The 55,404-nt window shown below is 63.7% G+C and carries 55 protein-coding genes, 1 tRNA gene, 1 rRNA gene and 2 pseudogenes; 28 read left to right on the forward strand and 31 right to left on the reverse strand.

What is annotated here, in order from left to right:
* Window positions 1–297, reverse strand: a 16S ribosomal RNA gene (locus Q0L48_RS14955); the annotation flags it as partial.
* Between the two features lie 731 nt (window positions 298–1,028).
* Here Q0L48_RS14955 and Q0L48_RS14960 point away from each other — a divergent pair.
* The 3 genes from Q0L48_RS14960 to Q0L48_RS14970 all read left to right on the forward strand — a co-directional run bounded on the left by Q0L48_RS14960 (window position 1,029) and on the right by Q0L48_RS14970 (window position 5,989).
* On the forward strand, window positions 1,029–2,009 hold the full coding sequence (locus Q0L48_RS14960; protein ID WP_296722270.1) for an aspartyl protease family protein: 981 nt from the start codon (window positions 1,029–1,031) through the stop codon (window positions 2,007–2,009).
* 58 nt (window positions 2,010–2,067) lie between these two features.
* A complete protein-coding gene (locus Q0L48_RS14965) occupies window positions 2,068–3,915 on the forward strand; it encodes an ABC transporter ATP-binding protein/permease (protein ID WP_296722272.1) in 1,848 nt (615 codons plus the stop codon).
* A gap of 103 nt (window positions 3,916–4,018) precedes the next feature.
* On the forward strand, window positions 4,019–5,989 hold the full coding sequence (locus tag Q0L48_RS14970) for a prolyl oligopeptidase family serine peptidase (RefSeq protein ID WP_296722273.1): 1,971 nt from the start codon (window positions 4,019–4,021) through the stop codon (window positions 5,987–5,989).
* On the opposite strand, the gene Q0L48_RS14975 is transcribed toward Q0L48_RS14970, so the two are convergent.
* The 4 genes from Q0L48_RS14975 to Q0L48_RS14990 all read right to left on the reverse strand — a co-directional run bounded on the left by Q0L48_RS14975 (window position 5,990) and on the right by Q0L48_RS14990 (window position 8,874).
* Window positions 5,990–6,364, reverse strand: a complete 375-nt coding sequence (locus tag Q0L48_RS14975; RefSeq protein WP_296722275.1) for an ACT domain-containing protein — start codon at window positions 6,362–6,364, stop codon at window positions 5,990–5,992. It abuts the gene before it with no gap.
* Window positions 6,364–7,665, reverse strand: a complete 1,302-nt coding sequence (hslU, locus tag Q0L48_RS14980; protein ID WP_296722277.1) for an ATP-dependent protease ATPase subunit HslU — start codon at window positions 7,663–7,665, stop codon at window positions 6,364–6,366. The genes Q0L48_RS14975 and hslU overlap by 1 nt, the downstream gene beginning before the upstream one ends.
* A 108-nt stretch (window positions 7,666–7,773) precedes the next feature.
* The gene (gene hslV, locus Q0L48_RS14985) at window positions 7,774–8,331 is read right to left on the reverse strand and encodes an ATP-dependent protease subunit HslV (RefSeq protein WP_296722279.1); all 558 of its coding nucleotides are present in this window, start codon (window positions 8,329–8,331) and stop codon (window positions 7,774–7,776) included.
* A gap of 51 nt (window positions 8,332–8,382) precedes the next feature.
* Entirely contained in the window at window positions 8,383–8,874 is a 492-nt protein-coding gene (locus Q0L48_RS14990; RefSeq protein ID WP_296722281.1) for an outer membrane protein assembly factor BamE, read from the reverse strand.
* Window positions 8,875–9,138: 264 nt separating this feature from the next.
* Here Q0L48_RS14990 and Q0L48_RS14995 point away from each other — a divergent pair, with 264 nt between their 5' ends.
* Both Q0L48_RS14995 and Q0L48_RS15000 read left to right on the forward strand, forming a co-directional pair.
* Window positions 9,139–9,666 carry a ubiquinol-cytochrome C chaperone family protein gene (locus Q0L48_RS14995; RefSeq protein ID WP_296722283.1) on the forward strand — a complete coding sequence of 176 codons (528 nt, stop codon included), beginning with the start codon at window positions 9,139–9,141 and terminating at the stop codon, window positions 9,664–9,666.
* On the forward strand, window positions 9,663–10,205 hold the full coding sequence (locus Q0L48_RS15000; RefSeq protein WP_367274047.1) for a DUF177 domain-containing protein: 543 nt from the start codon (window positions 9,663–9,665) through the stop codon (window positions 10,203–10,205). The genes Q0L48_RS14995 and Q0L48_RS15000 overlap by 4 nt, the downstream gene beginning before the upstream one ends.
* A gap of 20 nt (window positions 10,206–10,225) precedes the next feature.
* Here the strand turns inward: Q0L48_RS15000 and Q0L48_RS15005 are convergent, their stop codons facing one another.
* Window positions 10,226–10,606 carry an STAS/SEC14 domain-containing protein gene (locus tag Q0L48_RS15005; protein WP_296722285.1) on the reverse strand — a complete coding sequence of 127 codons (381 nt, stop codon included), beginning with the start codon at window positions 10,604–10,606 and terminating at the stop codon, window positions 10,226–10,228.
* A 322-nt stretch (window positions 10,607–10,928) separates the two neighbouring features.
* Here Q0L48_RS15005 and Q0L48_RS15010 point away from each other — a divergent pair, with 322 nt between their 5' ends.
* The 3 genes from Q0L48_RS15010 to Q0L48_RS15020 are packed head-to-tail and all read left to right on the forward strand — an operon-like array spanning window position 10,929 to window position 12,900.
* Window positions 10,929–11,570, forward strand: coding sequence for a hypothetical protein (locus Q0L48_RS15010; RefSeq protein ID WP_296722286.1), 642 nt, complete (start codon window positions 10,929–10,931; stop codon window positions 11,568–11,570).
* Window positions 11,567–12,025 carry a phage holin family protein gene (locus Q0L48_RS15015; RefSeq protein ID WP_296722289.1) on the forward strand — a complete coding sequence of 153 codons (459 nt, stop codon included), beginning with the start codon at window positions 11,567–11,569 and terminating at the stop codon, window positions 12,023–12,025. Before Q0L48_RS15010 ends, Q0L48_RS15015 begins: the two co-directional genes overlap by 4 nt.
* Window positions 12,022–12,900, forward strand: a complete 879-nt coding sequence (locus tag Q0L48_RS15020; protein WP_296722291.1) for a hypothetical protein — start codon at window positions 12,022–12,024, stop codon at window positions 12,898–12,900. Before Q0L48_RS15015 ends, Q0L48_RS15020 begins: the two co-directional genes overlap by 4 nt.
* Window positions 12,901–12,939: 39 nt before the next feature.
* On the opposite strand, the gene Q0L48_RS15025 is transcribed toward Q0L48_RS15020, so the two are convergent.
* Window positions 12,940–13,539 carry an urea carboxylase-associated family protein gene (locus tag Q0L48_RS15025; RefSeq protein ID WP_296722293.1) on the reverse strand — a complete coding sequence of 200 codons (600 nt, stop codon included), beginning with the start codon at window positions 13,537–13,539 and terminating at the stop codon, window positions 12,940–12,942.
* On the reverse strand, window positions 13,536–14,258 hold the full coding sequence (gene gntA, locus Q0L48_RS15030) for a guanitoxin biosynthesis heme-dependent pre-guanitoxin N-hydroxylase GntA (RefSeq protein WP_296722295.1): 723 nt from the start codon (window positions 14,256–14,258) through the stop codon (window positions 13,536–13,538). The genes Q0L48_RS15025 and gntA overlap by 4 nt, the downstream gene beginning before the upstream one ends.
* A gap of 377 nt (window positions 14,259–14,635) precedes the next feature.
* On the opposite strand from gntA, the gene Q0L48_RS15035 reads away from it, so the two are divergent.
* Complete coding sequence (locus Q0L48_RS15035) at window positions 14,636–15,352, forward strand: general stress protein (protein ID WP_296722297.1); 717 nt, start codon at window positions 14,636–14,638, stop codon at window positions 15,350–15,352.
* An 84-nt stretch (window positions 15,353–15,436) separates the two neighbouring features.
* Here Q0L48_RS15035 and ssb read toward each other — a convergent pair whose 3' ends face one another.
* From ssb to Q0L48_RS15050, 3 genes are all read right to left on the reverse strand, one after another.
* Window positions 15,437–15,988 (reverse strand): single-stranded DNA-binding protein, encoded by a 552-nt coding sequence (gene ssb, locus Q0L48_RS15040; protein ID WP_296722299.1) that lies wholly within the window; start codon window positions 15,986–15,988, stop codon window positions 15,437–15,439.
* A gap of 131 nt (window positions 15,989–16,119) precedes the next feature.
* A complete protein-coding gene (locus Q0L48_RS15045) occupies window positions 16,120–16,806 on the reverse strand; it encodes a COQ9 family protein (protein WP_296722301.1) in 687 nt (228 codons plus the stop codon).
* 1 nt (window position 16,807) lies between these two features.
* Window positions 16,808–17,449 (reverse strand): ankyrin repeat domain-containing protein, encoded by a 642-nt coding sequence (locus tag Q0L48_RS15050; protein WP_296722303.1) that lies wholly within the window; start codon window positions 17,447–17,449, stop codon window positions 16,808–16,810.
* A gap of 117 nt (window positions 17,450–17,566) precedes the next feature.
* Between Q0L48_RS15050 and Q0L48_RS15055 the strand changes: the two genes are divergently transcribed.
* The 6 genes from Q0L48_RS15055 to Q0L48_RS15080 are packed head-to-tail and all read left to right on the forward strand — an operon-like array spanning window position 17,567 to window position 21,557.
* Window positions 17,567–18,175, forward strand: a complete 609-nt coding sequence (locus Q0L48_RS15055) for an SCO family protein (RefSeq protein ID WP_296722305.1) — start codon at window positions 17,567–17,569, stop codon at window positions 18,173–18,175.
* Complete coding sequence (locus Q0L48_RS15060; RefSeq protein ID WP_296722307.1) at window positions 18,163–18,678, forward strand: YcgN family cysteine cluster protein; 516 nt, start codon at window positions 18,163–18,165, stop codon at window positions 18,676–18,678. The genes Q0L48_RS15055 and Q0L48_RS15060 overlap by 13 nt, the downstream gene beginning before the upstream one ends.
* A complete protein-coding gene (locus Q0L48_RS15065) occupies window positions 18,678–19,397 on the forward strand; it encodes a M48 family metallopeptidase (protein ID WP_367274049.1) in 720 nt (239 codons plus the stop codon). The genes Q0L48_RS15060 and Q0L48_RS15065 overlap by 1 nt, the downstream gene beginning before the upstream one ends.
* Window positions 19,398–19,442: 45 nt before the next feature.
* Complete coding sequence (locus Q0L48_RS15070; RefSeq protein ID WP_296722310.1) at window positions 19,443–19,937, forward strand: hypothetical protein; 495 nt, start codon at window positions 19,443–19,445, stop codon at window positions 19,935–19,937.
* A complete protein-coding gene (gene ribD / locus Q0L48_RS15075) occupies window positions 19,934–20,920 on the forward strand; it encodes a bifunctional diaminohydroxyphosphoribosylaminopyrimidine deaminase/5-amino-6-(5-phosphoribosylamino)uracil reductase RibD (protein WP_367274050.1) in 987 nt (328 codons plus the stop codon). The genes Q0L48_RS15070 and ribD overlap by 4 nt, the downstream gene beginning before the upstream one ends.
* A gap of 16 nt (window positions 20,921–20,936) precedes the next feature.
* Window positions 20,937–21,557 (forward strand): riboflavin synthase, encoded by a 621-nt coding sequence (locus tag Q0L48_RS15080; RefSeq protein ID WP_296722314.1) that lies wholly within the window; start codon window positions 20,937–20,939, stop codon window positions 21,555–21,557.
* A 173-nt stretch (window positions 21,558–21,730) separates the two neighbouring features.
* Here the strand turns inward: Q0L48_RS15080 and Q0L48_RS15085 are convergent, their stop codons facing one another.
* From Q0L48_RS15085 to Q0L48_RS15115, 7 genes are read right to left on the reverse strand one after another with little or no spacing between them, the layout of a single operon-like run.
* Entirely contained in the window at window positions 21,731–22,777 is a 1,047-nt protein-coding gene (locus Q0L48_RS15085) for an NAD-dependent epimerase/dehydratase family protein (RefSeq protein ID WP_296722316.1), read from the reverse strand.
* Window positions 22,774–23,865 carry a glycosyltransferase gene (locus Q0L48_RS15090; protein WP_296722320.1) on the reverse strand — a complete coding sequence of 364 codons (1,092 nt, stop codon included), beginning with the start codon at window positions 23,863–23,865 and terminating at the stop codon, window positions 22,774–22,776. Before Q0L48_RS15090 ends, Q0L48_RS15085 begins: the two co-directional genes overlap by 4 nt.
* The gene (locus Q0L48_RS15095; RefSeq protein WP_296722322.1) at window positions 23,862–24,953 is read right to left on the reverse strand and encodes a glycosyltransferase; all 1,092 of its coding nucleotides are present in this window, start codon (window positions 24,951–24,953) and stop codon (window positions 23,862–23,864) included. Before Q0L48_RS15095 ends, Q0L48_RS15090 begins: the two co-directional genes overlap by 4 nt.
* Complete coding sequence (locus Q0L48_RS15100; protein ID WP_296722324.1) at window positions 24,950–26,080, reverse strand: glycosyltransferase; 1,131 nt, start codon at window positions 26,078–26,080, stop codon at window positions 24,950–24,952. Before Q0L48_RS15100 ends, Q0L48_RS15095 begins: the two co-directional genes overlap by 4 nt.
* Window positions 26,077–27,177, reverse strand: coding sequence for a glycosyltransferase family 4 protein (locus tag Q0L48_RS15105; RefSeq protein ID WP_296722389.1), 1,101 nt, complete (start codon window positions 27,175–27,177; stop codon window positions 26,077–26,079). The genes Q0L48_RS15100 and Q0L48_RS15105 overlap by 4 nt, the downstream gene beginning before the upstream one ends.
* 5 nt (window positions 27,178–27,182) lie before the next feature.
* On the reverse strand, window positions 27,183–28,274 hold the full coding sequence (locus Q0L48_RS15110) for an NAD-dependent epimerase/dehydratase family protein (protein WP_296722326.1): 1,092 nt from the start codon (window positions 28,272–28,274) through the stop codon (window positions 27,183–27,185).
* Window positions 28,271–29,386 (reverse strand): NAD(P)-dependent oxidoreductase, encoded by a 1,116-nt coding sequence (locus tag Q0L48_RS15115; protein WP_296722327.1) that lies wholly within the window; start codon window positions 29,384–29,386, stop codon window positions 28,271–28,273. Before Q0L48_RS15115 ends, Q0L48_RS15110 begins: the two co-directional genes overlap by 4 nt.
* Window positions 29,387–29,639: 253 nt before the next feature.
* On the opposite strand from Q0L48_RS15115, the gene Q0L48_RS15120 reads away from it, so the two are divergent.
* The 6 genes from Q0L48_RS15120 to Q0L48_RS15145 are packed head-to-tail and all read left to right on the forward strand — an operon-like array spanning window position 29,640 to window position 35,103.
* Window positions 29,640–30,236 (forward strand): histidine phosphatase family protein, encoded by a 597-nt coding sequence (locus tag Q0L48_RS15120; RefSeq protein WP_296722329.1) that lies wholly within the window; start codon window positions 29,640–29,642, stop codon window positions 30,234–30,236.
* Window positions 30,237–30,238: 2 nt separating this feature from the next.
* Window positions 30,239–31,057 carry a TIGR04290 family methyltransferase gene (locus tag Q0L48_RS15125; protein WP_296722330.1) on the forward strand — a complete coding sequence of 273 codons (819 nt, stop codon included), beginning with the start codon at window positions 30,239–30,241 and terminating at the stop codon, window positions 31,055–31,057.
* Window positions 31,054–31,986 (forward strand): beta-xylosidase, encoded by a 933-nt coding sequence (locus Q0L48_RS15130; protein WP_296722332.1) that lies wholly within the window; start codon window positions 31,054–31,056, stop codon window positions 31,984–31,986. Before Q0L48_RS15125 ends, Q0L48_RS15130 begins: the two co-directional genes overlap by 4 nt.
* A gap of 28 nt (window positions 31,987–32,014) precedes the next feature.
* Window positions 32,015–33,121: an inositol-3-phosphate synthase gene (locus tag Q0L48_RS15135; RefSeq protein WP_296722334.1), complete on the forward strand. Its 1,107-nt coding sequence runs from the start codon at window positions 32,015–32,017 to the stop codon at window positions 33,119–33,121.
* A 15-nt stretch (window positions 33,122–33,136) separates the two neighbouring features.
* On the forward strand, window positions 33,137–34,093 hold the full coding sequence (locus Q0L48_RS15140; RefSeq protein WP_296722337.1) for a zinc-binding dehydrogenase: 957 nt from the start codon (window positions 33,137–33,139) through the stop codon (window positions 34,091–34,093).
* Window positions 34,090–35,103: a Gfo/Idh/MocA family oxidoreductase gene (locus tag Q0L48_RS15145; protein ID WP_296722339.1), complete on the forward strand. Its 1,014-nt coding sequence runs from the start codon at window positions 34,090–34,092 to the stop codon at window positions 35,101–35,103. Before Q0L48_RS15140 ends, Q0L48_RS15145 begins: the two co-directional genes overlap by 4 nt.
* On the opposite strand, the gene Q0L48_RS15150 is transcribed toward Q0L48_RS15145, so the two are convergent.
* Together Q0L48_RS15150 and Q0L48_RS15155 are read right to left on the reverse strand one after the other, a co-directional pair.
* Entirely contained in the window at window positions 35,089–36,264 is a 1,176-nt protein-coding gene (locus Q0L48_RS15150) for an aromatic amino acid transaminase (protein ID WP_296722391.1), read from the reverse strand. The two genes, Q0L48_RS15145 and Q0L48_RS15150, sit on opposite strands and share 15 nt — an antisense overlap.
* A gap of 59 nt (window positions 36,265–36,323) precedes the next feature.
* Window positions 36,324–37,142 carry a DUF1134 domain-containing protein gene (locus Q0L48_RS15155; protein ID WP_296722340.1) on the reverse strand — a complete coding sequence of 273 codons (819 nt, stop codon included), beginning with the start codon at window positions 37,140–37,142 and terminating at the stop codon, window positions 36,324–36,326.
* Window positions 37,143–37,410: 268 nt separating this feature from the next.
* On the opposite strand from Q0L48_RS15155, the gene Q0L48_RS15160 reads away from it, so the two are divergent.
* A tRNA-Ser gene (locus tag Q0L48_RS15160) sits at window positions 37,411–37,501 on the forward strand.
* 284 nt (window positions 37,502–37,785) lie between these two features.
* Here the strand turns inward: Q0L48_RS15160 and Q0L48_RS15165 are convergent.
* The 7 genes from Q0L48_RS15165 to Q0L48_RS15195 form a co-directional block, all read right to left on the reverse strand.
* Entirely contained in the window at window positions 37,786–38,199 is a 414-nt protein-coding gene (locus Q0L48_RS15165) for a hypothetical protein (RefSeq protein WP_296722342.1), read from the reverse strand.
* A 55-nt stretch (window positions 38,200–38,254) separates the two neighbouring features.
* On the reverse strand, window positions 38,255–38,560 hold the full coding sequence (locus tag Q0L48_RS15170) for a hypothetical protein (RefSeq protein WP_296722344.1): 306 nt from the start codon (window positions 38,558–38,560) through the stop codon (window positions 38,255–38,257).
* Between the two features lie 23 nt (window positions 38,561–38,583).
* Window positions 38,584–39,042 carry a hypothetical protein gene (locus tag Q0L48_RS15175; RefSeq protein WP_296722346.1) on the reverse strand — a complete coding sequence of 153 codons (459 nt, stop codon included), beginning with the start codon at window positions 39,040–39,042 and terminating at the stop codon, window positions 38,584–38,586.
* Entirely contained in the window at window positions 39,039–39,347 is a 309-nt protein-coding gene (locus Q0L48_RS15180; RefSeq protein WP_296722347.1) for a helix-turn-helix domain-containing protein, read from the reverse strand. The genes Q0L48_RS15175 and Q0L48_RS15180 overlap by 4 nt, the downstream gene beginning before the upstream one ends.
* Window positions 39,347–40,123, reverse strand: coding sequence for a hypothetical protein (locus Q0L48_RS15185; protein ID WP_296722349.1), 777 nt, complete (start codon window positions 40,121–40,123; stop codon window positions 39,347–39,349). Before Q0L48_RS15185 ends, Q0L48_RS15180 begins: the two co-directional genes overlap by 1 nt.
* A gap of 248 nt (window positions 40,124–40,371) precedes the next feature.
* The gene (locus Q0L48_RS15190) at window positions 40,372–41,919 is read right to left on the reverse strand and encodes a phage/plasmid primase, P4 family (RefSeq protein WP_296722351.1); all 1,548 of its coding nucleotides are present in this window, start codon (window positions 41,917–41,919) and stop codon (window positions 40,372–40,374) included.
* 245 nt (window positions 41,920–42,164) lie between these two features.
* A complete protein-coding gene (locus tag Q0L48_RS15195; RefSeq protein ID WP_296722352.1) occupies window positions 42,165–42,386 on the reverse strand; it encodes an AlpA family transcriptional regulator in 222 nt (73 codons plus the stop codon).
* A 221-nt stretch (window positions 42,387–42,607) separates the two neighbouring features.
* Between Q0L48_RS15195 and Q0L48_RS15200 the strand changes: the two are divergent.
* A pseudogene (locus Q0L48_RS15200) lies at window positions 42,608–42,781 on the forward strand (YegP family protein); the annotation flags it as partial.
* Between the two features lie 382 nt (window positions 42,782–43,163).
* On the opposite strand, the gene Q0L48_RS15205 reads toward Q0L48_RS15200, so the two are convergent.
* Complete coding sequence (locus Q0L48_RS15205) at window positions 43,164–44,459, reverse strand: site-specific integrase (protein WP_296722353.1); 1,296 nt, start codon at window positions 44,457–44,459, stop codon at window positions 43,164–43,166.
* A gap of 348 nt (window positions 44,460–44,807) precedes the next feature.
* Here Q0L48_RS15205 and Q0L48_RS15210 point away from each other — a divergent pair, with 348 nt between their 5' ends.
* From Q0L48_RS15210 to Q0L48_RS15225, 4 genes are all read left to right on the forward strand, one after another.
* Window positions 44,808–46,124, forward strand: a complete 1,317-nt coding sequence (locus tag Q0L48_RS15210; RefSeq protein WP_296722355.1) for an integrase arm-type DNA-binding domain-containing protein — start codon at window positions 44,808–44,810, stop codon at window positions 46,122–46,124.
* A 627-nt stretch (window positions 46,125–46,751) separates the two neighbouring features.
* Complete coding sequence (locus Q0L48_RS15215; protein ID WP_296722356.1) at window positions 46,752–47,384, forward strand: AlpA family transcriptional regulator; 633 nt, start codon at window positions 46,752–46,754, stop codon at window positions 47,382–47,384.
* Between the two features lie 87 nt (window positions 47,385–47,471).
* Window positions 47,472–47,762, forward strand: coding sequence for a helix-turn-helix transcriptional regulator (locus Q0L48_RS15220; protein ID WP_296722358.1), 291 nt, complete (start codon window positions 47,472–47,474; stop codon window positions 47,760–47,762).
* Between the two features lie 738 nt (window positions 47,763–48,500).
* Window positions 48,501–49,100 carry a hypothetical protein gene (locus tag Q0L48_RS15225; RefSeq protein ID WP_296722360.1) on the forward strand — a complete coding sequence of 200 codons (600 nt, stop codon included), beginning with the start codon at window positions 48,501–48,503 and terminating at the stop codon, window positions 49,098–49,100.
* A gap of 464 nt (window positions 49,101–49,564) precedes the next feature.
* Here the strand turns inward: Q0L48_RS15225 and Q0L48_RS15230 are convergent, their stop codons facing one another.
* Complete coding sequence (locus tag Q0L48_RS15230) at window positions 49,565–51,079, reverse strand: serine hydrolase (RefSeq protein WP_296722362.1); 1,515 nt, start codon at window positions 51,077–51,079, stop codon at window positions 49,565–49,567.
* 124 nt (window positions 51,080–51,203) lie between these two features.
* Here Q0L48_RS15230 and Q0L48_RS15235 point away from each other — a divergent pair, with 124 nt between their 5' ends.
* Complete coding sequence (locus Q0L48_RS15235; RefSeq protein ID WP_296722364.1) at window positions 51,204–52,979, forward strand: S41 family peptidase; 1,776 nt, start codon at window positions 51,204–51,206, stop codon at window positions 52,977–52,979.
* Between the two features lie 45 nt (window positions 52,980–53,024).
* On the opposite strand, the gene Q0L48_RS15240 is transcribed toward Q0L48_RS15235, so the two are convergent.
* Both Q0L48_RS15240 and Q0L48_RS15245 read right to left on the reverse strand, forming a co-directional pair.
* Window positions 53,025–53,639 (reverse strand): RelA/SpoT domain-containing protein, encoded by a 615-nt coding sequence (locus tag Q0L48_RS15240; protein ID WP_296722365.1) that lies wholly within the window; start codon window positions 53,637–53,639, stop codon window positions 53,025–53,027.
* A gap of 524 nt (window positions 53,640–54,163) precedes the next feature.
* Window positions 54,164–55,342, reverse strand: a pseudogene (locus tag Q0L48_RS15245) (IS3 family transposase).
* Between the last annotated feature and the right edge of the window lie 62 nt (window positions 55,343–55,404).

Below are 55,404 nucleotides of genomic sequence, written 5' to 3' on the forward strand. Positions count from 1 at the left end.
TGTCTCAGTCCCAGTGTGGCTGATCATCCTCTCAGACCAGCTATGGATCGTCGCCTTGGTAGGCCTTTACCCCACCAACTAGCTAATCCAACGCGGGCCCATCTAAAGGCGATAAATCTTTGGTCCGAAGACATTATCCGGTATTAGCTCAAATTTCTCTGAGTTATTCCGAACCTAAAGGCAGGTTCCCACGCGTTACGCACCCGTGCGCCACTAGACCCGAAGGTCTCGTTCGACTTGCATGTGTTAGGCATGCCGCCAGCGTTCGTTCTGAGCCAGGATCAAACTCTCAAGTTGTGTCACACACCAAACTAGTATGGGGAAAACCCCACCCTCCAGTCTGGCATGAGCTGCAAGGAGCCAATACCTGCTGTCAAACGTAATGGATACGAATGAACATGCTTGTCATCCGGACAGGCGTGGAGCCTGTGTCGGATGTGGCATCGGCTTAAATTAACCGGTTACCGGAGCCTTGAGGTCCCCGGACCGGGCGCCGTCGCCCACATGTCCCTTCATCAAAAACCAACAATGTCAAAGAGCCACCAGACAGTAATAGCGGACAGCGCTTGGTTCCCCGATTTACACCGGGGGACCGGCTATCCGTTTATGTTGGCGACCGGTCGTTGCGGTGGCGGTGGAAGCCGTCAGCGCCGCGTCGGTGGAGCCCATCTATGCGGGGTTCGGGATTCGGTCAACGGGTTTTTGCAATTTTATTTCACGGCAGCGCAAGAACCGCAGAATTCCGCCATTTTTTCCCTACTCCCGGCCATGGCTCCAGCCGTAGGACAACGCCCCTGACCCCTCGGAATCGCCGAATCCGGCCCAGAATCGGCATGGAATCGGGGTTCAGTCCGCTGCTGATGGTGGTGATTTATGTTGGAGCAGCGTTGAACCCGGCGATTCACCCACTCCCCTTTCCGTGCCGCCGCTTTCGTGATTCGGATTGCCCGGTTGGGATGACGCCTTGCAGGTGGTAGTATCGTCCCGACGGACCGGGCCATCAGCGCCGCGCCGTTTGGGAGAATGAAATGGTCGTGCGATCCATCATGGTGCTGAGCGCGCTGCTCGCTGCCTGTCCTGCCGCGGCAGACACCCCGCCGCCGATCGAAACGCAATCTTCTGCCGTCACCGCCGGGCTGGTCGATCCGGCTGCCGAGGTGCTCACCCTGGAAGAAGAGGACAACCGCCGCCTCACCATCCCTGTAAGGATCGACGGCATCGGGCCGTTCGACTTCATGATCGACACCGGCAGTCAGGCGACGGCCGTCACGCGCGAAATCAATGACAGCCTGCAGCTGCGCCCGGCGGGCACGGCGATGCTGGTGGGCATGGCATCGCGCCGCGCGGTCGATCTGGTCGAAGTCGCCCGGCTCGACATCGGTAGTCACACCATCACCGATCTGTCGGCTCCGGTGCTCGAACGCGAGCATGTGGGCGCAGATGGCATTGTCGGGCTGGATTCGCTGCAGGACTTCCGGGTGCTGCTCGATTTCCGCGAGCAGACCATCGCGGTGGAAGATATGCGCGAACAGAACGCCAGCAGTCGCGGGTTCGAAATCGTCGTGCGCGCGCGGCAGCAGCTGGGCCAGTTGCTGATCACCGATGCCGTCGTCGAAGGCGTGCGCGCCACCGTCATCATCGATACCGGCGCGCAGGCCAGTATCGCCAACAACGCCCTGCGCGACCGGATCCGCACCAAGCGCGCGGCCGATGTCACCACCATCGATGTCAACGGCGTCGATCTGGTCGGGCAGATGTCGTTGATGCGCGAACTCACGATCGAGGGGCTGTCGCTCACCAATGTCCCGCTGACCTTTGCCGAGGCCCCTGCCTTCGACGCGCTGGGACTGACCGATGTCCCCACCCTGTCGCTGGGGATGCAGCATCTCGCGCTGTTCGACCGCGTGGCGATCGACTTTGCCAATCGCCGGGTGATGTTCGACCTGCCGCGCGATCTGGCGCGGGCGATGCGGGCAGCGCGCCGGGGCGGACAGTCGTTCCGCTTCTGAAGGTTGATGATACCAGCGCCTTGCGCCATCCCCCCCTTGCGCCCACATGGGGGCGACCATGCCACCCGACAGCCAGCAGCCCGCCGATCCCGACAAATCCGCTCGCGATGTCGAAAGCTGGGCAACGCTGCGGCGTTTCCTGCCTTATCTCTGGCCGCGCGATAACAACGACCTTCGCATCCGCATCGTCGTGGCCATGGTGCTGGTGCTGGCCGCCAAGGGCATCACGCTGGCCCTGCCCTTTGCCTATAAGGGTGCGGTCGATGCGATGGCGGGGCCGATCGATGAAGGGCTGACGGTCGCACTGGCGCTGGTCGCGGCCTATGCCTTGGGACGGTTCACGGCCCTGGCATTCGACAATCTTCGCAACATCGTTTTCGAGAAGGTCGGCCAGTATGCCTCGCTGTCCTTGGCCGAGGACGTGTTTCACCGGCTCCACCGCCTGTCGCTGCGCTTCCACCTCGCGCGGCGCACGGGCGAGGTCACCAAGATCATCGAACGCGGCACCAAAAGCATCGACCAGATGCTGTACTTCCTGCTGTTCAACATCGCGCCGACCATCATCGAGCTGATCGCGGTCGGTGTGATCTTCTACATCAATTTCGGGATAGAGCTGGTGCTGGGCACCGCGCTCACCGTGGTGCTCTATATATGGGTGACGCGCGCGATCACCGAATGGCGCACCAAGCTGCGGCGCGAGATGAACGATCTCGACGGCAAGGCGCTGCATCGTGCGGTGGATTCGCTGCTCAATTTCGAAACCGTCAAATATTTCGGCGCCGAAACGCGCGAGGAGAGGCGGTATGGACAGGCCGCCCGCGCCTATGCCGAGGCGGCGATCAAATCCGACAATTCGGTCGGCCTGCTCAACATGGCGCAATCGCTCATCACCAACGGGCTGGTCGCGGGCGCGATGGCCTATACCGTGTGGGGCTGGAGCCGGGGCGAATTGACGGTCGGCGATCTGGTGCTGGTCAATACCTACCTGCTGCAGCTGTTCCGCCCGCTGGACGTGCTGGGGTGGGTCTATCGCACGATCCGGCAGGGTCTGGTCGACATGGCGGAGATGTTCCGCCTGATCGATACCGATATCGAAGTGAAGGACCCTCCCGGCGCGCCCGCGCTGATCGTGCGCACGCCCACGGTCGTATTCGACAATGTCACCTTCGGCTATGATCCGGGCCGCACGATCCTGCGCGGCCTTTCCTTCACGGTGCCTTCCGGATCCACCACTGCGATCGTCGGTTCTTCGGGCGCAGGCAAAAGCACGATCGGGCGGCTGTTGTTCCGGTTCTACGATCCGCAGGAAGGCCGGGTGCTGGTGGGGGGCGAGGATATCGCTACCGTCCAGCAATACAGCCTGCGCGCCGCGATCGGGATCGTCCCGCAGGACAGCGTGCTGTTCAACGAGAGCCTTGCCTACAATATCGCCTACGGGGCCGAAGACGCCGACGAGGCGATGGTGGAGCAGGCTGCACGCGATGCCGCGCTGATGCCGCTGATCGAGCGCCTGCCCGATGGCTTTGCCACGATGGTTGGCGAACGCGGGCTGAAGCTGTCGGGCGGCGAGAAGCAGCGCGTCGCCATTGCCCGCACGCTGGTGAAGAACCCGCCGATCCTGCTGCTGGACGAAGCCACCAGCGCCTTGGACACCCGCACCGAGCAGGAAATCCTCGGGACCTTGAAGCGCATCGCCAAGGGGCGCACCACCATCGCGATTGCCCACCGCCTGTCGACCATCGCGGACGCCGACAACATCCTTGTGCTCGACCATGGGCGCTTGGCCGAAAGCGGCACCCATGCCGGATTGCTGGCCAAGGGCGGGCTGTATGCCGAAATGTGGTCGCGCCAGGCGAGCGAGCGGAGCGACGAAGACAGCGACGCTGCGGCCGAGGCAGCCGAGTAGCCTGCGCCGGAGGATTGCCGCAGGCCGCGCGGCTGGTTACTCCTGCCTCTCGATGCCCCGTATCCGGTGTGCGTTGAACCGAGAGAGAAAGAGAGCCCGTCCGATGCGCCCTGCCCGTCTGCCCAGCCGTCTGCCCGCCCGCCTAATTGCCGCCCTGCTTGCCACCGCTGCCATTCCCGTGGCCGCGCAGGATGCGCCCGCTGCCGCCGTAGCACCCGCCGTCCCGCTTCCCGCCGCGATGACTGCCGAGGAGATGCCGCCGATCCCGCTGACGCTTGCCGAGCGCGCGCGGCCCTATCTCGAATCGCGCGGTGCCAGCTTTGCAGGATGGGATCCGAACAACCGCGCCGTGATGATCTCCACCCGCTTTGCCAATGTCAGCCAGCTTCACCGCGTCGAAGCGCCGATGGGCGCGCGCACCCAGATCAGTTTCGAGGCAGAGCCGGTGCGCGGCTCCTATGCCCCGACCAAGGGCGACGTGATCATCGTCGGCAAGGATCGCGGCGGGGACGAATATTACCAGATATACAGCTTGAAGGACGGGCGCCTGACTCTGCTGACCGACGGCAAGAGCCGTAACCAGCTCAACACGTGGAGCAATGACGGCGAACTGCTCGGCTACAGTTCGACCCGGCGCAACGGGGTGGATTCCGATCTTTATGTCATGAACCCGCGTGACCCTGCCTCGGCCCGGATGGTGCACCAGAGCACGGGCGGCGGCTGGTTCCTGACCGGCTTTGCGCCGGACAAGCGCACCGCCTATGTCGCCGACTACAATTCGGTGCAGGATGTCGACCTTTACACGCTCGATCTGGCGACCGGCGCGATGGCCCCGATCGGCGATCCGGCGGCGGAAGCCGCCTTCGGAGGACTGACGGTAGCACCCGACGGAACGCTTTGGATCACGAGCGATCTGGGCTCGGACTTCCAGCAGTTGGGGCGATTGGATCCTGCTTCGGGCGAGTTCACCGCTGTTTCACGTGAAACATGGGACGTCGACGGCTTCGATCTTTCAGCTGATGGCACAACCATCGCCTATGTCGTGAACGAGGCCGGGACCGACCGGCTGCGGTTGATGGACGTGGCGAGCGGCAAGGTGACCAAGGTCGATGCCCTGCCCGCCGGACAGATCGGCGGCGTGGAATTCGCGCCGTGGGGCGAGATCGGCTTTTCGTTCAGCTCCGCCAAAAGCGCGGCCGACGTGTGGTCGCTCGACCCGGCGACGATGCAGCTGACCCGCTGGACGCAGAGCGAAACCGGCGGGCTCGATCCGTCGGTGAATGTCGAACCGCGGATCGTGACCACCAAAAGCTTTGACGGGCTGGAGGTATCCGGCCTGCTCTACCTGCCCGATCCCGCGAAGTTCGCAGGGCCGCGCCCGCTGATCGTGCGCGTCCACGGCGGCCCGGAGGGCCAATCCACGGCAGGCTTCATGGGCAGCACCAACTACTATCTCAACGAACTCGGCATCGGCATCTTCTACCCCAACGTGCGCGGATCGACCGGGTATGGCAAAACCTTCGTCAGCCTCGACAACGGCCCGTTCAAGCGCGAGGATTCGGTGCGCGACATGGACGCGCTGATCGACGCGGTGCGCGCCGATCCGGCGGTGGATGCGGCGCGGGTGGGCCTCGCCGGTGGATCATACGGCGGGTATATGTGCTACGCCGCAGCGGTGCAGTTGAAGGACAAGCTCACCGCAACCCAGTGCACCGTGGCGATCAGCAATTTCGTCAGCTTCCTCGAAAACACCAACCCCTACCGGCAAGACCTGCGGCGGGTGGAATATGGCGACGAGCGCGATCCCGTGCAGCGCGCCAAGCTGACCGAAATCAGCCCGCTGACCCGCGTTGACGAAATCGCAAAGCCGATGTTCGTCATCACCGGCGCCAATGATCCACGCGTGCCCAAGTCCGAGGCCGACCAGATGGTCGCCGCGATCCGTGCGAACGGGGGCGAGGCATGGCACCTTGTGGCCGCCGACGAAGGCCACGGCTTCCGCAAGAAGGACAATACGGATTACGCCTTCCTGTCGCAGCTGATGTTCTGGGAAGAACACCTGCTCGGCGAGTGATCAGTCCGCCTGCGCGAGGCGCTGGAGACCTGCCAGCGCCTCGTCACGCCGATCCCATGGCACGAACAGGTGATCGTGGTGATAGCCCGCCACGATATTGCAGGCGATCCCGGCTTCGGCCAGCGCGCCGGAGACCGCGGCGGTCAGCCCCACGGCTTCGAGCGCGGAATGCACCATCAGGGTGATGCGCGCGAACGCCGCGCCCTCGCCCGGCCCGGCGAGAATCGCTGTGACGCCTTCGTCCTCGCGGATCAGCGCGAAGGCATCAGCAGGCGCGTCGCCAACCACCAGCACGAACCGCCACGGATCGGGGTTTAGCGCCGGGGCCATCCCCGCCAGCATCGCCGAAAGCTCGCTGACAGGCTGGCGCGGCATTACAGGATGTACTTGCTGAGGTCGGTATCGCCCGCAAGATCGGCCAACCGCTCGCGCACGTAAGCCGCGTCGATCACCACGGTCTCGCCCGTGCGATCCTCGGCTTCGAAGCTGATGTCTTCCAGCAGCCGCTCCATCACCGTCTGTAGCCGCCGCGCGCCGATATTCTCGACCCCGGAATTCACCTGCGCGGCGATCCGCGCGATTTCGGCAATGGCATCGGGTGTGATTTCGAGCGTCACGTCTTCGGTGCCCAGCAGCGCCTTGTATTGCGCGACCAGATTGGCGCGGGTTTCGGAGAGGATGCGGACGAAATCCTCCTCGGTCAACGCGCGCAGTTCGACCCGGATCGGCAGGCGGCCCTGCAATTCAGGCAGCATGTCCGAAGGTTTGGCCACGTGAAACGCGCCTGATGCGATGAACAATATGTGGTCGGTCTTCATCGGCCCGTATTTGGTGGCGACCGTGGTGCCTTCGATCAGCGGCAGCAGGTCGCGCTGCACGCCTTCGCGGCTGACACTGCCGCCGCGCACGTCACTGACCGCGATCTTGTCGATCTCGTCGAGGAACACGATCCCGTTGGTTTCCGCATTGGCGAGCGCGACGCGGGCGACATCGTCCTGGTCGAGCCGCTTTTCGGCCTCTTCGTCCACCAGCCGGTCCCACGCATCGGGCACGCGCAGCTTCTGGCGGCGGGTAGCCTTGCGGCCGAACGCCTTGCCCATCATGTCGCTGAGGTCGATCATCTGCATCGATCCGCCCATGTTGCCCATGTCGAGCGGCATGTTCGGGCTGTCGGCGACCTCGATCTCCACTTCGACATCGTTCATCGCGTTCTGGGTGATGCGCTCGCGGAAACTGGCGCGGGTCGCCTCGGAGGCGTTGTCGCCCACCAGCGCGTTAAGCAGGCGGTCCATAGCCGCTTCGGACGCGGCCTCGCGCACCTTGTCGCGGCGGCGTTCCTTTTCCAGCCGGATCGCTTCTTCGACAAGGTCGCGGGCGATCTGTTCGACATCGCGCCCGACATAGCCGACTTCGGTGAACTTGGTCGCCTCGACCTTCACGAACGGCGCTTCGGCCAGCTTCGCCAGCCGCCGGCTGATCTCGGTCTTGCCGCAGCCGGTCGGGCCGATCATCAGGATGTTCTTGGGCGTGACCTCGTCGCGCAGGTCGGCGCCCAGCCGCTGGCGGCGCCAACGGTTGCGCAGCGCCACCGCGACCGCGCGCTTGGCATCCTTCTGGCCGATGATGTGTTCATCGAGAGCGGCGACGATCGCTTTGGGGGTGAGGTTATCGATCATTTGGTTCTCACTCCCCCTCACGCTTGTTGCGGGAGGGGGTCGGGGGGTGGGAATAATCGGGAGTGGAGACATGCCCACCCCCGGCCTCTCCCGCAAGCGGGAGGGGCGTTAAACGGTTTCGACCGTCAGATTGCCATTGGTGAAGACGCAGATTTCCGCCGCGACCGCCATTGCCTTGCGCGCGATGGTCTCGGCGTCGGTTTCGTAATCGGTCAGCGCCCGCGCGGCGGCGAGCGCGAAATTGCCGCCCGATCCGATTGCGGCGATTTCGCCCATCGGTTCCAGCACGTCGCCATTGCCGGTCAGCACCAGCAGCGTGTCCTTGTCCGCGACGATCATCAAGGCTTCCAGGTTGCGCAGGTATTTGTCGGTGCGCCAGTCCTTGGCGAGTTCGACACAGGCGCGCATCAGCTGGCCGGAATATTGCTCCAGCTTCTTTTCCAGCCGCTCGAACAGGGTGAACGCGTCGGCGGTGGCTCCGGCGAACCCGGCGATGACCTTGCCATCGCCGATCCGCCGCACCTTCTTGGCGTTGGGTTTCATCACGGTGTTGCCCATCGACACCTGACCATCGCCCGCGATCACGGTTTTGTCGCCGCGCCTGACGCCTATGATGGTGGTGCCGTGCCACTGGATCAGGCCGTGGCTTGCAGAATCGCTTGTCATGGGGACGAATATGGAGCGCCTGCCTGCAGGATCAAGCGCGCAAGCAAGAACCTATGGCCCGCCGGGGCCGCCCGCGCCCGGAAGTCCGCCGCCGCCGACCTGCCCGATATTGCCGAACAGATCTTCAAGGAAGCTGCGTTCACGCCCCAGCGTCGGGGTCTTGCCGCCATCGGGATCGATATAGGCAACCTGATCGATACCGCTGCGATCGACCTCCACCACCTTGCCCGCATCGTCGAACCGCACGGCAAGCACCGTATGCTCCCGAATACGCGGGCGGGTGAACGGGCGTTGGCCGGTGATGCTGGACACATAATACCAGGTCGGCTCGCCGAACTGGCTGGTAAAGGTCGGGCGGCCGAGCGTGCTTTCGACCGAGCGTTGATTATCGATGCCTGGCTGCACCAGATCGGCCAGCAGCGGATCGACGATATAGCCGCGCGATTCGCGGATCGCCGAGCAGGCCGGCAGCAGTGCCACCGCGCCCAGCACCAGCACGGCACGCCGCAACGCGCGCTGCTTGCCGCTTGCCTCGGGGTTCATTCTGGCAATTCGCGTCAAAACCTGTCCGTCCCGTCTCTTGCCGACAATCTGCGGCGGTCTCATATTCCTTGGGTGTTGCGCTTTAAGGGGCTAGGCACAAGCTTGCAACGCACCATCTGCGGGCAACCCCGGACGCAGGCATGCTGGAGCAGGCTTGAACCACGCTTGAACGCATCCGCCGCAGCGACGATTGCGTAGATCGAAACGGGGCAAGCGCGGGCTGGTTATGGGCCGCGCGGGCATATTCGAAAGGCGAAAACAGTAATGTCGTTCCTCTCCCGTCTGCTCGGCACCGCGCCCGATCCGCGCGAAAGCGTGCGCCCGCTGTGGCACCGCGTGATCGAACTGGCGCGCGATCAGGATTACTATGCCGAATGCGGCGTGGCGGATACGATTGCAGGCCGGTTCGATCTGATCACCGCGGTGCTCAGCACTGTGATGGTGCGGGTCGAAGCTTCGGAAATGCGGTCTGAAAGTGCGCTTCTGGCCGAACTTTTCGTCGAGGACATGGACGGGCAATTGCGCGAATTCGGGGTGAATGACGTGGTGGTGGGCAAGCGCATCGGCAAGCTGATGAGCGTGCTCGGCGGCAGGCTGGGCGCCTATCGCGGGGCGCTGAACGCGGGCGACCTCGACAAGCTGACCGGCGCGGTGCAGCGCAACGTGACCTTTGCCGAAGGCGCCGACGAAGCCGCCAGCGCCGCCAAGGTTGCCGAAAGGCTGCTCAAATTGTCGCAGCGTCTTGCGCGCTTCAGCGACGAGGAAATGCTCAAAGCGAGCGCGATCTGGTGAACGCGCCCGCACCCCGGTCCGAATTGACCCGCATGGTCAAGGCCCGCCCACTGCCGGGCGAGCCGATGGTGATCGAGCCCAGCGTAGCCGAGCGTGCCGCGCTTGCAGCTCGATTCGGGCTGCGGGAAATCACCATGCTGCGGGCCGAAGTCGCGCTCGAACCGAAGCCCAACGCGATTCGCGCCACCGGGCGGCTGACTGCCAAGGTGATGCAGCCCTGCGCGGTCAGCGGCGAGGAGTTTCCGGTCAGCATCGACGAGCCGATCGACCTGCGCTTTATCGAGCAGCGCAATCTCGCCGCGAGCGAAGAGGGCGAGGAAATCGAGATCGAACTCGAAGCCGATGACTGCGACGAAATCGAATTTTCAGGCGACATGTTCGACCTCGGCGAGGCGGTGGCGCAGACGCTCGGCCTTGCAATCGACCCCTATGCCGAAGGGCCGGGCGCCGATGCGGCACGCAAAGCGGCGGGCATTGTCGTTGAAGGCGAGCAGGACGGCCCGCTGGCGGCAATGCTGAGCGCGCTCAAGAAAGACTGATCGGACGGGCTACCGGTCGGTTATTGCTGATCCAGCGGACGGGTGATCCAGATTTTCGCCTGCTCGATCTCCTCGGCAGCGAAGGCTTGGGATTCCAGCGGCAGGATCGCGCCGAAATTCTCGACCGCCAACTCGGCGATCCGGGGCGCGCCGACCACTGCATAACGGCGCACCGGCACAATCGATTTGAAGCTGGCCAGCAAGCCCTGCGGCGAAAGGAAAGCGCCGGGGGCGAATTCCTCGGTCTTGCGCAGATCGAGCAGCAGCCGCAGATCATCATGCGTCGCGATGGCGCTGTCGACCACCCGCGCCATCTCCTCGACCTGCGCGCGGTCGAGCCGGTGGTCGAACACGAACGCGATATAGGCTGTGCCATCGGCATGCAGCAGTTCCGATTTCATGTGCGGGCTCCTGTGTTCCGGCTCGGGCGCGGCGGCGAATCGGCCCGGTTCTGGCCACGTTCGAAGCCGACATCGCGCGACTACTGGCAAGCCTGAGGCGATCTTCTCTAACCCAGAATTGTGTCGCAAATAAAAGGTCGGGCCGTGACGCCTCGATGCGCCGTAGTCGCCCAACAGCGCCGAAGTTTCCGCATAAATATCAGCTATTAATCCAGGTTATTTCTTCGTCATCCGGCGCAAGTGCCTGTCGTTCGAACGCTTAACCCGCCCAGTCCTGCCCGCGCTTCGATAGTCTGCCTGCCAGACAACAAGGAGATTGAGCATGACGATAGATTCCCGAACCGGCTCCACCGGCACACAGGACCATTCCGAAGTTCGCGACGAATTGCGGCATGATGCAGACCGCCTCAAGGATACCGCCAAGGACCGCGCGAGGCAGGAAGCCGACACCCGCAAGGGCGAGGCCGCATCCGCCATGGGATCGGCGTCTTCGGCGTTCCGCACCGCCGCCGAGGAATTGCGGAAGGACGGCGACGCGCCCGACTGGATGGCATCCGCGGTCCAGCAGGCAGCCCGCAAGATCGACGGCATGGCCAGCCAGATCGAGGGACGCAGCATCGACGATATCGGGCGGCAGGTCACCGATTTCGCACGCCAGAGCCCCGGCGCATTTCTGGCCGCTTCCGCAGCCGCCGGTTTCGCCGCAGCCCGCGTGCTGCGCGCGGGCGTCGACAAGAAGCGGCATGATGGGACGGGTGACCACAACGACTGGCGCTCTTCGACCTCCCGCACTGGCACTGGCACCGGCACCGGCACCGGCACGTCAACCGGCACCGGCACCATCAGCGGCGCTGGCACGTCCACCAGCATCGGCACCAGCGCTGGCGCCGGAGCCGGCACGGCCGGCGGCACCGCGACAGGCTACACCGGTACCAGCGGCAGCATCGGAGGCACGACACGATGACAGACCGCAGAAACGATCCGCTAACGGGGACCCCGCGAAGCACCGGCACCGGCGGCAGTGACGAGAATGTCGTCGATCTGGTGGGACGCCTGACGCAGCAGGGTGCGCACCTTGCCAAGGAACAGGTCAGCCTGATGCAGGCCGAAGTCCGCGAAGCCACGCAGGAGATCAAACTCGCCGTCGGATCTCTGGCCGGAGCCGTGGTGTTCGGCGTTGCCGGGCTTGGCGTGCTGCTGATGGGGTTTGCCTACCTCGTCGGCGCGGCGCTCGAAAACCTTCCGCTCGGCACCATCATCGTCGGCTCGGTCACTCTGGTGATCGCCGGGATTCTCTACGCCAGCGGCAAGAGCAAGGTCGATAAGGACTCGCTCAAGCCCGACCGCACCATCGACACCATCACCGATACCCCCGCCGCAATCGCGGGCGACACGCACAATACCCGGAGGACCACATGACCACCACGACCGACAATCGCAGCTCTGAAGAGATCGAACGCGATATCCGCGCCACCCAAAAGGACATGCACCGCACGGTCGAACAGATCGAAGGTGAATTGACCGGGCGCAACATGCTCAATTCGCTGCTCGACAAGGCCGACGAGAACGGCGTCGACACCCGCTATCTGATCGATGCCGCGCGGCGCAACCCGCTGGCGCTGGGCATGATCGCGGTGGGCGGGCTGTGGCTCGTCAGCGATGCCGATGCCCGGCCTTCGGCGATGAAGCCTTCGCTGGGCCGGTTCGGCAGCCACGATTCGGGGCATGATCAGGGATTTGACTCCGACGGCTGGCATTCCGAGCACCGTTCCTATGTCGAGCACATGGCGCGCTGCGAACCGCGACCGGACGAGGACGATCAGACCTATCGCCGCCGCCGGGATCATTCGCGGGCGAGCTATTTCATGATCGAACAGAGCCCCGACGAGGACGAAAGCTCGTTCCGCAAGCGGCTGGACGATGCGACCGACAAGCTGCGCGAGCGCCGTCACCGGGCGAGCGAAAGCGCCCACGACATGGGCCGCCAGTCGCGAGATCGCGCCAAGCAGGCGGCAGGTTCTGCGCAGGATTTCTATTACGATAACCCGTTGATCAGCGGCCTTGCGGCGGCCTTTGTCGGCGCGGTTGCCGGTTCCGCCCTCCCCGCAACCCGCACGGAAGAAAACTATGTCGGCGGGCTTGGCGAACAGGCGCTCGACACTGCGCAGGCCAAGGCCAAGCAGACCGGCGAGCAGGCCCGGCACAAGAAGGACGAGATGATCGACAAGGCCGACCGGAAAATGGCCGAAAGCGGCGAACACAATCGCCAGACCGGAACTTCGCAGCCGGTTTGATCCCGACCGGTCAAGCGAACGGCGCGGCGGCGCGGGCGATCAGGCCTGCGCCGCCGCTTTCGTTTCCACGGCGAAATCGATCGGCTTGAAGCTGCCCCCGTTCGACGCATAAGCCGAACACGCGGTCAGCCCGATCACAAGATCCATTTCGGCCCGGAACCGGATGTGGTCGCCCGGCCCGGTCTGCGGCGGCAGCACCGCAATCTTGCCTTCGGGGCTGACCGCAACATTCATGAAAATGTTGAACGCGGTCGGGATCGTGTCCGGTTCGACGCCGAACGGCTCCAATGCCTCGGCCAGGTTGCCGAAGCAGCCGCGATGGCGGGGCTTGTCCGGATAGAAATGATCGAAGGTGGCGAACGAACACGGCGTGAGCAGGAAATCGTGATGCGGCGCAGTGTCCTCGACGATCGTCAGCATCACGCGCGAACGGTTCGACCACAACCGCGCGCCTGTCGTAAGACGAACGCTCTCCTCGTAATCGAAGGTCCGCCCGTTGGAGAGCACCTCCGCCGGTTCATCCGCCGCAATCGCGAGCATGTCGCTGACCTGCCCGCCGAGCGGATCGATCACCGTCAGGTGATCGCCCTTCGCCAGCGTGACGGCGACCCCGGTGCGGGGTTCGATCCGCCGGATCATGACAGATCCTTGGGCGAGAACGGGCATTGCCAGTCCTCCCCGACCTGCCGCCCGCTATACTGCCGGGCTTCGCTCACCTCGCCATGGCGGGCGATCATCGGGTTGGGCTCTCCGTCGAATTCCTCGTCTCGCGCCAGAATGACTTCGCGCATCCGCTCGTAACGCTGCTGCGCGCGCAGGCGTTCGAACTGGTCGTGCGGGTTGAGCACGATTGTGGGATAGGCCGCCCGGCGCGCCCGGCGCGCGGCGCGCGGATGAAGGCCGACTGCAAAGAAGGCCCGCCCACCGAAACTCAGGGCGAAATGCGGATCGTTGGGGTCGTCGCTGTAGGCCGGATCATAGTCGTTCCCGCGCTGCCCGTCCTTGACGATCAACGAACCGAGCCTTGCCCACAACGCCTCCTCGAACGCGCGTTCGGTCAGGCTTGTCGGCCCTGCGAACACCACTGCAAAACTGCGGAAAACCTTCTCGTCAGGCTCATGACCGGCGCTCCACTGCACCAGCGCGTCATGAATACGCTGATCATCGCACGCGCTGGTGATCGAGCGGGCGGTCACGATTTCCAGCGTGCCCTGAGCCAGCGCCGACTTCGCGCCGACGCAGGGGAATTCCTGGCGTTCGATCAGAGCGGCAAGGCTGCGCTGAAGTTGCCCGGGCTCTTCCCCGTGTTCTTTATCGTCAGCACTGTCGCGATTTCCCGCGTGAGGGGCGAGCGCCATCGCCGCACTCTTCTTTATAGAATAGTTCGCCAAGTTTCCGGAACCTTTAGTGATATTGTAGAGCAGGGTATCATCGGATTGCCATTTACATATGCAATTTGACGAAACCTGCTTAACTTTTATTGACCTGTTGCGGGATCTTACCGCGATTTCCACTTTGGTTCTCTAGCCTAAGTTAAGCGCCGTAGGCCGACGAGAACCAGCACTGTGCCGCCCTGTGCAGACACGAAAATCGCGCCGGTCCGGACGTGGAGAAGCCATCCCACGCCTCGTCCCGCGAGTGAACCAGCCCGGCGGGTCGGACGAAACATTCCCCTCTGCGCCCCCCTTTCACTCGGCAGGGGCACGATAGCCCTGTCCAGAAAAGGAGAGCGAACATGAGCAGGAATGTGGCATCCGCCGTATTCGAAACCCGCGCAGAGGCCGAAGCCGCCATTGATGATCTGCGCAGAACCGGAATCGGCGAAAACGCGATCTCGGTCATCAGCAAGCATGACGAGGCGTTCGAACGGGCGCACGACCACCATGATGGCGACGATCACCACCACCGCGACGCCGACACCAAGGCGAGCGGCGCGGGCAAAGGATTGGCGATCGGGGCCGGTACGGGAGCCGTGGCCGGTCTGGCCGCACTCGCGATCCCGGGCGTGGCGCCGTTCTTTGCCGCTGGCGCGGTGGCCGAAGCGCTCGGCATCGTCGGCAGCACCGCCGCCACCAGCGCGGTTGTCGGCGGCGCGATCGGCGGGTTGACCGGCGCGTTGATGAAATACGGGGTCGCCGAGGACGACGCCCGCTATTTCGACGAGCGCCTCCAGCGCGGCGGGTATTGGGTCGGGGTCGATCTCGACGATAGCCGTGCAAACGGGAGCGAGGTGGAAACCATCCTCTACCGCCACGGCGGGCACACCTCGAATCGCCCGCGCGACACGCATGACCGGACCATGCCAGCCGGGGCTGCCGGTACCCATTCGACCAGATCGGACCACGTCGACCGTCACGATGTCGGCGGGACGGCTCCGGCGGGCACTGCAGGCAATGGCCCGGGCCGTGACCGTCAGCGCGGCACGATTCCCCGCGATCCCACCCTGCGATAGAAACGAAAAACGGGCGGCCATCGCGCCGCCCGTTCTTCACTTTCAGCTGAAGCAGCGCGGCCTTTGCGCGCGGGACGCACCCGGTCAGAACGGGATATCATCGTCCAGATCGTCATAGCCGCCCGAGCTGCCGCCGGAGGGGCCACTTTTGCCGCCGCCGCCGCCGCCGCCGCCCTGATCCCAACCACCCGGCGAATCGCCGCCGCCAGCGCCGTAACCGCCCGAGCGGCCGCCGCTAGCGCCGCCGCCGCCCATACCGCCACCGCCACCGCCACCGCCACCTTGCGCGCCGTCGAGCATCGTCAGGGTGCCGCCGAGACCCTGAATGACGATTTCGGTGCTGTAGCGGTCGGCCCCGCTCTGATCCTGCCACTTGCGGGTCTGCAGCTTGCCTTCAACAAAGACCTTGCTGCCTTTCTTCAGGTAGCGTTCGACCACGCCCACGAGACCTTCGGAAAAGATCGCGACCGTGTGCCACTCGGTCTTTTCCTTGCGTTCGCCGGTCTGGCGATCTTTCCACGTCTCGGACGTGGCAATGCGCAGGTTGGCGACCTTTCCGCCGTTCTGAAACGAGCGGATTTCGGGGTCGGCCCCCAGATTGCCGATCAGCATGACCTTGTTGAGCGAACCCGCCATCGAAACGTTCCTTCTGCGTCAGACACTTGCGTCGTCAGCGCAAGATGCGCCGCGAATCTGTGTCAGACAATAGGCAAGGTTGGCGGGCGGCGCACCAGCGCCCGGCAGTTAATCCACCAGTTCGGATGCACTCACTGTGCGGGGTAGCGCAAACGGCCCAGAAAACGCGTCAGGCTCGGCAGTTCGCGGTCCTTGCTCAAAAACTGCGCCTTGGCCTTTTCGAACCGCATCACCCCGTCGATCCGCCGTTCGAGGAAGGCATGGGTATCGGCCTTGCCGTCGCTGTCGTCATTGACGAACACCGCCAGCGTCGCGCTGTAGATACCGGCGAGGATCGCGCGCTTGGTATAGTGGTTGTAATCGGTCGCCGTATCGCCTGCCAGCCGCCACATGATGTCGGCCGAATGCCAGCCGAGCTTCAGCGCGGTCACGGCGTTCTGCGGCTGCGCCATTACCGCGAGCGCGCGGCGCACCGCCTCGTCCACGTCCGCCACCGCGTCCAGCCGGAAGGCGACCAGCGTGCGGATACGCTCGCGGATCTTGAGCGTGGCGAGGCGTTCGGCCGGCCATTCGGCCTCCATCGCCTGATCGACCGATGCGATCCACGCCGCGATCATCTCCATGGGCAGTCCGCCTGCGCCCTTGCCCGGAAAGGCCAGCCGCGCGACATCGGGGTCGCATCCGGCCATTTCTGCCGCCGCCATCAATGCGGTGGCATTCCAGCCATCGAAGATCGCCGAAGCAGCGATATCGGGCGCAAGCGCGACGCGCAGCTCATCGAGCGTCATGTCGGCGAAATCGTGGGTCTGGGTGGTCATATCAGAAAGAAGGCCCGTACTGGCGTTTTGGTTCCTTGCCATCGCGCTTATCGTCGGCATCCTTGAACACCTGCTTCAGCAGGATGTTGCCGTTCATCAGTTCCACATACTGCCGCGCCGACCGGCCCGAATTGTCATTGCGATCGGGATCGGCGCCCTTTTCGAGCAGCAAACGCACCAGTTCGGTATCGCGCTGGTGGACGGCTGCGATCAGGGGCGTTTCGCCGGTCTGGTCGCTGACATTGACTTCGGCCCCGCTCTTGATCAGCGCCTCGACACCTTCGACAAAGCCCAATGTGGTCGCCATCTGCAGCGGGGTGATACCCTGCTTGTTGCGGATGTTGGGATCGGCCGAGCGCTGGAGCAGAAACCGCACCCACAGCGCGTCGCGGCGCTGCACGACGACATGCAGTCCGGTATCGCCGCTGGTGATATCGCGGCTGTTGACGATGGTGCTGCCCGGCTGGTTCAGCATGTCGGTGGCGGTATCCCCGTCACGTTCCTTGACCGCTTCGAGGAACTTGTACCCGTCCGACTGGAACTGCGCAGCGGCAGGCACGGACAACGCAAGCGCCAGCGCAGACAGGATTGCATTGGCAATCCACGCGCGAAACCCTAACTTGCGCAAAACCTCGACAGTCACGGTTCGATCCTTTCGCATTCGCTGTACCATATGTCGCCGACACATCGGCCCGACATATCGCTATCGTCATATTTGCCGCACCCGTCGGCGCCATCGCAAGAGCCCAGTTAGCAGACCATGAACCGCATCAACAAGCCTTTGCCCCGCATTACCATGATGCTTGCCGCCGCCGCATTGACGCTGGCCGGGTGTAACGCTGCTGCGCCCGCAGCCGAACCGCCATTGGCAGGAGCCGATATCGGCGGCGATTTCGCGCTCACCAACAGCGCGGGAGAGACTGTGCGCTGGGATGATTTCGCAGGGCAATACCGCGTGGTCTATTTCGGCTATGCCTTCTGCCCCGACATCTGCCCCACCGATATGCAGCGCGTGGCGCAGGGGCTGAAGGTGCTGAAGGCGAGCGATCCCGACACCGCAGCGAAGATCACGCCGATCTTCATCACCATCGACCCCGAACGCGACACCCGCCAAGTGGTGGGCGAATTCGCCGCCGCATTTTCGCCCGACATCATCGGGCTGACCGGAACCCCCGAACAGATCGCCGCCGCTGCCAAGACTTTCCGGGTGTTCTACGCCAAAGGCGAAGCTGTGGAGGGCGGCGGTTATCTGGTCGATCATTCCAATATCGTCTATCTGTTCGGCCCCGATGGCGAGCCGCTGGCCACGCTCCCGGTCGATCAGGGCGCGGACGCGGTCGCAGCGGAACTGGCACGGTGGGTGAGTTGAGAGAGCGCTTCTGGGAACTGCCGCTCGGCACGCTCGACCGCGCCGAGTGGGAGGCGCTGTGCGACGGTTGCGGGCGATGCTGCCTGCACAAGATCGAAGATGAAGACACCGGCGAGATTCACGATACGAATGTCGCCTGCCGTCTGCTCGACACCGGCACCGCGCGCTGCAGCGACTATCGCAACCGCAAGGCCTTCGTCCCCGATTGTCTGCGGTTGACGCTGCGCATCGTCGAGCAGGTCAATTGGCTGCCCTCCACCTGCGCCTACCGTCTGCGTGCCGATGATCGCCCGCTGCCCGATTGGCACTACCTTATCAGCGGCGATCCGGACGCGGTGCGCCGCGCGGGCGTATCGGTGGTGGGCCGCGTGGTGAGCGAAACCGATGCAGGCCCGCTCGAACATCATATCACCGATTGGCCCGCGCCGCCGCGCCGCGGCCGCCCCGATCGCGCCGGTCGTCATGATCGTCATGCGCACGAGGCCGAGGAAGAAGGCGCGTGATGGACTGGCTGCGCCGCACCCAGCCCGAACCGGCTATCGCGCTGGGGGACACCACCGTGCCGATCGTGCTGCGGCGCATGCACAATGCCAAGCGGCTGACCCTGAGGCTTGCGCCCGACGGCAGCGAGGTGCGCATCACGCTGCCCGCCTGGGCCGAGAGCCGCGAGGCGATTGCCTTTGCCCATGCCCGCGCCGACTGGCTGGAAAGCCAGTTCGCCCGCCTGCCGCAACGCGCCGTGCCGGTGCCCGGGGGCGAGGTGCGCTATCGCGGCGCGGGTTTGCGCATCGCATGGGAACCGCGCGCGCCGCGCCGCCCGGCGGTGGACGGCGAGTCGCTGCGCCTCGGCGGGCCGCAAACGGGCCTTGAAACGCGCATCCGCCGCTGGCTCGAAGCCGAAGCCCTGCGGTTGTCGGAAGCCGACATGCACGATTATTGCGCTGCCGCCGGGCTCGATCCGGTGCCGCTGGGGCTGTCCCGCGCGCAGCGGCGCTGGGGATCGTGTTCGGACATGAGCCGCATCCGCATCAACTGGCGGCTGGTGCAGGCGCCCGATTTCGTCCGCCGGTCGGTGGTCGCGCACGAAGTCGCGCATCTCGTCCATTTCGATCACAGCCCGGCCTTTCACGCACTGCTGGGGCGCATCTATGATGCAGACATCCGGCAGGCCGACCGCTGGCTGAAGGAGCATGGGCGCGGGCTCTACGCCGCATTCGGCTGAGCGGAGCCCTTTGCCTTCGCCGCCAGCACTCCCTATATTGCCGCCATGCTGTCCAAGTCGCGCTTCAACCCCGCCCCCGGCATCGCCGATTTCTGGAACGAGATCCGGCGTCCGCAGCCCTATCGCTGGCCGATCCTTGCGCTGTCGATCCTGCCGGTCGGAGTGATCCTCTACGCGGCGATGGGAACGACGGTTTACAAGGAGCCCGAGCGGCCCCGCATCACCTATATCACCACCTATGATCCGGGCCGGACCGACGCGGAGATCATCGCCTCCAACCGCGCGAATCAGGAGGTGAAGGACCTGCGTGAAGCCGAGGAGGCCCGCATCGCAGAGCGCAAGCGCGAGCTGTACAAGGCGCTGGGCGCAGCAGCGGGCATGGATGTCGACGAAATCGAGCGCAAGGCCGATGCCGAACGCGCCGCCGAAGAGGCCGCCGCAGCCAAGCGGCGCGCGGAACTGCTCGGGCAGGTCGGCACGTCCGCTGCCCCGGCTGACGAAGGCGCTGATGAAGGCACTGACCAAGGCGCTGGGCGATAGGCGCTGCCGCCTCCCCCACCGATCACGACTGGATGGCCGCCGCCGCGCGGCTGGCACTGCGCGCGCGCCCGCTGTCATGCCCCAACCCCGGCGTTGCCGCATTGGTGGTCCATCACGACCGGGTGATCGCACGCGGCTGGACCCAGCCCGGCGGGCGGCCGCATGCCGAGGCTGCGGCGCTGGCTGGGCTCGCGCCCGAAGTGCTTGCCGAGGCGACGCTGTACGTCACACTCGAACCCTGCGCCCACCAATCGCCGCGCGGCCCGGCCTGCGCCGATCTGATCGTCGCCGCGCGTCCGGCGCGGGTGGTGATCGGCCAGCATGACCCCGATCCGCGCACCAGCGGCGCCGGGCTGGCGCGGCTGGCCGCGGCTGGGATCGCCACACGCCTGCTCGATGATCCCGCCTCTGCCACCAGCCTCGCCGGGTTCCTGACCCGGCAACGCTTCGGCAGACCTCGGGTGACCCTGAAGCTGGCGACCTCGCTCGATGGCTGCATCGCGCTTGCCGATGGTACCAGCCGGTGGATCACCGGAGAGGCGGCGCGCGCGCACGTCCATGCGCAGCGCGCGCAGCACGACGCGATTCTGGTCGGCGGCGGGACGTGGCGGGCCGACGCGCCGCGGCTGGATGTCCGCCTGCCCGGACTGGAGGCCCGCTCCCCCCGCCGCGTGGTGCTGACCCGCAGCCCTTCGCCGGAGGGTGTCATCGCGATTGCCGCGCCCGAAGACATCGCGGGCCTGGACGACGTGCTGCACCTCTATGTCGAAGGCGGAGCGGAGACGGCAGCGGCTTTCCTCGCCGCCGATCTGGTCGACGAACTGCATCTATACCGCGCGCCGATCCTGATCGGCGATGGTCGCCGCAGCCTCGCCGCGCTTGGCCTCGCCAGCCTCGATGCCGCGCACGGGCGCTGGGCGCTGCACGAACGCCGCCAGCTTGGCAGCGATGATTTCGCCGCCTATTGGCGCACCCGAAACTAGGAAGGACGCAGGCACCATGTTCACCGGCATCGTCACCGCCATCGGCACCATCGCCAGCGTCGAGCAGCGCGGCGATATGCGGCTGCGCATCGCCGCGCCGCTGGACCCGGCGCGGATCGACATCGGCGCATCGATCGCATGTTCGGGCGTCTGCCTGACCGTGGTCGAACGCGGCGGCAGCGCCGGGGATGCGTGGTTCGACGTCGATGTCTCGGGCGAAACCGTCAGCCGGACCATGCCGCGCATGTGGGAGGCGGGCGCGAAGCTCAATCTCGAACCCAGCCTCCGTCTCGGCGACGAATTGGGCGGGCATATCGTCACCGGTCATGTCGATTCGGTCGGCGAAGTGGTGCTGGCCCGGCAGGACGGCGGCAGCTGGAAGGTTGCGATCCGTGCGCGGGCCGAAATGGCGCCGTTCATCGCCGAAAAGGGATCGATCACCGTCAACGGCGTGTCGCTGACCGTCAACGACGTGCGCGACCGCGCCGATGGGACCTGCGATTTCATGCTCAACATCATTCCCCACACCGCCGAAGTGACGACGCTGGGCGATCTGGCGGTGGGCGACCGCGTGAATCTCGAGATCGACGTGCTGGCGCGCTACCTCAAGCGGATGCAGTCGTTGGCTGCGGGATAGCTGGCTGCGTTCACCATCGCGGCGGGTTTCCTGAAGTAGGAGACACATGAGACACTGTCCAAGGATCGAAAATCCCGCCCTGCGACAGTGATCGGGCACATGACCGAAAGGCGCACCGCAGGGCATGGACGCCACGCTGCCGCGCCAGCAGCCTGTAGGAAAGCCGCAAAGGATCAACCCGTCGCCGCGAGTCTCGCGACCCTTGCAGCCGTTACCGGATCGCGGGCCAGAATCGGGGCGCTGGCTCCGGCGCGGTGCTCGGTCGCGAACCAGTCATAGGTCTTGCGCAATCCCGCCGACAGCGCGGTCGCAGGCTCCCACCCCAGCAGTTCGCGCGCCTTGGTGATATCGGGGCGGCGGCGCTGCGGATCGTCGGTCGGCAGGGCGCGGTGAACGATCGCGACCGGCCCATCGGCGATGCCGCATAGAGTCTCCACCAGCTGCGCGATCGACAATTCGTGCTGGTTGCCGATATTTATGGCCAGCAGATCGGGCATTTCCGACGCCATCAGCCGCATCAGCGCGTCGACCGTATCTTCGACATAGCAGAAGCTGCGCGTCTGGCTGCCGTCGCCATAGATCGTCAGCGGCTCGCCCGACAGGATCTGGCCGATGAAGTTCGACACCACCCGGCCATCGTCGATGCGCATATGCGGGCCATAGGTGTTGAATATCCGCGCCACCCGCACATCCGCCCGCCCGCCGCGCGCGAAATCGAACGCCAGCGTTTCGGCAGCGCGCTTGCCCTCGTCATAACAGGCGCGCGGGCCGGTGCAGCTGACATTGCCGCGATAATCCTCGCGCTGGGGATGCACCGCAGGATCGCCGTATACCTCGCTGGTCGAGGCGAGCAGGAACCGCGCGCCCGATTGTTCCGCCAGCCGCAGCAGGCGATCGGTGCCCACCACATTGGTCAGCATCGTGTGTTCGGGATCGGCCTGATAGAGTTCGGGCGAAGCAGCGCAGGCCAGATTGTAAATCCGCCGGATCGACCGGGTCTCGCGCATTATCTCCTGCGGCAAAGGATGAGAAATATCGCCCCAGACGAAGCGGAAGCCTGCGAACTTCTCCAGCGTGGCCAGGTTGGAAACCCGCGCCGTCTGGAGATTGTCGAGGCACAGCACCCGCTCGCCCGCTTCGAGCAGCGCACGGCACAGGTGCGAGCCGATGAATCCAGCCCCCCCGGCCACCAAAGTCCAGCCTTTCGGTTCGCGTTTCATGCCATCTCTCTCCTGTCGGCAGCGGTTTTATCGGGGGTTCGGTCGTCGATCGCGGCGCGCAGATCGGCTTCGAATTGTTCGGCGCGGCGGGCGGCGCTGTGGTGCGCCAGCACAGCGGCGCGGGCGGCCTTGCCGATCTTGCGTGCGGGGCGACCGAGCGCGGCGATCACATCGGCGCTGTCATCGGCAAGGATGATCTCGCTGCCGGGTTGCAGCACCGTCTCGATGCCGCGCCACTTGTCCGAAATGATCGGCGTGCCGCACGCTCCGGCTTCGAACAATCGCACCGATGGCGACCATCCGGCAGCGATCATGTCGGCGCGGGTGACATTGAGCGTGAAGCGCGAGGCGGAGTAGAACGCGGCGTGCTGTGCAGGCGGCAGATGCTCGATCCGCTCGACATTGGCGGGCCATGCGATGTCGCCGGGATATTGCGGCCCGGCCACGGCGAAGCGCAGATCGGGGCGGCGGCGCGCCGGTTCGATCAGCAGCCGCTCCAGCGTCGGCTGGCGATCGGGGCTATAGGTGCCGAGATAGGACAGATCCCAGCGCACCGGCACTTCCAGCGGGCGATAGCGCGCCGTGTCGACCGAACAATAGAGCGGCCGCGCGCTGCGGGCGCCATATTCCCGCTCCAGCCGCGTCAACGTGTCACCGCCCGAGAACGAGAAGTAGATATCGTACCCCGCGATCAGATCGCGCGACAGGTAATCGCAATCGGCGTTGTCCAGCCGGGCGAGGGTGACGGGCGTATCGATATCATAAAAGCAGGTCACGCCGCGTGCGTGCGCCTGCACGAACGCGCCCACCGGGATACCATCGGGCACGTAGGAGCCGACCATCACCGCATCGGCCCCGGCGATGTCCTCGCGCCATTCTTCCAGCGCCGCGACGCTATCGTAATAGGCCAGCTGGCAGAAATCGGGATCGGGCAGGTCGCGGTGTTCGGCGTACCACGGCACGTCGCGTTCGAGGAACAGCACCTCATGCCCGCGTTCCGCGAAGGCGGATAACAGCGCGCGGAAGGTGGTGGCATGGCCGTTACCCCATGACGAGGACAGGCTCAGCCCGAGGACAACCAGCTTCATGCCGCCACCTCGCGCCGCGCTGCGTGCAGCCGCCGCAGCACGCTGTCCACCACCTCGGCGCGCAGTTCATAAGTGTGTTCGCGCCGCACACGGTCCAGCGCGGCGGCACCGATTGCCTGCGCCCGGTCGGGCGTAAGGCTCGCCAGATGCTCCGCCACGTCCTGCCCGTCGCGCGCGACCAGCACTTCCTTGTCCGGGGTGAGGAACATTTCGATCCCCTCCCACGCATCGGTGATCAGGCAGGCTCCGGCTCCGGCGGCCTCGAACACGCGGGTGGCGGGGGAATAGCCAATGGCGGCCATCGAATCGCGCGCCACGTTCAGCACCGCGCGCGGGGTGCAGTTGAAGGCGTTGTGCGCGCCCGTGCCGACATGTCCGATCGCCTCGACATTGGCGGGCATCGGCTTGTCCGCCCAGCCATTGCCGCCGATCAGGAAGCGTTTGCGCGGCCATGCGCCGGCGGGCCGCAGGAAGAATTCCTCCACCCGCGCCTCGCGATCGGGCAGCCGGTTGGCGAGGAAGGCAAGGTCGCAGGCAAAGCGCGGATCGGGCGGCACCGGAAAATGCGTGGTCACGTCGAGTGCGTTGTAGACCGGCACGCATTCGCGCGCGCCGAAGCCGCGATACGCCTCCACCACCGGTGGCCCGCCGCCATAGGTGAACACCAGATCGAGGCTTGGCAGCGCGCGGCGAACCGGATGATCGGGATCGCCGCGCATTTCCTCCAATGTGGCGGCGGCATCGACGTCCCAGTAGATCGTCAGCGCATCGGCCCGCGCTTCGCGCAGCACCCCTTCGAGCAGTTCGCGATCATACACGCCGACGCCGTTGGCCTTGACCACCACATCGGCCCTGCCTGCTTCGCCCAGCACCTGCGCCAGTCCTTCGGGTGTCGCGGGGTAGACGACGGAGCGCGCCCATTCGGGCGGGTCGATATCGCGGTGCGACTGCCGGTCATAGGCGTCGGGTTCGTAGAAGGTGATGTCATGCCCGCGCGCGGCGAGGGCGCGCAGGATGCCGCGATAATAGGTCGCCGCCCCGTTCCAGTAGGACGAAAGCAGGCTCGATCCGTAAAAGGCGATTTTCATGCGGTCTCCTGTGTTCGTTCGGCAGCGACGGGCGCGGATTGGCCCAGCAGCGCCAGCAATTCATCCACCCGGTGCGCGCAGGTGTGGCGTTGGCGGATGGTCTCCAGCCCGTGTGCGGCCAGTTCGGCGCGCAGCGCGGGATCGGCGGCCAGATCGGCAAGGCAGGCGGTCATCTGCGCGCCGTTGCGGGCGATCAGGTAATCGGTTCCGGGGCGAAACAGCCCTTCGGCATCGTCCCACGGCGCGCTCACCAGCGGGATGCCGCAGGCCAGCGCCTCGAACACGCGGATGGTGGGGATGCCGGGCAATTGTTCGGCATAGAAGCGGCGCGGAACGTGGACGGTGGCGAGCGCCTGCGCGAAGATCTCCGGCGCGCGGGCGTTGGGCGCCCAGCCGCGATAGTGCGCGCCGTGGCGGGCGAGCGTCTCCAGCGCCGCTGCGGGATAGCGTACCCCGTAGATATCGAGCGGCAGGCCCGCCGCCTGAGCCGGACGCAGCAGAAACTCCGCCAGTTCATCGGAGCGTTCGCCGTCGCCCCAGTTGCCGATCCAGACGAGGCCCTCCCGCTCGGCGTCGCGCCCGGTTTCCTGCTCGGGCGGGTGGAAGCGGCGCAGATCTGCGGCTTCGTGCCACACATGGACATCGCGGCCCCAGCCCCAGCCGCGATAGACCTCTGCCAGCGCCTCCCCGAAGGCGAGCACCCCGTCATAGCCCGACAGGTCATAGGCGCGCATGTCATCGGGCGCGCTCACCGCGCGGTGGTGGGTGTCGTGAAACAGCAGCCGGAAGCGCGGGCCACGTTTGCGCAGGGTGCCGAGCCGCGCGACCAGATCAGGGTCGTTCCATTCGTGCACGATGACGAGATCGGCATCCGCAACCAGCGCCTCCAGATCGGCATCTTCCGGATAGATGTGGGGGGCGAGCCGGGGATAGCTTTCCTCGAACGCCTTCAGTCCCGCGATACCGTGATCGGCAATCAGGTTGGCACGGCTCCACGCGCCTTGCGGTTCGTAAGCGCGCGCATCGTGTCCGCGCGCGATCAATTCGTCGAGCACACCGCGCAGGAAGTGGGCATTGCCGTGGTTCCAGCACGAGGTCAGCGAATGGGTGAAATAGGCGATCTTCATGCCGCCGCCTCCCGATCAGGGCGCAGCGTCCGGTACAGCGCCATGACCGCATCTGCCGTCGCGGCGGGCGTGTACCGCGCGGCCCGCGCCTGCGCGGCTGCGCCAAGCTGTTGGCGCAGTGCAGGGTCGCCATGCACCCGCGTGATTGCGGCGGCGAAGCCCTCGGCATCGTCCGGATCGGCGAAGCGCGCGGCGCCATCCCACAATTCGCGGAAGGTCGCGATGTCGGACAAGACCAGCGCGCACCCTGCCGATGCGGCCTCCAGCACCGCCAACCCGAACGGTTCGAACCGCGCCGCCGACACCGCAATCGGGTGCAGCGCCAGCAGTTCGTTCAAGTCCGGGCCGGGCACCTGCCCCAGCGCCTGGATATGCGCGAAAGTGATCTCCTCGCCATGCGGGCTGCATAGCGGCCCTGCGGCGAGGAACCGCAGGTCGATCATGCCCGCCACCGCATCGAGCAGCGCGCCGTTCTTCACCGGGTCCCACATCCGGCCGATGGTCAGCGCCGCGTCGAGGCTGCGCCTGCCTCCCATGCCGCTGGCGGTGGGCGGGCGGCCATTATGCACCACCAGCGGCATCTGCGGCAGGCGATAGGTGGACTGGAGCGTCGCGGCAAAACTGGCGCTGGGGGCGACCACCACATCGGCGGCCAGCAGCCCGCGGCGCATCATCTCGCCGTGCCAGCGATAGGCCGGATCGAGCGGTTCGTTTTTGGCGGCCTGCCACCAGGTCGCAATGCAGCCATGCGCCACCGCCACGACCGGCACCGGGAAGTCGGCGGCCCCGGCCAGGGCGGGCGAGTTGCAATGGATGATGTCGGCCCCGCACGCATCAGCCAGCAGGGCAAGCGATTGCGCCGCCTGCGTCACCACATCGGCACCGTCGCACATCCAGTCGAGCGGCAGACCGGTTTCGAGCAGCCGGACGCCGTCGATCCCGGCGGCGCAGCGACGTTGCGCTTCGTCCGGAGCCGGGCCGAACACCGCCAGCGAGACTTGATAGCCGCCGCGCGCCAGTTCGCGGGCAAGGTCGGTCGAATATTGCCACACGCCGCCAACGGCATCGGTGGTCATCAAGACATGGCGTCCGGTCATGCGCGTCACGACACCCGCTCGGCCGAGCGCGCTGGCGCTGGCGCTGGTGCTTGCGGCGTGCCGGATGCTCGGCTGTTGACGAGCCAGTCCGCCAGATCGCGCAGCCCGGTGCGCCACGGCTTGCGGCGGCCGAGACCCAGCGCGTGGTCGGCGGCGCGGGTATCGGCCACGAACCAGCGCTGATCGCCCGCGCGCCAATCGGCGAAGGTCACCTGCGGCGGATCGCCGATGATTGCTCCGATTTCCTCGATCAGGGTGAGCAGGCTGACCGCATTATCCGGCCCTCCGCCCCAATTGAACGCGCGCCCCGCCACATCTTCGATGTTCTCGAACGCTGCGATATAGGCTTCGCAGGTGTCGGCCACATCGCAGATGTCGCGCACCTGCCGTCCGTCGCCGTAAAGCGTGATCGGCTGCCCGGCGAGAGCGCGTATCAGGAAATGCGCGACCCAGCCCTGATCCTCGGTCCCCATCTGCCGCTCGCCATAAATGCAGCTCATCCGCAAGACGGCAGCGGGCAGGTCGAAGCTGCGGGCGTAATCGAGCACATATTGATCCGCCGCGCCTTTCGAACAGCCATAGGGCGTGTGGAAATCGAGCGGGCGGGATTCCGGCACGCCGTGGCTGGCAAGCGCGAAGTCGGTCGGCACATAGCCATCACCACTCCGGCAGAAGCCGAGGTCAGCCAGATCGCCGTAAACCTTGTTGGTCGACGCAAAGATCAGCGGCACTCTTCGTTGATCGCGCCGCAGCGCCTCCAGTAGCGCAAAGGTGCTGGCGAGGTTGACGGCGAAGTCGGATTGCGGATCGGCAAGGCTGGTCGTGACCGCCACCTGCGCGGCGAAATGAAACACGCCGTCGACGCCGCGCACCGCCTTTTCGATGCAGCCTGCCTCACGCAGGTCGGCGATCACCGGCTCGACACGGTCGCCGTGGCGCGCTGTCAGCCATGCCAGATTGCGCTCGACCCCGGGACGTTCCAGCGAATCCAGAATGCGCACGCGGCAGCCGCGCTCCAGCAACCGGGCCGCAAGGTTGGAGCCGATGAACCCCGCCCCGCCGGTGATCAGGATGGTCTTGCCGTCGTCCAGCCTCATGCGACCAGCCCGCGCGCTTCGAGTTCGCCGCGTGCCCGATCGGCACGGTCTTCGGCGGTCTGACCTGCCAGCCATTCGGCGAGATCGGACAAGCCTTCGCCAAAATCCTGCCGCGCTGCAAAGCCGAGCACGTCGCGGGCCAGCGTCACGTCGCAATAGCAGTGACGGATATCGCCGGTGCGCGCCTTGCCGACGATCTCGGCCTCCACATTGTTGCGGCCCATCGCCTGCGCCAGACTGCGCGCGACATCGCTGACCGAACGATCCTCGCCCGATCCGACGTTGAACGTGCCGCCCGCCGCCGACGGATGTTCCAGCGCATCGGCAAAGGCGCGCGCGACATCGCTGACATGCACGAAATCGCGGCGCTGCTCGCCATCCTCGTAGATCAGCGGGGGCTGCCCGTTCAGCAGCCGCGCGGCGAAGATCGCCAGCACGCCGGTATAGGGATTGGAAAGCGCCTGCCCCGGCCCGTAGACGTTGAACAGGCGCAGGCAGGTGCTTTCGATCCCGTAGGGCGCCGCCATGATGTGGGTCATGCGCTCCTGCACATATTTGTTCAGCGCATAGACCGATGACAGGTTGGGCTGCTTCCATTCGGGCGTCGCCACCGGAGTGAGCGGTTGGCCGTCGCCGTCGACCGGGTTCCATGACGACTGCCCGTCGCGCAGCACGCCGCGCGCGGCATCCTCGATCAGATTGCCTTCGCTGTCGCGGTACAACCCTTCGCCGTAAATGCTCATCGATGAAGCGGTGACGATGCGCTGCACCGGGTTATCGATCAGCCGCTCCATCAGCACGGCGGTGCCCAGATCATTGGTGGAGGTGTAGCGTTCCACCTCGTACATCGATTGGCCCACGCCGACTTCGGCGGCGAGATGCACCACGCGGTCGGCACCCTTCAGCGCGCGGGCGACCGCATCGCCATCGCGGACATCACCCTCGATCAGTTCCACTTCAGGGGGAAGATCGCCGGGCCGCTCGCCGCCCGGATGCACCTGTTCGATCAGCGCATCCAGCACGCGCACTTCGAAGCCGCGCGACAGCAGTTCGCGGCTGAGATGCCGCCCGATAAAGCCCGCCCCGCCGGTTACCAAGATCCTGTCAGTCAAAAACAATCCTCCCGCATGTGCCAAGGTTCTTCCTCTACTGAGTTCCTAGGGCAAATCGGGAGATCCAAGACTATAGGGTGATTTTAATGCATGTTTATCTGTGGCACCCACCCCAATCTGCCTCAATTTCTCGCATTTTTTACTTATAAGGTTTCATGCTGCAGAATATTCACTCAGTTTGGAAACATGCCACCTTGAGGCGCCGCCGGAAGACCGCTTCTACTTTGCTCGGAAAAGCAAAATCAGGAGCATGATGACAGCCACCATCCTACTCGTTCGCCATGCGGCGCATTCGGATCTGGGCCGGATTTTGTCCGGGCGTGTGGGAGAGGTGCCATTATCGGTGGCTGGCCGAGCGCAGGCGAGCAGGCTTGCCGCGCATCTGGATGGCGAACCGCTGCACAGCATCCACACCAGCCCGGTCCTGCGCGCGCAGGAAACAGCGCAGGCGATCGCGCGGCGGCGCAGGATCGCGGTCGACATCGCCGAACCCCTCGACGAAATCGACTTCGGCGAATGGAGCGGCAAGGGCTTCGCCGAACTCGAACAGGATTTGCGGTGGCGCGACTGGAATGCGCGGCGCGGCGATGCGGCGACACCTGCGGGCGACACCATGGCCGCGGTGCAGCAACGCATTCTCGATCACCTGCGCCGGGCCGCGAGCGCCGCGTCGGGCCTGATTGTCGCGATGGTCACCCATGCCGATGTCATCCGCGCAGCGGTCGCAGGCATACTGGGCCTGTCGCTGAACCGGATTTTGTCGTTCGATGTCGACGCGGCCTCGGTCACCCGGATTGCAGCAGGATCATGGGGCGAACGCCTGATCAGCCTTAATGAACGGGTGGTCTGACGATGGCCGATATGCGACCACAGCGGCGCCGCAGCGAGGCGGCCGGGGACTTGCAGGAACGGGTTTCGGACCTCGCCCCATGGTTCCAGAATATCGACATCGGACACGGCATCACGACCGCGCCCGATCACTTTCTCGGCGATTATCCGGCCTTCAAATACCGGCGGTTCAAGGATGCGCTGCCGGCCGACCTGTCGGGCAAGTCGGTGCTCGATATCGGCTGCAATGCGGGCTTCTATGCGATCGAGATGAAGAAACGCGGCGCGGCGCGCGTGCTGGGGATCGACAGCGATGAACGCTATCTCGATCAGGCCCGGCTGGCGAGCGCGGCACTGGGCTTTGGCGACATCGAGTTTGCGAAGCGCGACGTTTACGACGTGGCGGCGCTGGGCGAGACCTTCGACCTCGTGATCTTCATGGGGGTGCTGTACCACCTGCGCCATCCGCTGCTCGCGCTCGACCTGATCCGCGAGCACGTGGCGGGCGACATGCTGCTGTTCCAGACCATGCAGCAAGGCAGCGATGCGGTGCTGGAGGTGCCGCAGGATCACCCGTTCCACAAGCCGGGCACCTTCGACCCGCCCGACTACTTCGACGATCCGGCCTATCCCAAACTGCATTTCATCGAGCGCGAATTCGCGCACGATTGGACAAACTGGTGGGCGCCCAATGCCGCGTGCTCCCAGGCCATGCTGCGCGCCGCCGGGTTCGCCATCGAGGCGCAGCCCGAACCCGAAGTCTACCTCTGCCGCACCGCGCCGGTTCCCTACCGTGAACATGGCCCGGCGGCGGTCTATCCAGCCAAAGGAGCGCGCGCGTGATCGAAGCGGCGATGATCTGGAACGAACCGAACAACAAGTCGCACTGGAACCCGGCGCTCGATCCCGACTGGGCGATCTATGCCGATACCGTGATCCGTGCCGGAAAGGCGATTGGCGCCATCAACCCCGATGTCACCCGCGTGCTGGGCGGAATGTCGCCGATCGATCCGCATTGGGTGGAGCGGATGCGCAGGCACGGTGCGCTCGACCATGTCGATGTGGTGGCGGTGCACGGCTTCCCGCTCGACTGGAATCTGTGGCCGATCCACGCCTGGCCCGAACAGATCGCTGCCATCGAGGCGGTGGTGCCCGACAAGCCGGTCTGGGCCACGGAGGTCGGCGTCGGCAGCTTCGGCGCAGAGGAAATACAGGTGTTCGGCCTGAACCGCACTGCCGAACTGCTGCTGGGCCGCGTGCCGAACGTCTACTGGTATTCGCTGTTCGACCTGCCGCAGGAATGGGGTGCGGAAACCCGCCACCGCGAGGCGGAAGGATCGAGCTATTACCGCCATTTCTACATGGGCCTGATCCGCGAAGACGGCACGCCCAAGCCTGCGCTGGAAGATTACGCCCGCCATGCCGACCGGATGGGGTTGATGCAGTGGTTCCACTTCCACGACCCCCGGCTGGATGATGCGGTGCGGATCATGAAGGAGCTGGGCGTGCGCAAGCTGCGCACCGGGCTTTCGTGGGCCGACCGCTTCCGTCCCGGCGCGCTCGACTGGTTCGACCGGCAGATGGAGGCGCTCGCCGATTTCGACGTGATGGTGACCTATTGCTTCACCCCCGAACATCTCGGCGTGGAGGCCCACCACACCAGCTGCGCGCGCGATCCGCAGGCCTTCGCCGATTTCTGCGCAGAGATGACCGAACGCTACGCCCCGGCGCGCGCCTTGCGCGCCGCCATGCCCAGGGCAGCGCGCGCGTGACCACCCCATGACCTCCAAGGAGACTGCAATGCTCACCCCCCCTTCGCGCAGCATCAACGTGGCGCTGGTCGGCGTGGGCAACTGCGCCAGTTCGCTGGTGCAGGGCATCGCCCATTATCGCGGCGGCGCGAACGACACGACCGGGCTGATGCATCAGGAGCTGGGCGGGTATCATCCCGATGACATCCACATCTGCGCCGCGTGGGATGTCGACCGCCGCAAGGTCGGGCGCGACGTGGCCGAGGCGATCTTTGCCAAACCCAATTGCACCACGCAGTTCTGCGATCAGGTGGAACCGACCGGGGCCACAGTGCGGATGGGGCCGATCCTCGATGGCATCGCCGAACATATGCGCGCCTTCCCGGATGATCGCACCTTTTGCGCAGCGGACGAACCCCAGCCGGACCGGGCGGAAGTGGTCGCGGGCCTGCGCGAAACCGGGGCCGACGTGCTGATGAACTACCTCCCCGTCGGATCGCAGCGCGCGAGCGAGTTCTACGCCGAATGCGCGCTGGAAGCGGGGGTTTCCTTCGTCAACAACATCCCGGTGTTCATCGCCAGCGATCCCGTATGGGCCGAGCGGTTCCGGAAAGCGGGCGTGCCGATCATCGGTGACGACATCAAGGCGCAGCTGGGCGCGACCATCGTCCACCGCGTGCTGACCGACCTGTTCCGCAAACGCGGGGTGAAGCTGGAACGCACCTACCAGCTCAACACCGGCGGCAATACCGACTTCCTCAACATGCTGGAACGCAGCCGGACGGCATCGAAGAAGATTTCCAAGACCGAAGCGGTGCAATCGGTCGCCGCGGCGCGGCTGGTGGACGAGAACATCCACATCGGCCCGTCCGACTACGTGGCGTGGCAGAACGACAACAAGGTGTGTTTCCTGCGGATGGAGGGGACCATGTTCGGCGGGGTGCCGATGAACCTTGAAATGCGGCTGTCGGTGGAGGATTCGCCCAATTCGGCCGGTGTCGCGATCGACATGATCCGCTGTGCCAAGCTGGCGCGTGATCGCGGACTGGCGGGGCCGATCGACCCTGCCGCCGCCTATTTCTGCAAGCACCCGCCGCACCAGATGACCGATGACGAGGCATGGACCGCGCTCGAAGCCTTCATCGCGGCTGACTGACCGATGACAGGCACCATGAAAGCAGCCGTGTTGCGCGGCCCCGGAGAACTCGCCGTCACGCGCGCCGCCCTGCCCGAGCCGGGCGAAGGCGAAGTGCGGGTGCGGCTGGAAGGCTGCGGCGTGTGCGCGTCCAACCTCACCCCGTGGGAGGGGCCGGAGTGGATGGAGTTTCCCACCAGCCCCGGCGAATTGGGGCACGAAGGCTGGGGCGTAATCGACAACGTCGGCCCCGGCGTGGCGGATCTGGCCGAGGGCGACCGGGTCGCGGCGCTGACCTATCGTTCCTATGCCGAGGCCGACATTGCTCCGGCGGGCATGGTGGTAAAACTACCGCCGGAACTGGACGGCCAGCCCTTCCCCGGCGAGCCGCTCGGCTGCGCGTTCAACATCTTCCGGCGCAGCGCGATCGAACCCGGCCAGCATGTCGCGATCATCGGCATCGGCTTTCTCGGCGCGGTCCTGACCCGGCTGGCGAGCGCAGCCGGGGCGCAGGTGATCGCGATCTCGCGCCGCGCCGAATCGCTCGATCTCGCCCGCAATTACGGCGCTGCCGAGACGATCCCGATGGACGATCACTGGCAGATCATCGAACAGGTCAAGGCGATCACCGGCGAGGCGCTGTGCGAACGCGTGATCGAGTGCGTGGGCAAGCAATGGCCGCTCGATCTGGCGGGCGAACTCATCGGCTTCGGCGGGCGGCTGGTGGTCGCCGGCTACCATCAGGACGGCCCGCGTCAGGTCAATATGCAGAGCTGGAACTGGAAGGGGATCGACGTGATCAACGCGCATGAACGCGACCCGGCAGTGCAATTGCGCGGCGTGCGCGAGGCGGTGGAAGCAGTGGCGAGCGGGCGGCTCGACCCCGGCCCGCTGTACACGCACCACTACGCGCTGGCGCAGCTTGGCGAGGCTCTGGATGCGACGCGCGACAAGCCGGAAGGCTTCGTCAAGGCGCTGATCGATCTGACATGATGCGGCCACGGATCGGGTTTCTCGGCACCGGCTGGATCGGCCGCCACCGCATGGCCGCGATTGCGGCAACCGGCGCGGTCGATATCGCCGCGATTGTCGATCCGTCGGAGGATTGCGCCCGCGAGGCGCAGGCCATCGCCCCCGCAGCCGCCATTCTGCCCGGCTTCCACGACCTGCTCGATGCCGAACTCGACGGGGTGGTGATCGCCACCCCGAGCGCGCTGCACGCCGATCAGGCAATCGCGGCGCTGAAGCACGGGCTGGCGGTGTTCTGCCAGAAACCGCTGGGCCGCACCGCGGACGAGGCAGGCCGCGTGATCGAAGCGGCGCGTGCGGCGGACCGGCTGCTGGCGGTCGATTATTCCTACCGCCAGACCGCTGCCGCCGCCGCACTCGCCGACCTCATCAACTCAGGCGAATTGGGCGATATCTTCGCCGCCGATCTGGTGTTCCACAATGCCTACGGCCCGGACAAGCCGTGGTTTTATGACCGGACGCAATCGGGCGGGGGCTGCGTCATGGACCTGGGCGTGCATCTTGCCGATCTCGCGCTGTGGCTCACCGGCTTTCCGGCGGTGGAGGCGGTCACATCGCGGCTGTTCGCAGGCGGAATGCCGATTTCTCCCCGCAGCGATCAAGTCGAGGATTATGCGACGGCGCGGTTCGATCTTGCGACCGGCGCGGCGGTGCAATTGGCGTGCTCGTGGCGCCTCAACGCCGGACAGGACGCCCGGATCGACGCGAGCTTCTACGGCACGAAGGGCGGCGCATCGCTGCGCAATGTCGGCGGCAGTTTCTACGATTTCGAACTGCTGCACTATCGCGGCACGTCATCCGCGGTGCTGGTATCGCCGCCCGATGAATGGGGCGGCCGCGCCGCCGCCGCCTGGGCGCAGCGGCTCGCAAGCGATGCTTCGTTCGATCCGGAAGCGCTCCGCCTGGTTGAAGTCTCAGCCCTGATCGACCGCATCTATGCCGCGGATGGCGGCAGCCGGTCAGACCGCGACTGATGCCAGCGCGGCGATGAATTTGGGCAGGTTGCCCTGCGTCAGTCCGGCGATGTTGATGCGGCCCGATCCGGCCATGTAGATGCCGTGATCGTCACGCAAGGCCGCGACTTCGTCCTTGGAGACGGGCAGCATCGCGAACAGGCCGTTCTGGGTGCCGAGCGGCACGAGATCGATCCGCCCCGCCGTGCCCGCATCGGCGAGCGCATCGCGCACTGTCCGCATCCGCGCGCGCATATCGTCCAGCTCGTTCAGCCACGCCTTGGTCAGATCGGTATCGCGCAGGATGATCCGCACCGCCGCGCCGCCGTGATCGGGCGGCATCGACCAGCACGCGCGGGCCAGCGCATTGGCATTGCTGAACGCGGTGTCGAGCGCGGTTTTTTCCTGCGCCAGAACGTAGAACGCGCCCACCCGGTCGCGGTACTGGCCGAAATTCTTGTCGCAGCTATAGGCGATGAAGGCTTCGGGCACCTTGGCGAGCACCGTGCGCAGGCCGGCCGCGTCTTCCTCCAGACCCTGTCCCAACCCCTGATAGGCGCTGTCGATGATCGGAAAGGTGCCGCTATCCGCGAAAGCCTCGGCAATCGCGCCCCATTGATCGGCGGTGTAATCGATGCCGGTGGGGTTATGGCAGCAGGCGTGCAACAGCACCGCCGCATCATCGCCCGCGCCGTTGATCGCGCCCAGCACCGCATCTGAATTGGCGGTGCCATCGGGATTGGCGTGATCGAAGGGCACAAGCTCCAGCCCCAGATCGGCAAGGATCTGCGCGTGGTTGGGCCAGCTCGGCACACCCATGTGGATGCGCTTCACTCCGGCCTTTTGTGCCAGCGCCAGCGCCAGCCGCACCGCGCCCGTGCCGCCCGGCGTCTGCATCCCGGATATCCGCCCGCCCATGGTGGGATCGCCGCCGAAGATATAGGGCATCAGCGCGTTGACGAAGCCCATGTCGCCTTCCGGGCCGAGATAGGACTTGCTGTCCTGATCATCGACCAGCCGTTGTTCGGCCTGCTTGATCGCCGCGAACACCGGGGTATCGCCGTCTTCGGTGCGATAGACCCCGACGCCGAGATCGATCTTGTCCTCACGCGGATCGGCCGCGTAGAGGCGGATGAGGGCGAGCAGCGCGTCGGGCGCCTGCGGATCGAGTCGGTCAAGCATCATGGCCCGGCACATGGCGTGCCGGGCCTCACACCGCAACCGGGTTTTCGCGCAATTTTCTAAAAGGGCAGCCAGCGCTGCTTTTTGGAAAACTTCATGTAGCCCGCATTCACGCCCAACCGCAGCCCTGCGCCCATGCGGATCGGGATCAGCACGACATCGCCCCAGCGCATGTAGCTGGCGTGCAGCCCGCCGACGAAATAGGCCTGCCCCTCGCCTGCCGGGAAGCGCTTGTAGAGGTCTTCGCTGTCATAAAGGTTGTAGACCAGCACGAAGGTGTTGGCGGCATTGGCCCCGGCATCAAAGCCGATCGAAGGGCCGGTCCAGTAGACCTTCTTCTCGCCTTCGATCTTGTGGTGCAGCGTGCCCGAACCATAGCGCGCGCCGACGATGAACGCCCCGCCCGCTTCGCGCCCGACGATGTAGGCGTTGGGCTTGCCCTGCTTTTCCAGCAGATCCTCGATCATCCGGGCAAGGCCTTCGGCGCCCTTGCCGAACACGCCCTCGGCCGCGCCGATCAGATCATCCTCGCCATAGGTGACGCCATCCTCAGCGGTCGGGAGCGGGGCCGCGTCCGCCGATGCCGCCGGATCCTGCGCAGCAGGGGGCGCGCCGTAATCGCCGAATTCTTCCTCGAACGCCGGCGCGGCCGGTGCCGGGGTCGGTGCGGGCGGTTGCTGGCTTTCCGGTGCGATCAGGTCGCCATCGATCCCGCCGTCGGATGCGCTGTTCTGCGCCCCGTAAGCCTGATCGGGATCGAAGCTTTCCAGCTCCTGCGCGGCGGCAGGCGCCGCCAGCGCGCAGGCGGCAAGCAGGCCCATGACCACGCCCCCCAACCGCGTCCGCAATCCGAAAGTCCGTTCAATAATCCCGGCCATGTTGCCGCCTTTCGCCTCAACCTGCCAACCTGCGCAAAACTGCGAGACTGGCACAGAATCCCATTTGCTCCGCGCCGCAATCGCCTGTCGCCGGAGCGAATCGGAATTGCGACGAGGCGTTCACGGCTATGCCCCCCAGCATGAACCGCCGCCGAATATCCGCGCCATCTCCCGCTCATGCGCGCGCCTCGCGGTTTTTCTCGCAACCCACCTTGCCGCTGCCGCACTTGCCGACTATAGCGCGCTCCTTGCAGCCTCGCTGTTGCCCGGAGACGTGGGTGAGTGGCTGAAACCAGTTCCCTGCTAAGGAACCGTACTCTATCAGGGTACCGAGGGTTCGAATCCCTCCGTCTCCGCCAAGCAACCCCTAAAAACGGGGAAAATGCGAGGTTTTTTGCGCCTGCGAGTTTAAGCACTAACCAATCCGCTCACCAGTTTTTGACCGCCTATGCCGCTTTGTGACCGCTCGTGACGGTTCAAAATGCTGGCAAGGTTATCCCGCCGCCACCTTCAACCGACAGCCATTGCCCGATCTGACAGGGAGTGTGGGGGGGTGTTTGGCACCGCGCCGGGTGCGGCGGATGGTGCGTCCGCACAAAGTCTAGTGATTCTGCGGCGTGCGGTGCGATGCTCACCAGCGCCGCTAGCCGATCGCGGCTTGCGCTTGCTCACACATTCGCAGCACGTCCGCCGCCGCCGTTCGCGCATCACTCCGCGATTCGAACAAGCGGCGCATGTCGCCCTCTAGATCATCCGTCCCGCCGTTGGACATCAGCAAGCCAAACGGAACGGCGGCGTTCACCACGAGCAAGCGGCGATCAATGCAATCGCGTTCGAATGCGAGCACGCGCCGTGCCGTTCGATCGTAGCGCAATGAGTCGGCGCATGTGATCGCTCCGCCATTCAATAGCCGGTTGAAACCGGATTGCCGTCCGATCGCGCGCCAGAATGATCCAAGCGGCTCCAGATGCACAAGCGGCGCAAGCCCGGACGGTGAAGGCGTGCCGACAAATAGCACGGCGGACGGCTCTGCAATTCGAATTGCCGTTACCAGCATGTCAGGATTCTCCATATTCTGCCCGAAAACATATGACTCACCCGCTCGGACGTGATCAGCCGTCCAGCATTTGCTGATAGATCGCTGCTACGTCCGCCGCGCTCATGTCCGCCGTCAGCACGGGCGCACCATGCATGGCCAAGGCATCCGCAACTGCACGCGGTGGTGCGGGCGTCATAAGTTCGCCTTCCAGGAATGCCTGATAAGCCGCGCCGGGACCGCCGGTGGCAACGTGCGCCGCGATCATCGCCTCACACTCAACGCGCCATAGATCATGCGCGGCCCGGACAGCCGGTGGCATCCGATAGATGCGGACCGCGTGTGGATCGTGCTTTTCCGCCCGATCGATCAGCACGGTCATGCGACGTGTCAGGCTCACCCGGCTCAATTTTTGAGGCTCTGGATAAGCATTTCCAGTTCGTCCATGCGTTGCTTGATCGCTAGGAGTTCGCTGGCATCAAGCGCGGTTTTGAGACCCTGCGACATTCTGGCGAATTCATCGGGCGTGATCTGCCCGGACGTTGCTGCATCGATCAGCGCGCGGGGATCGTCAGCGCCGCCTTCGATTTCAATTAAGCGCCCGCCACGCGGTAGCACCGTTTCCAGAACAATTTTGATTGCCGGAAGGTTGCCGCATTTCACCGCGATCGCCAGCTGTTCGAGTGCGGCGGGTGCAAGATCCTCCAGCGCCTCCAGCGCCGCGCGGCTTGTGCGGTTACGGCTTCCCTTCGGACGGCCCGGACTGCCAACAGTGAAGCGCCCTTGTGGGTCGCGCGGTGCGGCTTCAGGCGTGCCGGCTGGCACGTAACCGGGTGGCATGGGGACAGGGGGCATTGCAGTCATGCCGTGCGCTCCAGCGTCACGTAACCGGGTGGCATGGGGACCGGCGGTGGCGACGGTGGCACCGGGACCGGTTCGGACAGCCTCCCAACCGCCACGCCGCGCGCAAGTAGCCATCGCTCCACGTCAGCGGTGGCAGTCAGGCGTGCGTGGCCCACACGGTAAGAATGCGGGAATCCTTGATCGCGTCTCCACGTGTGCACCACGGCCTTGCTCACGCCTAGCGCCTCGCGCAGTTCCGCCGCATCGATCGTGCGAGCGGCGGGAAGCGCCACGAATTCGGGAAGCCGGATCGCAGCGCGCGCCATCACGCAAGCCTCGCAAGGGCGGCTTCCCGGCTCTCGCCAGTGAGGATTGAAACCGCCGTTACGACGTTAGACAGGACGCCAGGAACGGCCTTCAGCAAGGCGATTTCATCATCCAGTCGGCTCAGCCGGTCCGCAGCGTTCCGGCGTGCGGTTTCAACGTCCGCCGCGCCGCCGATCGGATCGGCAATAGAAGGCGCGATGCGTGGCAACGTGCCGCCAGACAGGATGCGCTCGGCTAGGGTGGCGACGGCAAAATCGCGCTGGATCATGTCGAACGCGGGACCGGGCAAGCCAGACAGCGCCGCGCCGCCTTCCACGATTGCCGCCGCGACATCCGAGTCCGCCTTCGCCAGTGCGATCACGGCTTCAGGTTTCAGGTTGCGAACGTGCGCGCGCATTTCAATGCGGCGGTGCGTGACGGACAGGCTTTCCACCGGTGCGGGCGTGTGCAGGTTGGTGCGCTCGCCCTCCAGCCGCTGCATTGCGGACCGCTGCGCTTCCACCACGAGACGGAACGCCGGTGCGATCGATGCGGTGCGCTCCAGCGCGATCGGATCGAATCCCGTTGCCGAGTAATTCCCGGCGATGTCGGACAAGCCTTGCGCCACACCTGCAAGGGACTCCTGAAGCCGGGTTAATGGCTGGCCAAGGTCCGGATGCTCGGCAAGTTCGATCGGCAGCGCAAAGGACGTGCGCGCTTCGCCGCGCTCCAGCTGCGTCACAAGGGCTCGATCGGACGTTGCGGTGCGAAGTGAAATCAGGACGGGGTTAGACATGTGAGGGAGTTCCTTTTGATCGATGAAGCCAAAAGGATGAGTCTTGTTCAATTGACGGTCAAGTCAAAGTATTCCCTCTAGTGTCGATTGCAGCAATGCGATTGCGACAATTGCTGCAAACCATAAATTAGCGGCTCTATAATTTGGATTCCGGACAACCCGGACACCTTTTTTGACATTTGGCACAAGAAAAGAGAAAATTCTTTTCACTCACCTAAAACTCGAAAAACCTGTCCATGTTGTCCGGCTCACATAATGCTCGTGATGCTCAAGCCGGTGATCCAGCTTCCATCCGATCGCACCCGTCCGAACCCAAGCCGCTCCAGCCTGTCCCCCAGTCCTTGCTTGCCGAGAAACTGGCGGACGCCGCTTCCCTCTGCCCACAGCCGGAAAACGCGATAGAGTTCGGACACGGCCACACGTCCCGCCGGATCGATCGCGCAACGTTCCTCCACGAACTGCATCACTTGATCGGCCTCGCGCCGCCATTGCGCCTTTGCCGCTTCGCTGGAGGGTGCCACCGTGAAGCCATGCAACAGGGCGTGCTGATATGCGATCAGCGAACGGGTTAGGATTGCTGACAGTTCGCTCACTAGCCGAGTCTTGAGATATGGATCTTGTTCGTGCGGTGCGAACGTGCGGTTAAATTGAAAGATCGTGGCACGCCTGAATAGCGCATCGCTGAAATCGCGCGTGTGCGGCATGTGATTTGTTCCGAACCAGCATGTCGCGAATGCGCGCATTTCGAACGGTGCGCCGTGCTTGTGCTCCACGGTTGTGACTTCACCGCTTGTGATTGCCTTTAGTTCCGCATCAGCGATCACCGCACCCTGTTTGAGTTCGGTAACAATGTTGGCGAGTTTCATGTGAAGGTGCGCGCGCTGAAAGCGGTTCGTGAATTCGGACGGCTGCACGCCTGCCACGTTTGCGGGACCGCATAGGGCGGACAAGACTTGCAACAGGACAGATTTGCCGTTTGCACCGCTTCCGATCAGCATCACGAACCGCTCGTGCGCGGCGTGCGGCATTAGTGTGTAACCGATATGCTCCAGCAGCGATTGCGCCTTTGCCTCGCGATCGGGATCATCGCGGAAAATGTCAGATATGAATCGATCCCATAGCGGCGCGTGCGTGTCAGGTTGATATGCAACCGGCAATTGAGTTGTGCGGTAATGCTCGCGCCGGTGCGGGTGCCATTGCCATTGCCCGCTCACCAGTTCCAATTCACCATTTGCGCAGTTCACCGTGTCAGCGGTGCCAAGGTTGAATGTGTGATCGCGGCGATAGGTTTCATTGCGCACGAGGTCCGCCACGCTGGCAACCTTGCCGCCGGTGACAGACACGTGCGATCGCTCCAGCACTGTTTGCGCGCGTTGCCGTATCGCTAGATCATCGCAGCGCCGCCACACGCCGCACGCATCCCAGACGTAGAACGCGCCGGTTGCGTGTAGGACGTTCTCCGGTCCGATTTCCGCGATCACGTCCCGCGCTAGTGCAAGATCGTCAGCTTTTCCGCCGGACGCCGCTTCAGCCCGCAAGGTGCGCAGCGGCAAGCCCGTTACATTCTTGAGTTGCTGGAGGATTAGATCGCGTTGCACCGGCTCCAGCGCCGCCGCCATACGGCAAATGTCGCCAATCTCCAGCGTGCGCCGGTTGCCTGCCAGGGTTTGCCGCTGAAGCCCTTCGAACGTCATGCCGGCCATTGCCACGCCCGCGCCCGGATCGTGCGCCCACAGCGCCCGGACAGCGGCTGGATCGTCAGTCGCTACGGTTGCCACTGTGCCGACCGGATGCACGCGCCAGCCCTCTCCAGCGGCTTGTAGCGCGGCATCTAGCCCGCGCGGCGGCTCTTGCAACGCCGCCGCGTTTCCATTACTTACAAGCATGTCAGTGTCCTCCGCCCGGTGCGCCTCCTACGGCGTAACCGGGCGTTTCATTTGCGGGTACGACGGAAACAACGTCCGCCATGAATCCCTGATTTCCAACGTTTCGCGCAATCACTCACCAGCGCCGCTCGCCAATCTTGACGTTTCGTGGCGCTTTAGGACGCCTTCAGGCGCTGTTCGTGCTCGGCAAGCGCCGCCTCGTGACGCTTCGCCAGATAGGCTTCGATGTCGCGGCGCAAGTATCCAACGCGGCGCGTTGAAAGCCGGATCTTGCGGGGAAAGTCTGGATCGTCAGCAGCGCGGCGGCGCATGGTCGGTTCGGACAGCCCGATTTCCTTGCACGCCTGTTCGATCGATAGAACTGTGATGTCAGTCATGGCGGTGGCCTTGTGTTCAAGATTGGAAGGGTTTGCCCGATCATCGCGATCTGCGGCGGGTTGCCCGTTCATCCCGAACTGCGGCCCGGTGCTCGGCTATCTCAGCCTGCCACGCCGGTTGCACCATAAAGGCTTGCTCGCCTTCGATGCGTCATTAGAGTGAGTTAACAGTCACACGGCGTCAAGGGCAAACGTGAAGTGTGATCGCGCGGGGGTAAATCTTGGCTCATAAGTATGAAATTTACAGAGGCCAAGCGGGCGAATATCGCGTCCGCTTTAAGTATCTAAATGAGGTGATGGGATCTTCAGCAGGTCTTTCATCAAAGAAATTGGCATTAGACCTTATAGAGACCCTCAAAAAGAACGCACCAGACGCTCCCGTTGAGGATAACACTAGGGACGGCCAAAGTATCAGGCAAAGACTTGAGGAAACGGAAGTTCCAGCATCTGACAGATTAGTTAGAATTGATCATAATTCTGACGCCTTCCGAGAATTCGAGTCTGCTTTTGAAAAACTTAAAGAGGGATTGGATAAGTCCAACGATGTTGGCGAACTTTCCCCGGAAGGCGTAGAAGTTGCCAAGCAAGAGGTGTCCCAGCTTGGCAGCGAAAACAAACGGGAATGGGTGAGACCTGCACACGTTTGGCAGGTCGCCAAAAGCACTTTGCTTTGGATCCTTGACCACTCAGCCGGAGCAGCCATTGGGACATTCGCCCTTGCTGCACTAACGGCACTCGCCAAGTTGTTTGGAATTGAGTTTTAGGCGCTCCCACATCCTAAGCAATGAACCGCGCCCAGCGTTCCGAATAGTGCGCGGCCTCCAGCGTCAGATAGTCCGCCCACATCGCCATAAGATCGCGCCGCCGTTCGAACGCATCGCCGCGCCGATATGCGCGCTCCACCTTGTTATCGATCGTGTGCGCCAATGCTTGCTCGGCGATCGTGTCCGGGTGCAAGGTGGTTTCCGTAATCCAGTCGCGGAACGCGGATCTAAAGCCGTGCACCGTCAGCCCGTCTCCGCGCATCCCGCGCAGCATTTCCAGCATCGCCATATTGGACAGCGGGCGCTTGGCGCGCGCGCCGGGAAACACATAGGAATTGCCCTCCAGCCGAGGCGTGGTGCGCAGCAGCTGCACCGCGCGATCAGAAAGCGGGATGCGATGCTCTTTGCCGGCCTTCATGCGTGCCGCCGGGATCGTCCATGTCGCGCCATCCATGTCGAATTCGGACCATGTGGCCTCTAGCGTCTCGCTCGTGCGGGTGGCGCATAGGATCGTCAGTAAAAGCGCCCGCGCCGAATAGTCCGGCTTGCTCGCCAGTTCGGACACGAACGCCGGAACGTCCTTCCAATCCATTGCCCGGTAGTGCGAGCGGACCTGTTTGCCGTTCAACCCTGAATATTTCAGCGTCTCGCGATCAGCCGGGTTGTGATGATTGGCGAATAGGGCTTGCCGCGCCGGGTTGCTGTTATCTGCCAGCGCCGCCGCTTTCGTGGAATTGATCACCGTCTCAATGCGGCTGCGCAGCCGCGATGCTGTCTCGCGTGCGCCGCCCCATAGGGTGCCGACATATGCGCCGCGCGCGTAGGGTTGCTGGAGCACGCCCTTAACGTCCTCCAGCGTGATCTCGTGCGTCAGCTTGTCCCCGATCAGCGGATAGGCATAGGACGCAAGGGTGTTCTCCCATTGCGTGACGTGCTTGTCATTTTTCCAGCCCGCCCGGTTCTCATTGATGAATGCGATCGCAGCGGCGCGGAACGTCTCGCCAGCGCCGTTGTCCGGCTTCGCCGGTGCGCGATCGGCGGTGCGCTCTGCCAGTGGATCACGTCCGGCCTTTATCGCCTTGCGATGCTCTGCGGCTTCAGCCTCCAGCGCCGCTAGTTCCGCCGCATCGATCGGCTGATAGTCCGCCAGTTTCATCAAGCGGCGTTTGCCGTCCGATGTCGAATATCGCAGCGCCCAGGATGGTGTGCCGCTGGCAGCAATTACGAGATTCAGGCCATTGCGAGCGGCCCACATGCCGGGGCGTTCGGCGTTCACGAGGGATCGAATATTGCGGACGGTGAGGGACATTGGCGGCTCCGAAAACAGTGGTTAGCGTTGACATTGCCACTCACCATTTTTGCTCGCCAAGCACTTTCAACCCTGACCGCTCGTGACGCCTTGTGACGCGCTAAAATAACGGTTTAACAATTGGTTGCTTTCGCTCGCGACGGCTTTTGACGGCTCGTGGCGAGTTCTCTTTAAGGTCTCCGTCTCCGCCAACAACCATTCCGAGGGGGTCCGAGGAGGCTCTGTCCTCGGAATTCTCCCCAACATACTGCCAGGTTAGGATTCCATTAGGGTCCGACAGGTTCCAATACCATCCGGATGCAGGTGGGGGCACGTTGGGGGCACCCACTCCCTAAGTTGGGGGCACGGATGCTGACTGACGCGCAGGCTCGGCAAGCGAAAGCTAAAGACAAGGATTACAAGCTCTCCGATTCCGGTGGGCTCTACCTGTTCGTCTCGAAAACGGGACACAAGAGCTGGCGCCTCAAGTATCGCTATCTGGGCAAAGAAAAGCGCCTCATGATTGGCACTTATCCGGCGGTCCGCCTCAGCGACGCCCGCAGCAGACGTGATTCGGCGAAGCTCGCGCTCAAGGAAGGCCGCGATCCTCAGAACGACGTTAAAAAGCAGCGGCTTGCGAACGAGGAACTCGCTTCGAGCACTTTCGAAAAATACGCACGGGACTGGTGGAAGGTGCAGAAACCACGCTGGCGCCCTGTCCACGCCGAAGACGTACTCAATTCGATGGAGCGGGATCTCTTCCCCAAGATCGGAGACCTTCCGATCCACGAGCTGAACGAACCAGTGCTGCTTGGCGTCCTTGAGAAGGTCGAAGAGCGCGGTGCGATCGAGACAGCTCATCGGCTACGACAGCGCATCGAGCGGGTGATTCGGTACGCCAAGGCGAAAGGAGTGCCGATCGTGGGAAACCCCGCGACCGACATCAAGGAAGCGATGAGTGCCGTGCCCAAGCGCAAAAAGTGGCCCGCGCTCACGAAAGTCGAAGATGTCCGCGCGCTGATCCGGAAGATCGACACCTCCAGTTCCTACCCCGTCACTCGCCTCGCCTCTCGCTTCCTCGCGCTCGTTTCCCAGCGACCGGGCATGGTCCACAGGTTGAAATGGGATCACTTGAAGGATGTCGATTGGTCAAAAAATCCGGCCGCCTCTCCGAATGCCCACTGGTACATCGATTCCGAAGAGATGAAGTTGGAGTTCGATCGACGGGGTGACGAGGAGTTCGACCATGATGTGCCGCTGTCGCCGCAAGCCCTCGAGGCCCTCGTGGAGGTTCGAAAACTGACGGGTCTCGGTCCCTACGTGTTCCCCAACTGCTGGAACTCGCACGCCCCGATGTCGGAAAATGCTCTCAACTCACTCTACCGCCGGCGAGGCTTCCAGGGAAAACATGTCCCGCATGGCTGGCGCACCAGCTTCTCTACGATCATGAATGAGAAGCTTGAGCGTGGATTGATGATGGAACAGAGGTTCATGATCGATCGACTCATTATCGACATCATGTTGGCTCACTTGCCGACAGGAATGAGCGCCGAGGAATTCGCCTACAATCGCGCGCGTTTCGCTGAGCGCCGGCGGGAACTGGCGTGCGAATGGGCAGATCTCATTCTCGAGGGTGCGGTGCCCGTGCGCGATCTCGTCAGCGGCCGCAGACGCAGGGTCGACTGAGCCGCTTCGCCACTAAGGCTCTTCGGCGCGGCGGGATTCAACGCAGGATAAAAGAATCTAAACCTCCGAGGATCTAAGGCGGATCCCCGCGCACTCGCTCAGCGATTCGGATTTGCATTGACGACGGGGGGTCAGGGTCAGGCACGGTGAGCAAGATTTCAGAGCGAAAACTTACTTCGCGTGCTCCGCAAGGAAAGAATAAGTGAACGACGAGTCCTCCAAGCAGCGCCGTACATTTGTGGGCGGCGTTCGTTCCGCTTGCTTGAAGGATGGAGACGCTCAAGCATGATCATAGCGCTCGGGGACCGCGCGGAATGCTCGATCTCTGCCAGCTCTCCGGAGGCCTCCTGTTCCTCCCTGGGTGGCGATGCGAAGGCAAACCGGTACGACGAAGACCTATTCGCCTTCGACGCGGCGAGTATACTCATCTGTCGAGGAATGACGTGCAGTCCGCGGCAGCATAGCGAACGACTGGGCCGTCCTTCGGGGGTCAGATCCCGTGGGACCGCCACAGTCATCGAACCAATATCATGTCAGGAGGCGCCATTGAGGCTACCATACGAACCATGGGCAATCTACTCAGCGGAGGAAGTGCCGTCTTCAGCTGTGGGTCCGCTTCTCAGCCATATGCTGTTCCTGCAGGTCTGCCTTTCGGATGGCTTTGGCCCGGAACAGATCGCCCGCGCATTTCACTGTGACGATAATGACGCCGCGAAGTGCCGATCGGCAGTCCTAGCAGCGATCAAACTGTTCCGTGCGCCATTGATGGAGGGGCGCTTCACGACTTACGCGAGACCGTTCGGCGGCGGTTCCGTGAGCGTCATGAAGCCATCCCATTGGGAGGTGGACGATCTTCTACCTCGGTTCTCGACGTGCAGCTACGACCCTTCCAATCCTTTCGAGGCGAACGCCAAGCCGACGGCGTGGATTTTTGCTGACGCTTCGATCGAGCCAGCAATCCTTGAACTGCACCGAAGCGAGTACATCTCCGCTAGTGATCTGGTTGATCCTGACGAGAGCCCGGCGCAAGAAAACCAGGCTAGCCGTGAAACGGTCGCCTGGGAGAGAGAGATTGGAACATCACAGGGCAACGTTTTCTTGAGACGCCGTGAAGTCGAACGCATGACCGGACTCGGGAAAAGCTCAATTTATGAAAGGATCCGCGACAACCGCTTTCCCAAGCCCGAACCGATCGGTCAAGGCCGGGCGGTCGGCTGGCGTCTCGGCGATATTGAGAAGTGGCTCGATGACCCGCAGTAGACCGACGTTAGACAAGTAGGACGCCTGACGGTGGATACCGGACGAATGAGCGGTGGCAGCCTTCACCATCGGGACTAGTCTCCCACCATGCCCAAAAAAGATCTTGATTCGGGAGACACACTGCTGGCCGGCAGCTTCGGCAGGTGCCTAACCCGTCACCGCGAAGCAGCCGACATGAGCCTTGCCGCGCTCGGCTCAGTTGCGGGGATGAGCCGTGCCTACGTTTGGCGCCTTGAGCAGGGACAGGTCCTCCCCTCCCTGCGCAACATCGCTCGCCTCTCTGTCGCACTCGACGTCCCGGTCTCCCAGCTGCTCGAGGGACTCGACACTTCCAGCATTCGCCTTGAAAATCGCGGTTACGAGAAGGACGAAGACTAGCTTCCAGGGACTAAGCACCTTCAAGGCTTGACAAAACCGCTTCTGTGTATACTTTAATTAATACATGGAGGTGAAATGACCGGCTGTTCCCCAATGCGATGTGAGCTTGCTCTTGAGAGCGCCCTGCTAGACGAGGCCCGCAATCGGCACGGAAACGAACTCGCTTCGGCTCTCGCTTCGCTGAGCCTGGTCAAGGCGGGAGGGGTCATGGACAACCCCGTGTTGGATCAGGCGATCGAAAGGCTTGGCTACAATGTGCGTATCGAACGGCTCATTCTCGATCCAGGAACCCCGGATTTCGGGAGGCGCTGCTAGACCTGTGCTCACTCCTGGCCTGCACCCGCATCGAGCGCCCACTCTACAATGTGAAATTGAGCGGACGTCCCAAGCTTCGAGAGCTCAGCAAGATGCGGCTCGCGCTGCAAGTGGCTTACGAGCTCCTGGTGAATGCATCGAAGGTGGCCGGTCCGCATGCTTCTCCGATCAGGGTGCGACTCTCTGATCGACCAAGTCGTATCGTTCTAAGCGTGCTTTGCGAATGCGGTAACGAGGAACGCCCGGGCGCAGGCGCAGGTCTCGCGGCGCTCCGTAGGTTGGCCAGACCGTATCATGGTCGTGTAGCCGCACGCCGTGACGGACCAAACATCGTCGCGCAGTTCATCTTGCCCGATCAAGTAGATCGCCGCTCGATCTCATCGCGCGACTGAGACGGGATCGTAGACAGCATAGGAGGCGAGCTTGGGAGATGATGTACCGCGATCCGAGCTCGATCCAGAGAGCGCTTTGGTGCTCGCGCTGCGACATCGCCTCGTCACCGAACTTGCCGCTGCGGAAGCGGCGCTCGCGCTGACGCGCGCCAGAAGCCCGGCGAAGCAGCCACTGATCGACAGGGCATTCGATCGCCTATCATATCAGCTTCGGGCCGAACGCCTGCTGGCGAATCCCGGGACACCTGAGCTCGGCGATGCCGCGAGGGAGCTTTGCCGCTGCATCGCCGCCTACCACGCCGAACAACCTGCATTTCGGCTGCGCATCGTTGGGCGTCCACTGGTGTTCGATGATGCGACCATGCGGGTGCTGTTGCTGGTGCTCTCGGAGCTGCTCAACAACGCCGCGACTTTACATGCTTCGGGTCGTGATCCCATCCAAGTAAGCCTTCGAACGGAGAACAAGGTCCTCGGAATCGCCATCATCTATCGGTGCGCAGACAATGAGCCGCAAATGTCTGAGACCCTCATCGACGCGCTGCGGCGATTGATCGCCCCGTGCCATGCCAGCTTCATCTGCCAGATCTCCCGAGGTCGCGCGATGTTCAAGGTTCTCGCGACTTTAACCTGAACATCTTTTTGCACCTCGATGCCAGAATCCTGAACAATCTCACTCGTTACGCTGAATGCGGAAAGTTCGGAGGAATAGGGCCACGCGGATGGCCGCGTTCAGGACCTTCCCAAGATAATCGGTTGAACCGGAAAAGGCGCTATGCCGACCTTCTGCTTTCCCATTCGTGAGGCCGCCCGGGTATCAAAAATTACTACACTTTGGGCCAGGAGCGGACTGGCAGCTGACGGGCGGGCTCGCGTGAAAGCGAACCGAGGCAGACGGTCCTGGAACCAATCAGTTTGGAGAATCGGCTGGCAAGCTCTTGCGCAACGCCGACCAACCACGGGAGAAAAGTTCTGGAAGATGGCCAGGTTCTCCACCGCCGCCGGGCAGCGCAACGGCGGTAACACCAATGCATCGAACGTTTCAGGTGCGGTGGCTGCCGCCCTGTTCGCCAAGAGGCCGCTACGCGATGCAAATCATCAGGCAGGCTGCAGCCTCACCCAATAACCGACGCTCGGGTGGTCGCGATCGGTTTGCGGGAAGGATTCGAGCCGCACCTCGCCAATCAGCTGATCACCGTGAGGGACAAGGAACAGGCGCAGGTCATGCGGGACGCCCATGCCTGCACCGGAAAGTTCGCCATCCAGACGGATCGAAAAGTTTTCCTCCCCGCCAATGCCGCGCACCAATACCGGCTTGCCATCGATCCGGGCGACCGGTGCATTCGAATCCGAGAAATCAAGCTCCAGATCAGCCACCTTCCGATTCCCCCCGATAGTTCCCCGCCAGCTCTTCGCAATCGCTGCGGGCACCACTGGCGCACGCCAGTAGAGGTTGCTCTCGTTCTCGAAAGACCGGATCATCTCTTCCAGCAGGTAGGCTTCGGCAGTGGAGTTGCGCTCGTTGATCGCGCTGGCGACCACCAGATCGCGATCGGGCAAGATGGCGAGCCGCGCCTTGGCGCCCGCCATGCTGCCGCCGTGGCTGACGTATAGCGTATTGCCCGGATAATCCTCGGGCCACAGACCCTTGCCCGGCCCCTTGCCGAGCTCGCCCTTGTCGTTGGTGATCATCGCCCGGGCGCTGGCCTGGCTCAAAAGCGGCGTTTCTCCATTGTAGGCTGCCAGCCAGAAGCGGCCGAAGCGGATCATGTCGGCCACTGTCAGGTAAGCATTGGCGGCGCCCGGGTGCGAAGTGTCCACTCCCGGCGCAATCGTTCCGTCAACCATGTACCGCTGCGCGGCTCCATCTGGCAGCCTACGCCCTGTCGCGATCAGCGAATCGTTCATATTGAGCGGCTCGAAAATGCGGGTGCGGACGAAATCCGCGTAGCTCATCCCGGACTGGCGACGGATGAGCTCCGCAAGGATCTCGTAGCCAAAGCTGGAATACTGGCTGCTGACGCCGGGTGGCAGGATCGTATATCCGTAATCGCGTATCAGCTCTGAAAACTCAGGTTTTGCGGATTTCTCGTCGGCATAAAGCGGCTGGTAGAGCAGCGGCAGCCCGGCGGTGTGGTCCATGACGCGAGATACGGTAATGAGGTTTGCCCCGCCGAAGGTGGCACGCACGCGATCATCGCCTAAGTAGTTGTTCACCGGCGTATCGAGATCGATCTTGCCCTCGTCCACCAGCATCATGATTGCCGTGGCCGTCAGGATCTTTGTCACTGAGGCGACGGCAAACCGCGTGTCAATTGTTGCTTCGATGCCTCGCTCCCGGTCAGCATAACCGAAGGCACGCGCATAAAGCACCCGGTCGGCGCGAGCTGCCGCAATCGCACTCCCAATGACGCCCTCGTCGCGCCGAGCTTCTTCCGTGCACCGGTCAAGGCTGGCCTTGTCGCCAAACTGATAGTCCGTCGCCGACAATTCCACTTCGAGGGAATGCGCACTTGCGGGCATCGCGACAAGCATCGTGATCGCCAGAAACAGATAACTGGCAGCATGCGCAAGCGCAACAGCTTCGAAGATCGTTGTGATGGGGCGTCTCATACGGGGGATGGCTCCTCGACAGAACAATCGGGCGGCCGCTCCCGTTGACACGATATGACATTATATATATAAGCTCTTATATAAACAGTCAGTCCTCTGTCCTTGCGGAGATATCTGAACTCGCATGTCTCTATCGACTCTCGGAACAAAGCTGAGGACCCTGCTTGAGTGCCTCGACGGGGACCTCGCCTCGATCTACCAGGAACTCGGACTGGATTACCGGCCACGTTTCACGCCCGTCATGCGGACGCTGTCCGCGTTCGGTACTGCGACAGTGAAGAAGGTTGCCGATAATGCCGGCATTTCGCATTCAGCCGCCAGCCAGACAGTCACCGAGATGAAGAAGGCTGGTCTCGTTACGACCGAACCCGGCGAGGATGCCCGCGAACGGGTCGTCTCCCTGACCGACAGCGGGCGGGAAGCACTGCCTCTGCTCGAACGCCAGTGGGAAGCGACGACGCGAGCGGCCAATGCCCTGAACGCAGAGCTTTCCTGTTCGCTCGACGCCGTGGCTGACGAGGCTATCGCAGCTCTCTCGGCAAAACCTTTCCGGGAGCGGATCCTTGCAGAGAAGACGCGAATGAAAAAGGGGAAGGGTTTGGCAAACAGGATCAAGCCGCACGCATTCGTCGTCGGCCTCCTCGGGTTTCTGACTTTCTGGGATGTGGCGGCTCACGCACAACCAGCAACCGCTATCGACGAGATTGCCGAGGTGATCGCGGAAAATTACTTCGATCCCGCCACCGGCGCACGCGTGGCCAATGACCTGCGATTGAGGGCCGGGAAGGGCGAGTTCGACAATCTCACCCGGCTCGATCTGGCCGCGAAGGTGACGAGCATTCTGGCGGCGGTGGACGGTCACTTCCGCGTCGATGTGATGGAACAGGAAAAACCTATCGGAGCCACTGGATCCGGCCCGATCCGGTATTCCTTCGAGCAGCAGCTCGCGCACCAGGGCTGGGGCTTTCGGCAGGTGCGCATCCTGCCGGGCAACGTCGGTTATATCGGGATGACCAACTTTGCCCATATCGATTTCGCGAACGAAAGCGATGCCGTCAAAGCAGCGGTGGACAGCGTCCTCAAGCTCGTTGAACCGGCAGACGGGCTGATCATCGACTTGCGCGACAATGGCGGGGGTGCGCCGTCGCTTGTAGGCTATCTGGTGAGCGCGTTCACGCCGCGAGATGCGGAAATCTACAACACCTTCCGATACCGCGCCGGCCAAAACAGCGAGGCACCCGCGCAATACTATCAAAGGCCGGAGCTGGACGAGCCGCTGTTTATCCTCACGAGCTCGCGCACGGCCTCTGCGGCAGAGGCATTGCCCTACACGCTGCAGGCGGCCGGGCGCGCCGTCGTCGTCGGGGAAACGAGCGCGGGAAAAGCCAACCCGGGGCGCTCGTTCGAGACGCCCGGCGGCTTTTCGGTTTTCGTTTCAACCGGTGCGCCGATAAACCCGATCACGCTTACCAACTGGGAGGGACGCGGTGTTGTCCCGGACATCCCGGCTGCATCGGACGAAGCATTGGTCACGGCGCAAGGCGCGATGATCAGTGAACTGCTTGCCAGGGGCGGCGCATCACCGGACGCCGAATGGGCGCTGGCCGCGCTGACGCCTGTTCCCGTATCCGCAGACGTTCAGTTTGCAGGCCAATACGGCGATTGGGCAGTGCGGCGCAATGGAGCGTCCCTGATACTTAGCCGCGGGAAATACCCGCCTGTGGAACTGAAAGCGCTGGGCGAAAGCGCGTTCTTCGAAACTGGCAACCCGTCTGTGCAATATCACTTCATACTGGAGAACGGACGCGCGACTGCCGTGGAACGTCGCACGGCGTTCGGGTCAGTTGCCCGGCAGATGCGAAATCGCGAACCGCTCCCCGCGGCGAGTAGTGCACTGTGACTTATGCCACCAACGCATCGACTTGGACTGAGTTTCTTCGATTTTCTAGAGATGGAACGCCATCAGCAGCGACCATGACGCTGGATGAGCTTCCGGGGAGCCCTCAAGGTCGATAATCTCTTGGGTGCGGCTGTTGGAGCCATCTTTGGCATAATCACAGCCTTCACTTGCGGCGAATTCCAGCGACATAAGCTCAAATAGGCGAAGCCAATCGGCGCTTCCCATTCCAGCCTTGAGGTTTTCGCCTCTATGAAGCGCCACCGCCTCGACGGCAGTTGCCCAGGAGTGCTGCAACCGACTCCTGATCTGTACCTCTATCAATCTCCCCTCGTACCCACTCTCACGGGCGTCCCGAGGCATAAAGCTAAACACAAGGTGGTGGCTACGATATCCGCTAGATCGCGGCTCATCCATATACCGGTCTTCGCTTTTCAAAGCGTGGCGTGAAGCTTCGGTCATCGCTGAGACAAGGGCGCGAGCATCTTCAATAGTTGGCAAAACCGCGCGACAACCACCTAAGTCCTGCAACTGGCGAAGGTTGCTATCAATGCGGCGTAGCTTCCCCCGAATTGAAGGCATCTGCTTAAGGCGCGCCACAGTTAGCCCGCTAAGCTTCGATAACCTCATCCTCGCCTGCAACTCGGAACGTAAGCTGTGCATTGGGAGCGCGTGCGAAGCACGCCAACTATTAGCGATGGTGAAAATCCGCCGAATTTCGTCTGCAGTCTCCTGGGTCCAAACTAGCTAACCTTTAAGGGCTTTGCCCGCGCGGACAACGTCCTTCTTGGAATATTCAAGCTGAGGAAATTCGGACACGTCGATTTCACCAAGGCAAGCGTCAGGAGGGCTAGTCATTTAGCACCTCCCAACCCGCTTGGGTATCTCTCGTATAATAACGCCAAAATTTTCGGTTCGCCGTTCGAAGAGGCGATATTCATCGAGCGCGGGGCTGAGGGTTTTCTTGAGGAAACTACATCCGACGGAAGCGGCGCCTCCCATCACACCGGAACATTTGAGAACGCCAACCCTCGGGGCAGAGATGGTCGCGCACTCGCGAATTCAGGATGCCATGGACTGAGGATCGGCGCGCCAGCAGTTGGCGGAGCGTGACAGACGTTTCCAAGAAGTGACGTGCTCCCCTGATTGTTACCAGTCAGAGGTAGAGTCTGGCTCCTTCTGCTCTGCTACCCAACGTCGGACCACTCGGGTCTGGAGTTTTCCGCCTTGCTCAGGTCCGGTGGGCTGGTTTCACCGGCTGAGTCTGCCAGCATGATCGGGGGGATATTCCCGATCGCGCTGTGCGGTCGCTCTTCGTTGTAGTGTCTACGCCAGGCCTCCAGCTTTTCGCAAGCATCTTCCAGCGACAGGAACCAGTGAGCGTTCAGGCATTCGCTGCGCAGCTTGCTGTTGAACGCTTCGATGAACGCATTGTCTGTGGGCTTACCAGGGCGGGAGAAGTCCAATATGACACCGCGCTGGTAAGCCCACAGATCCATGTCCCGAGAGATAAACTCGCTGCCATTATCCACCCTGATCGTCTTGGGGTAGCCGATCTTCCGGCACGCCCGGTCCAGCGTCGTGACCACGTCCTCGCCACGATAGCTGAACCGGGGATCGACCACCGGCGATAGCCGGGAGAAGGTGTCGACCACCGTCAGGATGCGCAGCTTTCGGCCCGTCGCCAGCTGATCGTGCACGAAGTCCATCGCCCACACATCGTTTGGCCGAACCGCTGGCGCGCGGTCCTCCCTCAGCTTCGCCTTGACCCGCCGCTTGGGCGTCTTGTTGCGCAGCTGTAGCCCCAACTCTTGCGTAAAGCCGATAGACCTTCTTCATGTTCACGACCCAACCATCGCGGCGAAGGATGTAATAGACCCGCCGATAGCCATAGCGGACATGCGTCTCGCAGATCTCCTTGATGCGCTTCTTCAGAAAGGCCGGATCGGAGCGACGGGACTGGTAATGATAACTGGAAGTGTCGAACGGCAGAACCCGGCAGGCCCTCCGGATCGACACGCCCCAGTCCGCCAGCATCCCGTCGACCAGCTCGCGCTTCCGATCCGGCCTCAGAGCGTTGGCTACACTTCGCTTCGCCGCCCTTCGGGTCGTTTGATGACATCCTGCAGCATCTCGCGATCGAGCGTCAGATCGGCGACGATCTTCTTCAACCGGCCGTTCTCGTCTTCCAACTCGCGCAGCCGCCGCATCTCCGATGGCAGCAGCCCCGCATATTTCTTCTTCCAGTTGAAGTAGGTCGCCTGGCTGATCCCTGCCTTGCGGCAGACCTCAGCCACGGGCGTGCCTTCCTCGCCCTGCTTGATGACGAACGCCTTCTGCGCGTCCGTGAACTTCGATGCCTTCATGCCAAACCTCCTTGCCCAGCCAAGGAAACCTACGGCAGAAAACTCTAACCAGAAATGGTCCA

The sequence above is a fragment of the Erythrobacter sp. genome, assembly GCF_024305245.1.
Lineage (GTDB): Bacteria > Pseudomonadota > Alphaproteobacteria > Sphingomonadales > Sphingomonadaceae > Erythrobacter.

Coding starts and splice junctions, on each gene's coding strand:
- Q0L48_RS15100 (WP_296722324.1), bottom strand. CDS start 26,080: ATGAAGATCGCCTATTTCACCCATTCGCTGACCTCGTGCTGGAACCAC.
- Q0L48_RS15065 (WP_367274049.1), top strand. CDS start 18,678: ATGGACTGGCTGCGCCGCACCCAGCCCGAACCGGCTATCGCGCTGGGG.
- Q0L48_RS15015 (WP_296722289.1), top strand. CDS start 11,567: ATGACAGACCGCAGAAACGATCCGCTAACGGGGACCCCGCGAAGCACC.
- Q0L48_RS15120 (WP_296722329.1), top strand. CDS start 29,640: ATGACAGCCACCATCCTACTCGTTCGCCATGCGGCGCATTCGGATCTG.
- Q0L48_RS15215 (WP_296722356.1), top strand. CDS start 46,752: ATGCTGTTCCTGCAGGTCTGCCTTTCGGATGGCTTTGGCCCGGAACAG.
- Q0L48_RS15140 (WP_296722337.1), top strand. CDS start 33,137: ATGAAAGCAGCCGTGTTGCGCGGCCCCGGAGAACTCGCCGTCACGCGC.
- Q0L48_RS15005 (WP_296722285.1), bottom strand. CDS start 10,606: ATGAAATCGGAACTGCTGCATGCCGATGGCACAGCCTATATCGCGTTC.
- Q0L48_RS15240 (WP_296722365.1), bottom strand. CDS start 53,639: ATGCACAGCTTACGTTCCGAGTTGCAGGCGAGGATGAGGTTATCGAAG.
- Q0L48_RS15070 (WP_296722310.1), top strand. CDS start 19,443: ATGCTGTCCAAGTCGCGCTTCAACCCCGCCCCCGGCATCGCCGATTTC.
- Q0L48_RS15155 (WP_296722340.1), bottom strand. CDS start 37,142: ATGGCCGGGATTATTGAACGGACTTTCGGATTGCGGACGCGGTTGGGG.
- Q0L48_RS15150 (WP_296722391.1), bottom strand. CDS start 36,264: ATGCTTGACCGACTCGATCCGCAGGCGCCCGACGCGCTGCTCGCCCTC.
- Q0L48_RS15105 (WP_296722389.1), bottom strand. CDS start 27,177: ATGACCGGACGCCATGTCTTGATGACCACCGATGCCGTTGGCGGCGTG.
- Q0L48_RS15035 (WP_296722297.1), top strand. CDS start 14,636: ATGAGCAGGAATGTGGCATCCGCCGTATTCGAAACCCGCGCAGAGGCC.
- Q0L48_RS15230 (WP_296722362.1), bottom strand. CDS start 51,079: ATGAGACGCCCCATCACAACGATCTTCGAAGCTGTTGCGCTTGCGCAT.
- Q0L48_RS15195 (WP_296722352.1), bottom strand. CDS start 42,386: ATGACTGACATCACAGTTCTATCGATCGAACAGGCGTGCAAGGAAATC.
- Q0L48_RS15110 (WP_296722326.1), bottom strand. CDS start 28,274: ATGAGGCTGGACGACGGCAAGACCATCCTGATCACCGGCGGGGCGGGG.
- Q0L48_RS14995 (WP_296722283.1), top strand. CDS start 9,139: ATGTCGTTCCTCTCCCGTCTGCTCGGCACCGCGCCCGATCCGCGCGAA.
- Q0L48_RS14990 (WP_296722281.1), bottom strand. CDS start 8,874: ATGAACCCCGAGGCAAGCGGCAAGCAGCGCGCGTTGCGGCGTGCCGTG.
- Q0L48_RS15025 (WP_296722293.1), bottom strand. CDS start 13,539: ATGATCCGGCGGATCGAACCCCGCACCGGGGTCGCCGTCACGCTGGCG.
- gntA (WP_296722295.1), bottom strand. CDS start 14,258: ATGGCGCTCGCCCCTCACGCGGGAAATCGCGACAGTGCTGACGATAAA.
- Q0L48_RS15045 (WP_296722301.1), bottom strand. CDS start 16,806: ATGACCACCCAGACCCACGATTTCGCCGACATGACGCTCGATGAGCTG.
- Q0L48_RS15145 (WP_296722339.1), top strand. CDS start 34,090: ATGATGCGGCCACGGATCGGGTTTCTCGGCACCGGCTGGATCGGCCGC.
- Q0L48_RS15090 (WP_296722320.1), bottom strand. CDS start 23,865: ATGAAGCTGGTTGTCCTCGGGCTGAGCCTGTCCTCGTCATGGGGTAAC.
- Q0L48_RS15135 (WP_296722334.1), top strand. CDS start 32,015: ATGCTCACCCCCCCTTCGCGCAGCATCAACGTGGCGCTGGTCGGCGTG.
- Q0L48_RS15125 (WP_296722330.1), top strand. CDS start 30,239: ATGGCCGATATGCGACCACAGCGGCGCCGCAGCGAGGCGGCCGGGGAC.
- Q0L48_RS15175 (WP_296722346.1), bottom strand. CDS start 39,042: ATGACTGCAATGCCCCCTGTCCCCATGCCACCCGGTTACGTGCCAGCC.
- Q0L48_RS15085 (WP_296722316.1), bottom strand. CDS start 22,777: ATGAAACGCGAACCGAAAGGCTGGACTTTGGTGGCCGGGGGGGCTGGA.
- Q0L48_RS15235 (WP_296722364.1), top strand. CDS start 51,204: ATGTCTCTATCGACTCTCGGAACAAAGCTGAGGACCCTGCTTGAGTGC.
- Q0L48_RS15205 (WP_296722353.1), bottom strand. CDS start 44,459: ATGTCCCTCACCGTCCGCAATATTCGATCCCTCGTGAACGCCGAACGC.
- Q0L48_RS15180 (WP_296722347.1), bottom strand. CDS start 39,347: ATGGCGCGCGCTGCGATCCGGCTTCCCGAATTCGTGGCGCTTCCCGCC.
- Q0L48_RS14975 (WP_296722275.1), bottom strand. CDS start 6,364: ATGCCGCGCCAGCCTGTCAGCGAGCTTTCGGCGATGCTGGCGGGGATG.
- Q0L48_RS15185 (WP_296722349.1), bottom strand. CDS start 40,123: ATGTCTAACCCCGTCCTGATTTCACTTCGCACCGCAACGTCCGATCGA.
- Q0L48_RS15095 (WP_296722322.1), bottom strand. CDS start 24,953: ATGAAAATCGCCTTTTACGGATCGAGCCTGCTTTCGTCCTACTGGAAC.
- Q0L48_RS15010 (WP_296722286.1), top strand. CDS start 10,929: ATGACGATAGATTCCCGAACCGGCTCCACCGGCACACAGGACCATTCC.
- ssb (WP_296722299.1), bottom strand. CDS start 15,988: ATGGCGGGTTCGCTCAACAAGGTCATGCTGATCGGCAATCTGGGGGCC.
- Q0L48_RS15210 (WP_296722355.1), top strand. CDS start 44,808: ATGCTGACTGACGCGCAGGCTCGGCAAGCGAAAGCTAAAGACAAGGAT.
- Q0L48_RS14970 (WP_296722273.1), top strand. CDS start 4,019: ATGCGCCCTGCCCGTCTGCCCAGCCGTCTGCCCGCCCGCCTAATTGCC.
- Q0L48_RS15080 (WP_296722314.1), top strand. CDS start 20,937: ATGTTCACCGGCATCGTCACCGCCATCGGCACCATCGCCAGCGTCGAG.
- Q0L48_RS14960 (WP_296722270.1), top strand. CDS start 1,029: ATGGTCGTGCGATCCATCATGGTGCTGAGCGCGCTGCTCGCTGCCTGT.
- Q0L48_RS15055 (WP_296722305.1), top strand. CDS start 17,567: ATGAACCGCATCAACAAGCCTTTGCCCCGCATTACCATGATGCTTGCC.
- hslU (WP_296722277.1), bottom strand. CDS start 7,665: ATGATCGATAACCTCACCCCCAAAGCGATCGTCGCCGCTCTCGATGAA.
- Q0L48_RS15020 (WP_296722291.1), top strand. CDS start 12,022: ATGACCACCACGACCGACAATCGCAGCTCTGAAGAGATCGAACGCGAT.
- Q0L48_RS15220 (WP_296722358.1), top strand. CDS start 47,472: ATGCCCAAAAAAGATCTTGATTCGGGAGACACACTGCTGGCCGGCAGC.
- hslV (WP_296722279.1), bottom strand. CDS start 8,331: ATGACAAGCGATTCTGCAAGCCACGGCCTGATCCAGTGGCACGGCACC.
- Q0L48_RS15165 (WP_296722342.1), bottom strand. CDS start 38,199: ATGCTGGTAACGGCAATTCGAATTGCAGAGCCGTCCGCCGTGCTATTT.
- Q0L48_RS15170 (WP_296722344.1), bottom strand. CDS start 38,560: ATGACCGTGCTGATCGATCGGGCGGAAAAGCACGATCCACACGCGGTC.
- Q0L48_RS14965 (WP_296722272.1), top strand. CDS start 2,068: ATGCCACCCGACAGCCAGCAGCCCGCCGATCCCGACAAATCCGCTCGC.